Below are 57,671 nucleotides of genomic sequence, written 5' to 3'. Positions count from 1 at the left end.
AGCGATGCCGCCGGGATAGACGGACAAATTGCGAATGCCTTGGATAGGACCGATGAAACTTTTGGCGAAACTGTTAAAATGGTTGGAATCGAGCCTATGCTGCGAGTCCATCAGCGAGGTATCGACGAATGCTTTAAGCCCGTCCGAGAGCAAGAGCCTGCGCTCGAGAGACAGTGTTAGTGAGGAGGCATTCGCAGCCAGCTCTACGGAAGCGTCATGGTAGACTTCTTTATGCAGCCAGCGGCTGTAGGCACTTGTAATCCACCAGAAGCAGCTGCCAAGAAGCAGCGCGCTGAGGAACAGGATGAACCAAGTCTTCCGGGGAGTCGTGTATTTCAATTGCGAGTCGTCATTTAAGTTATACAAGATGCAGAACTCCTCTCGGGCATATAAAAGGGAAATAATAACCAGTCGTTATCAATTCGTCATGAATCGACAAATTCCTCCACTCTTCGGTATAATATGCTGTCTTCTTATCAAATCTCTGCCACAGGGTCACACTAGCAGAAACAACAAGGCAGATCGTTACGTTTTTTCATGAGACTATATAGAGAAGGGATGAACAAGCGTATGAATAGATGGCATTCGTTGCCCAAGGTAGATCTTCATGTTCATCTGGACGGAAGTCTCCTGCCGGCCACCGTCCTTGATATCGCCGCAGCGGAAGGCATGGAGCTGCCCGCAGGCGATGCGGCTGGGCTGATTCCTTACATGCAGGTTGACGATGAGTGCCGCAGCTTGCCGGAGTATTTAAGCAAGTTTGATTTTACGACCCGGTTCATGCAAACCGGTGCTGCTCTGGAACGGGTAGCATATGAGACGCTGGCGCAAGCAGCCTCCCACAATTGCCGCTATATCGAGGTTAGATTCGCGCCGCAGCTGCACAGACTCCGCGGACTTCGGCCGGAGGAAGCGATCCATCATGTCATTGAGGGGTTGAAGCGGGCGGAGCGGCAGTTTGATATTAAAGGCAGGGCGATCGCGATCTGCATGCGCCACCATGGCCGTGAGGAAAATCTTGAGGTTATCGAAGCAGCGGCTCCATATGCCGGACGCGGTCTGGTCGCCGTGGATTTGGCGGGGGATGAGGCGTCATACCCGCCGGAGCTGTTCCGCGAAGTGTTTGCGCTTGCCCATAAGCGCTCATTGCCCGTTACGATCCATGCGGGCGAAGCGGCAGGGGCGGAGAATGTATATGAAGCCGTCAAGAATCTGGGCGCGTCGCGTATTGGTCACGGTGTCCGCTTGAGAGAGAACCCGGCCATACTCCAGATGATGCTCGAGCAGCGCATTCCGCTTGAAATGTGCCCGGTCAGCAACATCCAGACGAAGGCCGTAGCGGACTGGGATGTATATCCGATCCGCGATTATTTCGAACGCGGATTAATCGTCACGCTGAATACGGATAATCCAAGCGTCTCGGGTACGGACATTACGCGCGAATATCGCATCGTTTCGGAGAAGTTTGATTTTACGGATGCGGAGCTGGCCTCCATCATTCGTAATGGCGTGAATGCAGCCTTCTTGGAGGACGCCGAGAAGAAGGCGCTGAAGCAGCGCATCGACCAAGAGCTGCAGGAGCTCGGGATAAAATAATGCGATCACTCGTTCGGTTGCTGGCAGGATTTTCTTCTTTCTTCATCGAAGATTAAGGGGAAGGATTCAGCCAAAATGCCAAGGAGGAATTCGCTACAATGGGACAACGGGTTGTTTTGTTAATTGGGACGAATAAAGGGGTATTTCAATATACCTCGGATCTGGAACGGAAAGAATGGAAGCTGAGCGGACCTTTTCTTCCGGGCTGGGAAGTGTACAGCGTGCTTGGAGACAGCCGCCACGGCAATCGGATTTTTGCAGGCACTTCGCATGCGGCTTACGGTGCTTCGATCCGCGTATCGGATGATTTCGGCGAAAGCTGGACGCAAGTTGAGAATGGCCCGTCTTACACCCAAGAGAGCGGATTCGCTCTAAATCGAATATGGCAGCTCGTTCCCGGGGCAGAGGCGGATACGCTGTATGCCGGGGCCGAGGAAGCGGGTTTGTTCGTCAGCTACGATCGCGGCGTGAATTGGCGCGAGCTGAAAGGGTTGACCGATCATCCGACAAGACCGAACTGGTTCCCGGGAGCGGGAGGCATGTGCTTGCACACGATTATTATCGATCCGTCGAATAAACATCGGATGTGGGTTGCCATGTCAGCGGTAGGCGTCTTCCGTTCGGAGGACGGCGGCGAGACGTGGAAGGCTTGCAACAATGGACTCGCGCGCGTCCCGACGGGACAGCCTTCGGACGAAGTCGGCTACTGCATCCATAAGATGGTCATCGATCCGAAGGATTCGAACACGCTCTACATGCAGGAGCACGGCGGCGTGTTCAAATCGACGGATGGCGGCGACAATTGGTTCGCCATAGAAGAAGGTTTAACCTTGAAAGGCGATGATGCGCCGTTCGGTTTCCCGATCAGCGTTTCGCCGACAGGGGATCTGTTCCTTGTTCCGCTTGAAAGCAGCGAGCAGCGTTCAATGAAGGGCGGTAAGCTGCTTGTCTACGGCATGGCCCCGGGTGAGAGCCGCTGGGAGCCGGTGGGCGATGTCATGCCTGATGAGGAGCGCCATGTCAGCGTGCTTCGGGACGCCATGGCTGTCGATCCGCTCGATCCGTACGGCCTCTATTTTGGCACGACATCCGGCGAAATCTTCTGCTCGCTTGATCGCGGCGTAACGTGGGACAGGCTGCCCGGGCAATTCTCCCGAATTCTGACGGTCAAACCTTGGATCATAGAGGAGTAATGCGCGTGCGTATTCAAGTATCCGTGCCGCTTCTGCTGAGCGACTGCACGAAGGGCAAATCAGCTTTCGAGCTGGAGGCGGAGACGCTTCAGGAAGCGCTGCGGCTGCTGGTGGAGGAATATCCGCTGCTGAAAGTGCATCTGTATACGGAGCAGGGCGAGGTGCGCAAGCATGTGCTGCTTTACTATAATGCCGATAATATTGCCTGGCTGGAGCGGCTCGATATTCCGCTTGCGGCAGGCGATAAGCTGCGCGTGCTGCAGGCCGTTTCCGGCGGGTAATCCCAGGCGTCTCGGTACGTTATAGATCATGATAGAGAGCCGTCCAGTTCTGCTGAAGTCCAGCATGACGGACGGCTTGATTTGCAGGGAGAGGGGTTGAGGGGTATTGAGTATTGAAGAACCTTCTACGAACCGGGAGCGCTATTCCCGGCAAATGCTGTTCCCTCCGATAGGGTTCAGCGGGCAGCAGAAGATTGAGGCCGCAACCGTTGCTGTCGTAGGCATGGGCGCGCTCGGCACCGTTATCGCGAATCATATGGCAAGAGCCGGCGTCGGCCATCTGCGTATTATTGATCGCGACTATGTGGAGCGCAGCAATCTGCAGCGGCAGATGCTGTATGACGAGGACGATGTGCAGCAGGTCAGGCCGAAAGCGGTTGCCGCCAAGCGGAAGCTGGGACTCATCAACGCTGACGTAGCGGTCGAGGCAATCGTCTCGCATGTGACAGCCGAGAATGCGGAGGAGCTGCTTGCCGGTGCCGATCTCGTGCTGGATGGCACGGATAATTTTCAAACCAGGCTGCTGCTCAACGATGTGTGCTTCAAGCGCGGAATCCCGTTCATCTATGGCGGAGCGGTCAGCTCGCATGGCATGACGGCGGTGTTTATCCCCGGCCAAACCTCTTGCTTGCGCTGCCTGCTCGGTGCAGGAGACAGCGGCGGGGATACCTGCGATACCGTCGGCGTCATTTCGCCGATCGTCGATATCATCGCTTCCCTTCAAGCGGTGGAGGCGCTCAAGTTTATCGTCGGCGCGACAAGCGCGCAGCGGCAGGGGTTGCTGTCGCTGGAAATTTGGCAGCATCAGATGATGGATCTGAAGCTGCCGCCGGCAAGAACCGATTGCCCAACTTGCGGTTCGCGGCAATTTCCATCCTTGCAGGCGAGGGCCGGCGGCGGGGCGGTAACGCTGTGCGGCAGGGAGACCGTTCAAATTAGCGGCTCGCGTCCGCTTGATCTGGAACAGGTGGCTGCGAAGCTTGCGCGTTCTTGTGAGCTGCAGCGAAATCCGTATTTGCTCAAGGCTTCTCTGCCGGAAGGAGAGCGGCTTGTCCTTTTCCCGGACGGGCGCGTGCTCGTGCAGGGAACGGAAGATCTCGATCGCGCCCAGTCGCTTTACGACCGTTATATCGGTTCGTAAATTTTTTGTAAATTTACGTATGGGAGAAGCAAGCGCAGGTCATAATAGCAGAGGGCAAGCGAAATAGCTTGCACTTTGCAGATGGCCGGGGTGAAGGCAACCTAAAGAAACAGTTAAGAAATGGAATCACGTTGCTTTTAACATATAGATATGCTAATATGATCTTAGTCGGAAAAGAACCTGAATTCACATATTGAAAAGGGTTGTCATAACGCGAGATGGTACCTTTTTCAATGTGTGATTTTTTTATTTGCTAAACGAATAAAAAGTACATGTTAATTTAATTTTGGAGGTTTTCCTAATGCAAACAGGAACAGTTAAATGGTTTAACGCAGAGAAAGGTTTCGGCTTCATCGAAGTTGAAGGCGGCAACGATGTATTCGTACACTTCTCCGCAATCGTAGGCGAAGGCTTCAAGTCCCTTGACGAAGGCCAACGCGTTGAGTTCAACGTTGTTCAAGGCAACCGTGGACCACAAGCAGAAAACGTTGTAAAACTGTAGTTTTATAGCGAACAACAACAAACTGCCCTTAACGAAAGTTGAGGGCAGTTTTTTTATAATTCCGGGGAGGGATGCGCCTTGTATAATCGTAAGAAAATCGTGGAGGATATCCCTGAAGAGAACACAGCCATTTGGAGCTGTGAGACAGAAGGCTGTAAAAGCTGGATGCGCGACAACTTCGCCTTCGATGTTGCACCTTCCTGCCATGTGCATCATACGCCTATGGTCAAGAGCATGAAAATGCTGCCGGCATTGAACAACAACAATTCGTTAAAAAGCTCAAAAAACTAGTCGTCCCTTGTAGGGACGGCTTTTTTTTGCGCGAATAGAGGGATAGATGGTACAATTGAGGAACAAACGTTCGATTCGGTGAGCTTGAAGGAGATGCCATGGGAGAACATATACAGCTATCTGTCCGTGCTTTGGTGGAGTATGCCTATCGGAGCGGCGATATCGAATCCGGGTTTCATGCAATCAGCTCGATGACAGAGGGTACGAAGGCGCATCAACGCATCCAGAAGCAATATGGCGAACAAGATCAGAAAGAAGTATATGTGAGCGCGGAGATCGTCATGGACGATCTTCTCTTTGTCATAGATGGACGTTGCGATGGGCTTCTCGTCGACGGAGAAGGCGGCGGCTTAATTGTGGATGAGATTAAATCGACTGCCGGACGGCTGCCGGAGGAGATTGACCATACGTACCCGGTTCACTGGGCGCAGGCCAAGTGTTACGCCTATAGCATTGCCAAGGATCGCGGGCTTCAGGAGCTGACGGTTCAGCTGACCTATGTGCAAGTAGAGAGCGAGGAAGAGCGGCGATTCCGGCAGCAGGTTACCTATGAAGAACTCACGCAGTTCGTTCACGAGATGGTAAGAAGTTATTATCCGTGTGCGGCGCAGCAGCTGCGACATAAGGAACTTCGAAATCGCAGTATCCATGGGCTGGCTTTTCCTTTTGCAGCCTATCGGGAAGGACAGCGGAAGCTGGCGGGCGCTGTGTATCAGACGATCTCCGAGGGTCATAAATTGTTTGCGAAAGCCCCGACGGGCATCGGCAAAACGATCTCTACGATTTTTCCTTCCGTGAAAGCGATCGGGGCAGGTCTGCTGCAGCGTTTCGTTTACTTGACGGCGAAGACAATTACGCGTACGGCTGCGGAAGAGGCGTTCGCCCTGCTGCAGACGAATGGGCTGCATATGCAGGTGGTCACCATAACGGCGAAGGAGAAGATTTGTTTTCAAGAGGAAGTCCGGTGCTCGAAGGAGCATTGCCCCTATGCGGACGGTTATTACGATCGGATTAATGAAGCGCTGCTGGATTTGCGGTCGAACGAAACGCTTATTACACGTGAAGTGGTAGAAGAATATGCGCGTAAGCACACGGTCTGCCCGTTTGAATTCGCGCTGGATGCGGCGTATGGGGCGGATGCGATGATTTGCGACTATAACTATGTCTTTGATCCGCGCGTCAGCTTGAAGCGTATGTTCGAGGAGCAGAAACGGCAAACGGCGCTGCTGATTGACGAGGCGCATAATCTGGTGGATCGGGCGCGGGAAATGTATTCGAGTGACCTTAATAAAGCGGACTTTCTGGAGATGCAGCGGGCATTCAAAGGCGTGAACAGCGAGGTTCATGGAGCGGCAAAAGCGGTCAATCAATACTACATCGCGCAGCGCAAAGCGCTCGGGGAACAACGGCAGGAGGTGACGGAGTCGCTGCCGGAGCCGCTTGTGGGTTTGGTGGAGCAGTTTGCTGCGGCCGCAGAGAAGGAACTGCTTGCGCCGGCTGGGGGCAGCGTGAACCCGGAGCTGCTGGACTTGTATTTTCGAAGTCAAAGCTTCGTGCGCATCGCGGAGCTGTTCGATGAGCGGTTCGTAACCTATACGGAGAGCTTGCGGGGGGAAATGCGTACCAAGCTGTTCTGTCTGGATCCTTCGCATCTGCTCGGGGTGATGAGCAAGGGCTACCATGCGATGGTATTCTTCTCGGCTACGCTGACGCCGCTCAATTATTTCATGGATATGCTGGGTGCCGGAGAGAGCGAAGGGAGCTACAGCATAGTCATTCCCTCCCCTTTCTCGGCGGACCAGCTGGAAGTGACGATTGCGCCATTATCGACGCGGTATCAGGATCGGGAACGGACGAAATTTTCGATTGCCGCGCTTATCGCGAAGGTGACGCAGGAGAAGCAGGGCAACTATTTGGTTTTCTTCCCGTCTTATGCCTACATGAATGATGCGTGTGAGCAGTATCAATTGCTTGCTGGTTCAAATTCAAGTTCAAGTTCGGTGAGGACCATGGTGCAGGTGCCGGGTATGACGGAGGAAGAGCGGGAAGGTTTTCTGGCTGCTTTTCAGGGAGGGTCCGGGGAAACGTTGGTTGGTTTTGCTGTTATGGGCGGCATCTTCTCGGAAGGAATCGATCTTGTCGGGGATCGGCTTACGGGCGTAGTTGTCGTCGGGGTGGGGCTGCCGCAAGTCGGGCTTGAGCGTGACATTATGAAGGCTTATTTCGACCGGACCGACCGCAATGGATTTGATTATGCGTTCTTATATCCCGGTATGAATAAGGTGCTGCAGGCAGGCGGGCGTCTCATCCGCTCGGAACACGATCGCGGAAGCTTGCTGTTGATTGACGACCGCTACCTGCAGCCTCACTATAACCGGCTTCTGCCGCCGGAGTGGCTTAACTATCGCGTGCTTCGTGCCAATGAGGATCAGATGGACCCGAACACCTTCGTGCCGCGGGGTTGATCGCCTTGATCATCGGGCTCAAGGGTGATGCCGATGCTATCGTATTCGAGCTTCGTCGAGGCGATAGGCATCGCGAGCAAGCCGATTCCGCGATCCGCTTGGCCGACGCGGAATGTACCGGCGCTCGTACGGACGCCGTCCTTGATGAGCCAGACCTGGTAGGCTTCCGCGCCTGTAGTTGCCGAAGCGCCGAACAGATAGACGACGAACTGCCGGCTCTGGCCGTTATCTACAATGCAGGCAACGCCGGAGGACTTGCCGGCGAGCGGACCTTGAGCCTTCAGCGGAACAAGCTCGCTGATTTGAGCGGCGGATACGCGAAGCGCCTGCTCTACCGGAAGCGGAGCCAGCTGCTGCTCGTGCCGCAGCTGGATATTCCATACGGACAGCAGTGCGATCCCGGCAATTGAAGCGGCGAGCAGACCGGGGAGCAGCTTGCTCAAGCGAGCTCGGGCTCTGGGCTTTCGTGGCCGCCATTCCGCAGCGCGGTGAACTGCCGGGTCGTGAAGCGTGTCCTCCGGACGGACGGCAAGCGCGGCATCCATCACCTGCTGCTTGAGATCTCGAGGCGGCTCAATCCATTCAATATCAACAGGGAGTGCATCCCAGGCTGTACGCAATTCCAGCAGCTCCTTCTGACAGGCATCGCAGTGAGGGAGATGAAGCTCGAAAGCGAGCGATTCTTCTTCGTTGCATGCGCCGGAGACGTATTCCAGACACAGCTCGCACGGGGATGCAGGCAAAGTATCGTTCTTCTCCATCACAATCCCTCCTCTTCTGCCGGCAAATGTCTGCGTAATATTTTGAGCGTTTGATGCAAGCGGTTCTTCACGGTACCGAGCGGTTGATTATAGGCGGCAGCGAGCTCGCTTAAGCTATATCCCTGCCAGTAGAAATGTTCCAGCAGCATAATTTGCTGCGAGGACAGGTGGCGGTAGGCGCTGCGAATTTGTGCTTTGAGTGATTGACGTTCAGCGCTCTCCTCAGGAGAGGTGACGGCAGCATCGGGAATACGCTCAAGCTCCTCCGGTACATAGGGAAGAAGCGGAGCGTTGATGCGCCGCTGCTTGCGCAGCCAGTCGGTTGTCATATTTCGCGTCACGGTAAGCAGCCAGCTGGTGTAGCGGCCTTTGTCCGGATTGTAGTCCGACTCGGTCGTCCACAGCCGCATGAAGACGGACTGCGTAATGTCTCGGGCGGACTGTTCGTCCTTCAGCGACTTCAGTGCGAACGAATAGACAAGTGCGGCGTAACGATCGTAAAGAACGGACAGCGCCTTGTGCTGCTTGGCTTTGATGAGCAGCATCAATTCATGGTCAGCAAGATTGTGCATACCGGTAAGCCTCCAGAACAGACGTCGATAATCAAGACAAGTGTAGCAGGATCACAACAGAGAGGGTAACCGCATAAGCCGCGGCTACCCTGGTAACGTGACGCGATGGGAAGGTTATTTGGCTGATACGATAATCGTTGCCTGCATAGCCGGATGAGGCGCGCAGTAGTAAGAAAATTCGCCTTCGGTATCGAAGGTAACGGACTTCTCTTCATCGAGGCCGAAGAGGCCCGTATCGAAGCTGCCATCGTCTGCCGTAGCCGTGTGCTTGACCTTATCCCGATTGATAAATTTCACGGTATCGCCCGGGCGGATGGTCAGACTGCTGACGGTGAAAGCAAACTCCTTAATCTCGACTGTATAGGTTTTACTCTTTACTTCGGCCTTCGAATCGCCTGCAGCCGGTTCAGTCGGCTTCGCAGTTGTGTCTTTATCCGGCTTCGTCTCAGCGGCCGGCTTTGCCGCCGGTTTTGTCGCAGGCTTCGCAGCAGACGTCGTGGTCTTCGAATCATCTTGATGGGCATTATGGTTGGAATCGCCCTTCGTGCCGCCTTTATCATCGGTTGCCGGCTTGGGGTCTGCCTTGTCGTTATCCGGCTTTGTCGCAGCATTGGAATCTTCTGTCTTAGGCTCCGTTCCCGCCGTGGCCTTCCCATCGTCGTTCGTTGAAGTGCTGCCTCCCTTATCGTCTGCCTGCGTATCGTCAGTCGCAGGCTGTTCGGCTGAGCTATCGTCTGCTGAGGCGTTAACAGAGCTATCCTCACCGGAGCTGGACGAGTCTGCCGTGTCATTCGTCGCCATTTCGCTGTGATTGCCGTGATTCTCTGCAGCGGCAGAATTAGTATCGCTGCTGCAAGCGGACACCAACAGGCAAAGCAGCAAGCCTAGGGCCGCCAACAGATATCCTTTGTTCCACGTCGCTCCTACTCGGTTACTCCTCGTTTTCCTCTGCATGCGAAGTCACTCATTTCACAATAATTTGGCCTGTCATGAACTTCTTGTGGGGCTCGCAGAAATAATCGTACGTACCCGCCTTGCTCATCGTAATCGTGAACGAATCTCCTTTTGCCAATAACGGGGTGCTGAAACTGCCGTCAACCGCTACGGCATTGTGTTTCATATCGTCATAGTTGGTGAAAATGATTTTGGAGCCGACTTCCACGGTCAGTGGGCCGGTACCGAAGGAATACTCTTTAATATCCACGCGATAGGTTTTGACTTCCGCGCTGGCCGTTGTGCCTTCGAAGGCAACGGGATCAATCACATACCAAACGTTGTTCAGGCCCTGTCCGTTGACGTCGCCATGTGCCGAGTCTTTGACGAAATAATAGAGCGGATAGCCTTTATACGAAGATTGTTTACTGCCGTCCGTGCGCGTAATGACGCCGAAATCAGAGCTTGCAACGCCGGTAGGCGCATGGGTACCGGTAGCGAGATAAGCCGGCCAGTTGGCCAGGCATGTACCTTCACAAACGCTGCTGCCAGCGGTGTCTTTGTCAAAATAGTACAAGGTCCGTCCGTTTGCGTCCGTTAAGTAGTTGCCGAGGGTAGCGGAAGTGCCCAGCATAGCGGCGTAATCGGATTTGGCTGCGAACCATACGCCGCCGACTGCCTCGCCGTTCACATCACCGGGAGCCGTATCTTTGGCAAAATAGTAAAGCGGCCAGCCTTTATACGTCGTTTGCATCGTGCCGTCAGCACGCATGTACATCCCGAAATCAGCCGCGTTCAAGGATGAAGGAATTTGCAGCTGATCCGCATGAAAGATCGGCCATGCTTGCAGGCAGCTGCCTTGGCAGGACTCCAAGTCCGCGGCGTCTTTCGTGAAGTAGTAAAGGGTGCGTCCTTTGCCGTCGGTTAAGTAGGAGCCGAGTTTATCTGCAGCGGCAAGTCCGATATGCTCGCCTGTTGGGAGTTCGGCTGAAGCGGCAATTACGTTTGCCTGCTGCAGTTGAGCGAACAATGTCGCGCCTTTCGCGTTCGGTGCGTTCAGTGCCTCAACAAGTGCCGTGGCGATATCGGCATTGCTCAGCTCGGCTGCGCCGGCGATGTTCTTCAGCCCTTTGCTCTTGGCGAAAGCGAAAGTAGCGCTGTATTGGAAAGCGGTGCCGGATTTGTAGCCCAGCGCTTCAAGCAGTACTTTATAGAACTGCTGCGCGGTGATGGAAACGAGGGGGTTGAAGTTGCCGTTGCCCGTACCGTTCCAGCCGAGCTCGGCGTGAGCGTTCAAATAAGCCAGAATAGCTTGGTTGCTTTTACTTACGAGAGAAGCATCTTTAAAGTTGCCTGTTTCTGTAAATGCTTGCGCTTCAGACAGTTTTCCTTGAAGACGTAACGAAATAATAGCGGCTTGGAGCCTTGTGGACGTCTTGCCGAGATAGGCGGCTGAAACGCCGGTGCCGTCGCCTAACAGCAGGCCAAGCTTAGCGGCTGTGTCCGCATCTGTTGTAACCGCTGGGGAGCTCTCTGCTGCCGAGGCGTTTAGAACAGGGAGAAGCATGGCCAGGCATACGGTTAAACTCAGCAAAAAAAGCCCAAACCTTCTTGCTTTATTCATCGATCTTCCTCCTCATAATAGTCGTTCTATTAGGAGGTAACGATGAGATAAGCCCAGCGGTTTGAGCGATTTTATATAAATTCGATTTATTTTGCCTCCGTGAGCGATTTCTCGTACACATTGATCCAGAAGCCGTCGATGACGGAAGCGCCGCGATGCGCATAGCCGTTATTAAGAAATAGCTTTTTGGCGCCCAGCTGGTTGGTTAAGGCGTCCAAATAAATGTGGCGGAAGCCGAGTTCCTTGGCTCGCTGCTCTAATTTCGTCAGCATCATCTGGCCATAGCCGCGCTGCTGAAAGCTCGGGTGGACGCGAAGCCGTTTGATTTCGGCCGTGTCTTCGTCGAGCTTCTTCAGTCCGCCCATTGCTACAACGACGCCGTTCTGACCTGTTCCGACAAGAAAGTCGCCGCCACTCTCCAAATACTGCTCGTCGATATGAAAAATATCATGGTAATGCTGATGAGTCGGTTCTACGCCTGCTGCGGAAATAACAAGAAGATGAAGCCGCCAGATGTCGTCGTGGTCTGCGGTAGAATAACGCCTAATGTTGAACATAGCATTCTCTCCTTTTCCTAACCGGACTGTGAGCAAGCAAATGCTTTATATGTTATATAATCTAACATAAAACAAGTGATGAATGACAGTTTTTTGATGGAATTGCCGAGAAAAAGATCAATATACGTTATTTGCGGTATATCCATGTTAGATTACGGGAATAAAGCGGTTTGTTGTTGAATACAGGGTGCTTTTGCACAATAATGAAGGTACTGGGATCGTGATGGATGACACTAGCAGTGTTAAGGTTTGACCATGCCGGTGTAAAGAGGTGAGTGGAGACATGAAAGTAGTCGTTGTTTCGGATACGCACATGACGCGGATGGCCAAGAAGCTGCCTGATCGGCTGATTCAAGAGCTTCAGGATGCGGATGCGATATTGCATGCGGGAGATTGGATGACGTTGTCGGTATGGGATATGCTGCGAGCATTTGCTCGCATTGAAGGCGTGGCAGGCAACAATGACGGGGATGATATCATCGCCAAATTCGGCCACCGCAAAGTGCTCGATATTGGCGGGCTTCGCGTCGGTTTGGTGCATGGTCACCTGGGGCCGGGCAAACGGGAGGATACGGAAACGAATGCGTATCGGTCTTTTGATCAGGGCAGCGTGGACGTGATCGTGTTTGGGCATTCTCATGTACCGCTTATTCGGGAGCGCGGCGGCGTGCTGCTGTTTAATCCGGGCTCGCCGACAGATAAACGCAGGCAGAAGCAATATTCATTTGGTATTTTCACAATAGAAAGCGGCTCGTTATTGACGGCTGATCATGTCTATTACGACGATAAGAGCTAAGAGCAGGGGAGATTGGAAGCTATGGGCGCGAAGATGCGTAATGTTGGCATATTTGCTCATGTCGATGCAGGCAAAACGACCACGACCGAGCAGATGCTCTATCAGAGCGGGCATATTCGCGCGCTGGGCAGCGTGGATACGGGAACAACGCAGACGGATTGGCTGGATGTCGAGCGGGAGCGGGGCATTTCGGTGCGTGCCGCCGTGACGCGGTTTGCTTGGAAGGATACTCCGATTAATCTCGTGGACACGCCGGGCCACGTCGATTTTCTGTCTGAGGTGGAGCGCTCGCTTCGTGTCATGGATGGTGCGGTTCTGATCGTATCGGCTGTCGAAGGCGTGCAGGCGCAGACGGAAGTGATCTGGCAGGCGCTGCGCGATCTATCGATTCCAACGATGATCTACGTGAACAAAATGGATCGTGTGGGAGCAGACGCTTTGGCAGTATTGGATCAGCTGCAGCGTTTGTTATCGCGCCAGGCGGTGCCTGTTGCGGCGCCGATTGGGGCGGAAGCGGAGTTTGCGGGTTCTTTGCCCGTGTTGGACGAGCGGGCGTTGGGTGAGTTGGTGCAGGGCGAGCGGGGGCTGGATGCGCGAGTTCCGGTAGAGCAGATGCTGGATGAGCATCCGTGGGCGGAGCCGTATCGGCGCATGTTGGTGGAGACGGTTGCCGAGCAGGATGAGTCGCTGCTGGAAGCTTACCTCGAAGGGCAGGCGGTTGATGACGCGCTGCTTAGGCGAGTGCTGGTTGAAGGCGTGCATCGCAGCACGCTGTTTCCGGTTCTGTTCGGTGCATCGAATCGCGGGCTTGGCGTGAAGGAGCTGATGGATGCGGTTTTGGCGTATTTGCCGGCTCCGGGCGGGTCGGAGGAGGCTCCGGTATCGGGCGTGATTTTCAAGATGGAGCGGGACCCCGTGATGGGCAAAATCGCGTATGTCCGCCTCTTCGAAGGGATCATTCGCAATCGCGATACGGTGCTCAATTACAGCCGGGACATGCAGGATAAAGTGACGCAGATTCGGCGCGTGACCGGGCAGAAGACGGAAGATATCGGGGTCTTGAAGGCCGGAGATATTGCGGCTGTCTATGGATGGAGCCGGGCACGAATCGGCGATGTCATCGGCGCGCCTGAAGGCGTGCCGGGAGAGAAACGGCTTGCGGTGCCGCTGCTCACCGTTCAGGTGCAATGGAAGAACGAAGCCGAATATCCGGCTGTCGTTGCGGCATTTCAGGAGCTGGCGGATGAGGATCCGCTGCTTGATTTGCAATGGCTGCAGGATGAGCGGGAGCTGCATTTGAAAGTAATGGGGCCGATTCAGATGGAGGTGCTCACCTCGATCTTGCTGAGCCGATTTAAGCTCGAAGTCAGCTTCGGCGCGCCATCGGTTATTTACAAAGAAACGCCTGCATCGGTGGGTGAAGGGTATGTCGCGTATTTGATGCCGAAGCCTTGCTGGGCGATCCTGCGTTTTACGATTGAACCGGGTGAACGGGGAAGCGGGATCGTATATAAATCACTGGTTCGCAACGAACGTTTATTGGAGAGTTATCAGAATGAGGTTGCGAGGCGAGTGCCGGAGGCGCTGCAGCAGGGACTGCGCGGCTGGGAAGTGACGGACCTGCGCGTCACGCTAATTGAAGGCGAGCATCATGTGTGGCACACGCATCCGCTCGACTTCGTCATTGCGACGCCTATGGGCATCATGAACGGCCTTGCGAACACGGGTACGAAGCTGCTGGAGCCGCTGCTTCATTTTCGGCTCTCCGTACCGGAGGAGTACGGGGGCAAGCTCATGAACGAGCTTGTCCTGATGCGCGGCGAGTTCGACGCGCCTATCGTGCGCCAAGAGCGAATGGAGCTCGAGGGCACGCTGCCCGTTGCGACAACGCTCGATTTCCCGGCGCGCCTCGGCTCCATGACGAAAGGCCGCGGCACGCTCACGACCTTCTTCGCCGGCTACCGCGAATGCCCGCCTGACGTTGACGTATCGCGCCAACGGCGCGGCGTCAACCCGCTGGATCAGGCGAAGTATATTCTCGCCGTGCGGAACGCGCTTAGCGGGTAGGTCTCACCGCCGGGGAAGAGATGAAGCTGTGAGTCGGGAAAAGCGACTCTCAGCAAGTAAACTAGCTGGAAATCCCTCCTCGATGGGCGGTGAGAGTCTCAAAAGTGGATTCTCACTGCCGAAAACCGGAGGGAATGGAGCTGAGAGACTCGAAATCGAACTCTCAGAGGTCAAACTAGCTGGAAATCCCTCCTCGCTGGATGGTGAGAGTAGGAAAAGCCGGCTCTCACCGCTGAAAATCGGAGGAAATGGAGCTGAGAGTCGGAAAAAGCGACTCTCAGCAGTCAAACTAGCTGGAAATCCCTCCTCGCTGGGTGGTGAGTGTAGGAATAGCCAGCTCTCACCGCTGAAAATCGGAGGAAATGGAGCTGAGAGTCGGGAAATGCGACTCTCAGCGTTGAAATGAATTAATTGTTGCATCTGTAAGCGGAAATGCCGCTTACAGCGCAGAGAATAGCTAGCTTACAGCATTGATAGCGGATATACCGCTTATCGAGCGGGTTCTCGGGTCGAAATGAGCGCAATATGCGGATTTCCCGGACTTTAAGTGACATGCCTCAGCGCAGAGATTAGCTAGCTTCCAACATCGAAAACGGAGCACCATGCCCCGCCGCCCCAACCCAACAAAATCACAAAAAAGCTGAGAAGGCCAACAACCGCCTTCTCAGCTTTTTTCATATCGTCACGCGGTCGCCGCGCGTGGTCGGTGACGAAATCACGAGGAACTCCACCGGTTCAGTGGTGGAGCCGAGCATCTGATGAGGGGTCAGCGGCGGCACTTCGACTCCCTCTTGGGGTACAAGGACGATCGGCACGCCGTCGACCTCAAGCGTCGCGGTGCCGGACAGCATGAAGAAAAATTGCCGCGACTGCTCGTGGTAGTGCCGCACCTCGGTGGCTCCGGCGGGCATCCGCTCGTGGATGATGCTGAGCGGGCCATTTTTCACCAGATGCCAGCCGTCGCACGCATCGCCCCAAACATAATGCTCTGCATTCTGTTTGCTCACTTTCACGCCTATCCCGCCTTAATAGCCACGTTGGTACTGACGCGGCAGAAATGCCTCAGCCTCGCTGGAGCCCTTTGCGGCTACGGCTTGAATCGCATGCAGCGCCCAATACGGGTCGCGCAGCATGCCCCGTGCAACGGCCACGAGATCCGCATTGCCATGCGCGATCGTCGTATTCGCCAGCTTCGGCTCATCGAGCAGGCCGACGGCGATGACCGGCACCTTCAGTGCGTCCTTCACTGCCCGAGCGAGCGGCACTTGATAGCCGGCATAGATCGCCGGGCGGTTGGCGCCGGTAACCGGAGCTTCGCCGCCGCTGGAGACGTGGAAGATATCGGCGCCGACCTCTTGATAACGGCGGAAGATCTCAATGCCCTGCTCAACCGTATAGCCGCCCTCCGAGAACTCGGCCGCGGAAACCCGAACGATTAAGGGCATATCGGCAGGCATGACGCTTTTTACCGCCTGAATCACTTCCACGCCGAACAGTGCGCGGTCCTGACCGTATTCATCCTCGCGGCGGTTCGTCACCGGCGATTGGAATTGGTGAATCAAGTAGCCGTGAGCGGCATGGAGCTCAATCGTATCGACGCCGGCTTCAACCGCGCGGCGCGCGGATTCGCGGAATTTGACCACGATGGCTTTCACTTCATCGGTCGTTAGCGCACGGGGGGTCCGGTAGGCATCGCTGAATGCGATAGCGGAAGGAGCCACAGGGTCCACCGCTTCTTCGGCCTTACGGCCGGCGTGGGCAATTTGAATGCCGATCTTCGCGCCTTGACGATGAACTTCCGAAATAATACGGCGATAAGCCGGGATCTGCTCATCTGACCATAAGCCGAGGCAGCGCTCGGTGATGCGGCCATCCGGCTCGACATCGGTCATTTCCATAATGATAAGGCCCGTACCGCCAACCGCGCGAGTTACATAGTGGATATAATGCCACTCGTTCGGCGTACCGTCCTTCGCGTCTACGGAATATTGGCACATCGGCGCCATAACGATACGGTTTTTGAGAGAGAGGCTCTTCAGCGCAAAAGGTTCTGCTAATCGGTTCAACATTCTCCACTCCTTTATATTTAAATCGCTTATGAAAATCCAACGTTAGGCTCAGCCTCAGTATACCCCTGCCACTTACATTTTGAAAGTGAAATTCCTCCCGCAAGCCGGGAAACGGGAATTAGTCGCGCAAATCCGTTATACTAGAGAGAACTAACCATCGGCAGGCAGGGAGAAGTTATGCAGAGTCAACAAACCGTCATGAGCAATAGAGGACTGCTTCAGGAGGCTGAAGCCTATATCCGACAATTCGGCAGCGAGCTGGCTATAGAAGAAAAGGAGACAGCGGCACGAATAGCGGAGATCACAGCGGAGATCGATGCCACCGGAACGTATACGCATACTTTGGAGGAGCTTGCCTACGGGGCTAAGCTGGCATGGCGCAACAGCAATCGGTGCATCGGCCGACTGTTCTGGGATTCGTTAACCGTGCAGGATGCGCGAGAAGCGACCTCCGCGGCGGATATCGCCAAAGCGGTTTTTCGCCATATTGAATATGCCACGGGCGGAGGCAAAATATTACCTTCTATTACCGTCTTCGCCCCCTGCACGGACGCCGACTCGCCTCGTATCCGCATCTGGAACGATCAGTTGATCCGTTACGCGGGTTATCAGCAGGAAGACGGATCCGTCCTCGGCGATCCGATTTCGCTCCAATTCACGCAAGCGTGCATGGAGATGGGCTGGCGCGGGGCAGGAACCGCGTTCGACGTGCTGCCGCTCGTGATCCAAATCGGCTCGCAGCTGCCGGAGTGGTTCGACATGCCAACTGATATGGTTCTCGAGGTACCAATCGTGCACCCGGACTATCCCGCTTTCGAAGAGTTGCAGCTCAAATGGTACGCCGTTCCCTTCGTCTCGAACATGCGTCTTGAAATCGGCGGTCTCCATTATACGGCCGCTCCGTTCAATGGCTGGTATATGGGCACCGAAATCGGCGCGCGCAATCTCGCAGATCCGTTCCGCTATAACATGCTGCCGGCAGTCGGAGCTTTGATGGGCTTGGATACAAGCAGAGAGATAACGCTATGGCGCGACCGGGCGCTCGTTGAGCTGAACATAGCGGTGCTGCATTCCTATAAAGCGCAAGGAGTGACGATCGTCGATCACCATACCGCGAGCAAGCAGTTCTCCTTGTTTGCGGAGAAGGAACGGCGCAACGGACGAACGCCGACCGGTCGGTGGTCTTGGTTAATTCCGCCGCTGTCTCCGGCGACGACGGCCATTTTTCATAATCGCTATGAGGATGTCGAGCTGAAACCGAACTATTTTGCTCAGAAAGCGCCTTATGACTCGTAATCGATAGGTTGGCCGGCATGCGATACGGACAAAATAGGGATAAACAGTGGAGAAAAATGGCCGGGAAGCGACATTTTTACTGGGAATGGGAAGAATCGGTACATGAGCATGTCCGTAATGTGGTACGATAGAAATGCCGGTTTTCGAACGGGAAGGTTTTTATAACTAAAAGAGGTGGATGTATTGGCAGGTTTTGAACAATTAGGTATTGCCAAGGAACGGTCGCAGTCGCTGCGCAATGAAGGAATTCATGAAGCGACACCGATTCAAGAGGGCGCAATACCCGTTATTATGCAGGGCAGCGACGTAATCTGTCAGGCACAGACAGGTACGGGCAAAACGCTCGCGTTCCTGCTTCCGATGCTGGAGAAAATCAGACCGGAACGCGAAGATTTGCAGGGTCTCATCCTTACGCCGACGCGCGAGCTTGCGCTGCAAATTACGACAGAACTAAAGAAACGGCTTGCAACGAAGGACGAGTTCAGCGTGCTGGCTGTTTATGGCGGACAAGATGTGGAATCGCAGCTGCGGAAGCTTCAGCGTGCGGTTCACATTGTCGTAGCTACACCGGGCAGGCTGCTTGATCATATTCGCAGAGGCACCGTGAAGCTGAATGCGGTCAAAATGCTCGTGCTCGACGAGGCCGATCAAATGCTGCACATGGGTTTCCTGACAGAAGTTGAGGAAATTTTGAGCCAAATGCCTTACCGCAAGCAAACGATGCTGTTCTCGGCTACCATGCCGGGCGGCGTACGCTCGCTGGCGCAGCGCTTCATGATCGAACCGAAGGACATCACGGTGCGCGCGCCGCAAGTGACGGTGAAGGCGATCCGCCAGCTGACGGTTGAAGTCGGCGCGAAAGACAAGATGGAGCAGCTTAAGCGGCTTCTGGGCGAGTATAACCCGTATTTGGGCGTTATTTTCTGCCGCACGAAGAAGCGGGCAAGCGCGCTTAATGAGTTCTTGCAAGAGAATGGCTTTAACAGCGACGAGCTGCACGGCGATCTCACGCAATCCAAACGCGAGCAGGTTATGAAACGGTTCCGCGATGCGAAAATTCATTTGCTGGTTGCAACGGACGTTGCGGCACGCGGTCTCGATGTCGAAGGGATTACGCACGTATTCAACTTCGATATCCCGGAAAATGCAGAGAGCTACATTCACCGGATCGGCCGCACAGGCCGTGCAGGCGAAGATGGTCTTGCGATTACGCTGGTATCTCCGCATGATCGTCTGGAGCTTGCTGCCATCGAGAAAGGCATCAATCAGGCGATTCCGCGCGAGAAGAACCGCGGCGGCGCGCCGGTTCGCACTTCGGTGATGGACGATACGCCGGACCGCCAAGGCGGCGAACGCAAATCGCGCGGCTCAAGCCGCAGAGGCGGAACGTCCGGCCAGTCGGCTTCCGGCAAGTGGGAGCCGAAAGGCGGCCGTTCCGGCCAGCAAGGCCGCAAGAGCAGATCCGGCTTCGGCGGCAACATCGACAGCCGCAAAGCGGGCTCAGGCGGCGGCGCATACGGTGGAGCTGCGAAGCGCGGAGAATCGCGCGGAGCAGGCGTGCGCGGCGGCGCTGAAGAGGCGCCGCAGTGGGGCGCGGCAAGAGCGGAAGCACCGCGCGGACGCGGCGGAGCAGGCTCGCGCGATGGCGCAGCGCCGGCAGGCCGCGGGCGCTACAGCACGCCGGCCCGCGAAGAAGGCGGCCGCGGCGAATTCGGCGCGGCTGAGCGCACCGGCGGTCGCGGCGGCGACGCGCCACGTGGACGCGGCGGCGACTCGTCGCGCGGACGCGGAGCGTCGGCCGGGCGCAGCGAGTTCGGCGGCGGCGGCCGCGGAGCATCGGCGTCTCGCGGTGAGTTCGGCGGCAGCCGCGGCGGTTCCGCATCGCGCGGCGAATCTCGCGGTGCATCGGCACCGCGTGCGGAGTTTGGCGGCGGCGGCCGCGGGGATTCCCCGCAGCGCGGCGGAACCGGCCGTGGCGGCGAATTCGGCAGCCGCGGTGCAGGCGCGCCGCAATTCCCGAACGGGGGCGGCGATAAGAATCGCGCTCGGTCTTCCTCGAGCGGCAGACCGTCCTCGGGCGGCAGACCATCCGCAGGCGGCTTTAAAGGCGGTCGCAGCAGCGGCGGCGGGAAGCAAGGCTCGGGCGGTCGCCCGCAGCGCAAAGGGTCACGTTAAGATCAACTCATAATCAACGAATGAAGCAAGGCATAAGACGATATTTTGTCGCTGCCTTGCTTCTTTTTCTATAAGGAGTGAAGGAAAATGGTGCAGTTGGTGAAGCCGTCAATGGCATTGCAAGAGGCCTACATGGCGTTCTACCGGGAATGGATCGTGTGCGGGGAGGATATTGTCCCGTGGGTGGTGGGCATGGATCCGAGCGATTTTGCGGCATACGTCAAGCAATTGAACGAAGCCCACAAGGAGGAGAACACCCCTGAAGGCTGGGTACCTCATTCCACCTACTGGCTGCTCGACGATGCCGGGCAAGTCGTCGGAGCGGCTAATATTCGTCATCGACTCAATCAGAAGCTGCTTGAGAGCGGCGGACATATCGGGTATGGCATTATTCCGTCCGAGCGGCGCAAAGGCTATGCAGCGCAGCTTCTGGCCTTGTCGCTCCGGGAAACGGATGAGCTTGGCATACGCGAAGTCCTCGTCATTTGTGATCATGACAATATCGGCTCCGAACGCACTATTCTGCGAAATGGCGGTCAATTCGAATCGAGCTTCACGGAAGCACACGGCAATGTCGTCAAGCGTTTCTGGATTCATCGTGTATAACGTAAAAAAAGGGATGCCACATTCAAAGTGGCATCCCTTTAATAATTAGCGAATCGTAATGAGGTTGTACATCACTTGCGCAGCTTCTGCGCGGGTCGTAATGCCTTTCGGGTCGAACTTGCCTTCTCCGCGACCGTTAATCAGCTTCAGCGCTGCTGCCGCATCGACATATTTGGCAGCCCAAGCAGATACCGCGAACGCATCGGTGAACGAAGCTTCGGCACCTGTCGTTGTCTCGCTTCCCTTCATGACTGCGTATGCGCGCATCAGCATGGTCGCCATTTCTTCGCGCGTAATTTGCGCGTTTGGCGCGAATGCCGTGCTGCTCTTGCCGCTAACGATGCCGGCTTTAACCGCGATGGATACCGCTTGCGCATACCATGCATCAGCAGCCACGTCCTTGAAGGTCATGTCCCCGGCCGCAGTCAATCTCAGCGCCTTCACGAGCATGGCCGTGAATTCGGCGCGCGTCACATGGCGGTTCGGCGTAAACATCGTCGGGCTTGTACCGCTGACGATTTGTTTGGCTGCCAAGGATTGAATGACTTTAGCTGCCCAGTGGGTGCTCGAAACATCAGTAAACGCCTTCGTAACTTCCAGAACCGCGTATTTACTGAAGTGCGAAATGTCCGCAAGCAGCTCGCCGTTCTCCTGCGTTCCGCCGATGTATTCAAGCTTACCGTCGCCGGAGATATAGAAGATACCCATGGTATCCGGATTCGCCGATGCATCGACTTTCAAGCGAATCGTGATCGGTTGATTGAATGTCGATAACGAAGCGAGCTTCTTGCCGGTTGCATCCGTTACGGACAGTTCGAACTCGTAAACGCCGCCGACTGCCTTCACATCCGCTTGCGCCGCTGCGCTGCTTGCTTTCTCTAGCGCTGCTGTCTCCTTGTCAGACAAGACACTCAGTTTCAATGAAATCTGACCGTTTTTCAATTCTTCCGCAGATCGTTGGCCAGTCAATGCTTCAAGCAGCGCAGAAGGGATTTCCAGCGTGACGTTGCCGGTAGTCACTTCAAGCTTGTTACCGGCCAGAAGGTCGGCCGCGTTCGCAGGCAGCTTCAATTCGCTTGTAGTAGCAGGAACTTCAACGGTTACAACGCCATTAACAGGCTTATTAAGCTTGTCTGAATCAATAACGACCGTATGTTCTTCTCCGACATTGTCCGTTCCTCCGCCGATATAACCGCCGCCGCCGCCGGATGGCTGGGCTGCAAGCACGACAAGATGGAATGCGGTTGTGTGAACTAACACGCCGTATTTCGCCGTTGTTGCCGAGAGTGTAACCTCCACGTCCTGGTTGGAGCGGTGAACGGTACCATTGCTCTCAACGGCCGCCTCGTTACTGGACGTCCAAGTAATCGCGGAGCCGTCCGGCGCAACGGACGGTAACTGCAGGTTTGCTGTAACTGCATGCTGGCTGTCATTGCCGCCTTTAATCATATTCCATACGAGTGCCACTTCCTGATCCAGGCTTCTGACATAGAAACCAAAGTTGACATCGATATAGTAGTTGCCGAGAGTGAGATGAGCGACTACCGGAATATAAGCATTAAGATCGGCCCCTCTTGTTACGGTTCCATCCGGAGCGATGATGTCCTCGTGCTCGGATTCCCACGAAATTTGAATACCGTCGCTGCCGAGGGCAGTCGGGAAGTTCAGATTGCCGGTTACGTACAGCTCTGAAGTGTTTTCGCCAAGCAGATCGGAAACCTTCAGCGATTTGGCTGCACGAAGCAGAAGCGTTCTTTCTTTGTTCTTCGTATCGCATAGAACGGTGAGATTAAACGTCTTATTGAATGAGCTGCCGCCTTTGGTTACAGTCGCTACAAGCTCGACGTTCGCATCGCCTTCATCAAATAGCGGAATGTATACGCGTCCCTGATTCGTAATAAACTTTGGTTTATTCGAGGTCCACGTAATCGTAGTTCCGTTCGAGCCATGCGTTGGCAGGCTCAGTGCCGACGAAACATCGGCTTCGGACTCGTTGTCGCCCCGAATGACGTCCCATGTTACGTTAGCGGCATCTTCATCCGTCGCTTGGCCATCCGTAGCCGCTGCCGCAAGAACGGTCAAATTAAAGACTCTCTCAGCGGTTGCCGTGCCCATCGTAGCCGCAGCCGTAAGCTTCACGGCTTGGCCGGCTGCCGGCCGCGTGACTTGACCATCGGCGGAGATGACGTTCGGGTCATCGCTGCTCCACGTAATCTTCGCATGGTTGGCAGGGTCGGAGTCAGGCAATGTGAGGTTAGTGCTCACATGCGCCTCGTCTGCATTTGCTCCTTTGAGCACATCCCAAGTGAGGTTGTTTACCGCTTGCGCCGCTTGGAAGTGGTCTGCACTTTCCTCGCCGCCGAGTCTATAAACGACAAGGTTTAGGACGGAAGTATATAAAGCGGTAAATACTTTGCCATCCAGCGCCAAGCCGCTATCAATGCCTAAGAAGTTGGCGCCGTGATGAAGATCGTCCAGCGTGATGCTGAAACGATGCTCGCCGGCTGGTTTGACGAAACCGGCAGGCAAGTTAAACTCCGCATCAAACTTGTTTGAAAGCCAGTTGTCTTCGCTGTCGTCGAACAAACTTTTGAAACTTGGCAAGCCGATGAAGGTTCTTCTGTAATCTTGCAAAACCGCCGCAAAGTCATAGCCGAGCGGGTTTGCCGCATGCACCGTACCCGTAATGGTAATGCTGGATTCCGTGGTATAGAAGGAAGCGGTGCCGGTAGAGTCCATCACGACATCGTCGAATTCGACTCTCGGCTTCTGCGAGTTCTTGTGTACCGGAATCTTAATCGTCGTCTTATTGCCCATATAGTCGATCATCGTGAACGGAAGCTCGCTATCCCCTTGAGGGATGCTGCCCGGGTCCGTATATCCGGTGTTCTGGTAGTAGAAGGAATAACTGCCGGCAGGGAATTCATAGTACTCTTCCGCATTATAGTAGAGTCTGCTATTGTACGGAATGTAGTTTGGCGGCGGGTATAATGCGCGCGTCGCCGGAAGAGCCTGTTCATTGCCAAGAAGTACGATTGGCATTAAGTTGCGATCGAACTGATCGGATGATCCGTTATTTGCATAAGCAGGTACGACGTACCCGGATACAAGAGGATCGAACATATCTAAATGATAACTGCCATCAACGTTCATGCCATCAACCATAATCCTCGGTGTATTGTCTTTCGCATACCGGACAGCTTGAATCGGAATCGTTGCTGCCGCGCCTGCGCCGTCATCGGTCACCTGTACGACGTTACTCGCAAGATCAACCGTGACGTTAATCGTGATGCTTCTCGCGTTGCCGAGCCAATCGGTAGCCGTAACGACGATGGAATGATCGCCGGCGGTCAACACGACCGGGTAACGGAAGCTTTCCTCGGCAGTTGAAGCCCGTAGTATGCTTCCCATGGATTGCGCCGGGTTGCCGTCTACCGCTGCTTCTAGCTTGTAGCCTCTGGAGTTTGTGATGGTGTCTTGCGCAACTGCATCCAACATAAGCGAGATGGTATCCGGCTTGTCCGTATCCATGTATGCGCTAGTTTGAGTCAAATCCGCAGTTACCGCGGTATTCAGTTTAACGGTCGGTGCCTCTGTATCCACGAAGGTATGAATCCCGGTATAGGAAGGGCCGTTTAGACCATAAATACCGTCTACCGTTTCAGCGGCTTCCCACTCGCGACCATCTTCCAAGCATGCAAAGAAGGTGACATAATGGCCATCCTCCAAATCGGCGGGAATGGATACATTTCCGGTGATGGCATACTTAGAAATGTCCTTGACCGTAGTCTCCCATGTTGCGGAATGATGGATGGTCTCCCCGACCTTGGTGAGGCTGCCATTTTCTTCGAACTTGTAGAGAACCTGCTCTACAGCCGCAAGGCTAGGTCCGGTTGCTTCGAAGCTCAGGGTGAACCGGTCGCCCGGCTTGACGTTCGCATTCCAGTAATAGCTTGGAATGGAATCATTAATGGTTGTTGTCGATTCATCGATAGAAACGCCCGTGCTGCTCGAGTTATCGATTACGATATTCACATAATCGCCTTCATTGCCAGCCCTATCGATCGGCGCGAGCGTGACGACATTGAGACCGTTAATCAACCCCGGTACTTCCATCTGATAAGTGCCGTCGGAATTATGAACCACCATCGATTTGTAATCATCCCACGGCTCGGAACCATTGAGTGCGAGGTATACGCTCGCGGATGTGTCGCCGGAAACTTCGTCGTCCACCGTCCAGCGGATGGTGTAGCTTCCATTTTCGGCCACCTCGGGATGGGTAGACTCGTCATACTCCGGGTTTTTGATTACGTTGATCGTTGGAGCCTGCGTATCTTTATACATCGGCATGTAAATGGTCGGCTGAGGTTTTGCGTTTGGAATATCCGCTCTTGCCGTAATGGCAAAATAGTACTGCCCGTCAGGCAAATCGACGCCTAAGTTTCTTCCATTCCAGGCCAACTCGTCAAGCTGCATGTACGGAGGGCCCCCTGTATAGGGATCTCTCTTTACAAGCCAGTCTTCATCCGTATAATGCGTAACGAAATTATGGGCCTCGTCCACGATTTCGACGTCCAATCTCTGCGCATTCCGCAGAAGAGCCAGAACCGGGAAAGGAAACATGCCCAGGCGAGGATTGAATGTATAATATTTGTCGCCTAGGGCGAGTTCCGCTTCTGTATCCGGCAAGTCGTATAAGAGGTAATACGGGCCGTATTGGAATCCCATTTGCGTTCCCAGTTCGGACTGGGCCCACACATGATGGGCATCTTCCCACATCGGCGCATCGACAATGCTTGGCTCGTCCCAATCGCCGAAGAACCCGTTATACGGTACATTCAGCGTAGGCAGCGTACTGTCGATGGGCTTCAAATAAATATAGCCTTCAACGAAAATGTTCTCCATGGTGGACTCATCGAGATTCAATGTCACCACGACTTGCTTGGTGGAGTTCGCCGGAACCGTTATTTGATTGGTATCAAAAGTCAGCTCTGCTTCTTCCATGTAACGGCTGCGGATGTTATCCGAGTGGGTCAGCATCGGATTATGCAGGTAATCCGTCATGACCGTGCCGTCCACTGTATACGTAACGTCTTTACTTGTCATGTTCTTAGCAGTCAACGTGAAGGCAGCATTTCTGCCGATTTCCTTCAGGCTGACGCTTCCTTTGCCGTCAGCTCCCGATACGACGACAGGCGTTTGAACAGCCAAATCAGGGCGAATCATGCCCGCGCCTTGTCTTCTAGGCTGGTACTCGGTGTTGTAATCGGGACGTGCTGCCGAATTCTCTTCGTTGATATAATCGCGTTTGGTCGGAACCGAAGTGTTCATGATCAGGTTTTTGACCAATTGCGCAAAAGCCCGCGTACCGGTAGGCACGCCTCGCTCTTTGAGAGCTTGCATGACATCGGCTACTGCCCCGGTGACATAGGGTGCCGCCATGGAAGTGCCGTCTTCTCTTTCGTAAGCATTGTTCTTGTTCGGGTCAGAGGTTCTGACCGAAGACAAGATTGCATGGCCCGGCGCCATGACGTCAGGCTTCAAGAGCAAGTCGCTTGTCGTCCCCCATGACGTGAAGTCTGTAGGCTGACCCGGATTGGATTCCGTGAAAGCGGACCCGATGTCTTCCGAAACGATCGAGATTGGAATGGATGGCAGTTGAACAGGCTCGTCGCCACCGCCCGGGACTTCGATGCCGATATCGAGCGGTCCGATGTCGATCCCGCCACCGCCGCCGCCACCCTCTGTATTTGCCAGAATGGCTTCCTTCAATTTCATCCCGTCTTCATAACTGATGAAGGAGAACGGGATGATGCCGAAGCCTTGCGGTGCGGGTGCCGGCTTGTCCGGTGAGGAGTTGTAGACGATGATGCCTGCTGCTCCGGCCTTCTCGGCATGCTTTACTTTCTCGATGAAGGAGATTGCACCGCGTTTAACTAAGACCACTTTTCCTTTAACATCAATGCCTTCATAATCGGACGCTGCGCCAAAGTTGATTTCATTGCCTTGCCAATCATAATCTTGAATAAATGAAGCCAGTTCATAGGTTTTATCCGTCGTGAAATTCCAATCGTCGATACCTTCGCCGAACACGGAGCCCGTGACGCTGTCACTTTGGAATTCATAAGTATGTTTCTCGACGATATTATTTGCGGCAGCAACCGTGAAGGAGTCCGGATAAACGCCGGGATTGCCGACTTTATTCATATCCGGATTTTCGCCGAGTTTAATCGAAGCGCCAAGCTCGCCTCGATCCGCATAAGCATTAGAGGCATTGCCGGCAGAAACGACCACGACATGTCCTGCGTCCGTAGCGTTGCGGATAGCGATGCCCATCGGATCTTTCGGATCCCGCGTGTCGAAGGAGGAAGCGGAGCCTAGACTCATATTAATAACATCCGCTCCAACGGAAGAAGCATGATCAATCCCTTTTATAATGTCTTCTGTCAAGGCTCCGGGCTGAATGTCGGAGAAAACTTTCTCGGCCACAAGTTGCGCTTCGGGCGCTACGCCGCTGAGGACGGCACTTGATCCGGCAGCAGTACCTGCGACGTGAACGCCGTGGCTGCTCGGTGACAGCATGGTATCCTCCATGTGCGGGATCACATCATCCGTTTGGTCTGCCCAGTTATAGCCTGCGACAACCTTGTCCGAGTATTTGCCCGTACCTTTAGGGAATCTTGCTTTGCTCATGTTTTGAGGGGCCGGGAATGCTTCGTGGGTATAATCAATCCCGGTATCCAGAATGGCAATTAGCATGCCTTCGCCTTTGTAGCCGGAGCTCTTGCCGAGCGCCTCGCCGCTCCAAAGTTTCTCGATGCCCGTAAGCGCATGCTCTTGGTTATTGACGGCGGCAGGGTAGTACTTCTGCTGCAGCGTTACGGCAGCGACATTCGGCATCTTCTTGATGGCTTCGATGCTGCTGTATTTGACGTTGTCTACGCTGAAGCCTTTGAAAACGGTCTGGTACTCGTGTTTAAAGGACAAGCCATTGCCGTTCTTCGCTTTACCGCCGGCCAATGTGCTCATGATTTTGCTTTGCGTTGTATCGATTTCGTTCTGAATGGCTGTCTTGCCCGCCGTCAGTGAGAGTTGATTAACACCTACTGCTCCTTGTGCAGCAATCTGGGACACGGTCTGGCCTTTCAGTTGAACGATTACCGATACGAGTTCATCGGGGTTATGTGCAGCTTCAGCTTCAGCGGGAGCTTTCTCAAGCGATTCAAGGTCTCTCTTTCGGTCTTCTTCCATAGCAGCAGACAGATTCTGTTTCGCTTTTTCCTTCAACCCTTGCAGCTGCTCAGCTGTCAGCTTGGGCTGACCGGAGGCTTTCACATCCGGATTTTTGACAATGATTCCTTTGGGAAGCTCTGGTGCACTTGCCGGTCTGTTCGGATTCGTTGAAAATGTCGGTTGATCCGCGGCTGCATATGCCAATGGCATATTGGACATGACAAGACAGGCCAAAGAGACGGATACGACGGATTTCGTCATCCTTTTTGATCTTTTCATCGAGGTGCTCCTTTAATTGTAGTGTTAAGCCAGTTGAACTTTTACGCTTAGTGCGACTAACTACCTGAATTGTAGCGGAACGCCTAATGTCAATGTATGGGGGGATTTCGGCTGGAAAAAGAAGAGGTGTATCTATCCTTTTAAGGCGGGGAGTCAACACGATGCCAACTCGGACAGAGCCGCGACCGGGCGGTATGCCGCGCATTTTGAGAAACGCTGAAATGAAATGGAGTCATTGATTTCCTAACACAATTAGGGGGAATTTATGACATTCGGCAAAATGCTTGTATGTAATTGGAGAATTTTTTTTTGTAATCATTCGATTTTTTCGAATCGGAAGCCGGATTTACGAATGAAGGCTTGTTTTGCTACAATTTATGGTAACAATGAAAGAGGTAACTATCGATAAAAGGAGGAGGAGATAACCGATGACAAAGCTTCGTCCGTACCTCTATTGCGAGGATGCGAAAGGCCAGGCGAGCTTCTATGTGGAGGCACTTGGCGGCGAAATTATAAGCCAGCAAACATACGGTGAGATGATGCCGGGCGCTGCCGAGGGCGACAATGACAAGGTTATGCATCTGGTGCTGCAGGCGGCAGGGCTTCTCTTCTATATGGCGGATGCGGGACCGATCCAGCGCGGCAATGGCATGGACCTCACGTTGGAGTTCGAGACGGAGGAAGAAGCGGAGGATGCCTTCAACAATCTGTCGGGGAACGGCGGCACAGTCATCATGCCGTTTGAGCGGATGTTCTGGGGGAGTATGTTCGGCCGAATCGAGGACAAGTATGGCGTCCGTTGGCAAATCGCCACACAGCCGGGCCATTAAAGAGAGAGAGCCGCTTAAGACATGGCGCGTTGGCGCGGTCTTGAACGGCTCTCTTTTGCATAACTAGTTATCAAGCTTCATTAAGCCATCCTCGAATGTATAGGCCAGACTGAGCTTATGAATGTGCGAGCCGTCCTTGGCGCTTGATTCGTAGATCGTCAGCACGCCTGTCGGACTGGTGGGTGCTCTCGAGAGCGTAACGGTAAACTCGAAATCACCCCATTCCGGCGCTCCTTGATCAGCCATGACATTTCCTTCGGCAAGCACGTTGTGTCCATCCTCGAACGAATAACCGAACGCCGCTTCGAAGACGCGAGCCTGCCCTTTTACGACAAATGACGTACCGACAACGGTCCCTTCGGCCGGCTCATAGACTTTGAACGCTTCATTGCCGGCTACGACCTTAGGTGATTTCGATTCCGAGTTGTTGGAGGCTATATTTCGATTGGTTTCTTGCTTGGCAGGCGGTTCGCCGCCGGCCGCCGAGCTCGACACATAGACGTCGTGCTTTCCGCATCCCGCGGCCATCAATAGTGCCGCGAGAGTCAGGAGCAGGATCGATTTAAGGTTCATACGGAATCATCTACTTTCTGTGAGCATGGAAAGGATATTTTCATGCTTGATCCTTGTTGCGCTTCTCAATTTATTATACGCTTGAGGAAACAGCTTGAATCAGTCCTTACAAGCAGCACGGATAATATTCGTATAAGCGAGGAGAGTGAACCTTCATGTTCGAATGGCGGCGGTTGCTTCGATTCAACCGATACATAGGCAATGGGCAAGAAGAAATCGACTACCAGTGGCCCTCTGCAAAGCTCCCTTTCATCAGTATTCGAACAAGCGTCGGCAAAGGCAAACCTAAAGTCGCGATCGGCATCATCGCGCTCGGTGACGTGGCGATTGGGCTGGTGGCGGGCGGGGCCGTTTCGGTCGGCATTATTTCCGTGGGAGCCGTGACCGTGGGCTGGCTGCTCGCGCTTGGCGCTGTGGCTATGTCGGGCGGATTGTCTGCCGGGGCAGTTGCCATTGGGGAATTGGCAATTGGGGCAGTGGCGATCGGCCAGTCTGCCGTCGGGGCAGTAGCGATCGGTCAAAATGCGCTCGGAGCCGTGGCCATCGGTGAGCATGTGCTTGGCGCGGTTGCGATTGGCGAGCGAGTCTACGGAATCGTCGCCATTGGTGATCATGGATTTGGCCTTGTGCCGATTGTGGGCGATTTTATCAGATGGGTAGCCGGCCTGTTCCGCTAGGTTTCAACGGATTTCGGCTTTGTGCTACAATAATAGACAGCATGAGCGTACAGAGGAAGGTGTAGGATGAATACAGTCAATATATTGGGCGTCCCGTTCTCGAAGCGGACGCTTTCGGATACGGTGGCGCTCGTACAAGCGCAGATCGCGGCGAAGGATCAGCCGTTATTTCATCTCATTACGGCCAATCCGGAGATTGTCATGGCAGCACGGTCGGAGAAGCAGCTGCAGACGATCGTGGACGAAGCGGATATCATTACGCCGGACGGTATCGGCGTGGTGCTAGCCGCGAAATGGCAGGGCGAGCATATCCCGGAGCGTGTAACGGGCTATGATTTGCTGATCCGGTTGTTCGAGGAAGCTAAGCAGCATAACTTCACGCTTTATATCGTTGGAGCGGACGAGCAGACGAATGCAAAAGCTGCTGAAATCATCGCGGGCAAATATCCCGGCGTCACCATTGTCGGCCGACATAACGGCTTCTTCAAGGACGGGCAGGAAGAAGCGCTTGTTGCCGATATCGGACAGAAGCGCCCGGATGTGCTGATCGTGGCACTCGGCGCTCCTAACGCCGAGCGTTGGATCTTCAAGCACAAGAGCCGCTTGCATGCGAAGGTGGCCTTCGGTGTCGGCGGCAGCTTGGATGTCATCGCGGGCAAGGTGAAACGCGCCCCGGTGATCTGGCAGAAGCTGAACGTCGAGTGGCTGTACCGACTGCTCAAGCAGCCGTCCCGCTGGCGCCGCCAGCTCGTACTGCCGAAGTTTGCGGTGACGATACTGACGAACCGCCGTCGTTAGAACCAATAGAGAGCCGTCTCAAAAGTGTGCATCGCGACCTTTGAGGCGGCTTTTCTCTATGCAGAGCGGCTATCTCGTTCGCAAAGCACGGGAATATGCTACTGCCGCTGCCGTGGTTTCGCGCTAACGAATTGTACAGGTCTTATTTGCTCGAAAATAACCCCTTTTCGAATCTAACGAATGGTGGAAGCCTTATTTAGGGAAAATGGGACGGCAAAGGGCATGTCTTGGCTAAATAAGACCTGTAGGATTCGTTAGAATTTCAAATCGAGCAATTTTGCGGTAATAAGACCTGTAGGATTCGTTAAAAATTCCGATGTGCGTGAGCGTAGGGATCCGCAGCGATTGTCGCATGATCGGAGGTTGGTCAGCGGGCAGCAGGCAGTAAGTAGCTGGCGGTTGATCGGCAGACAACGGTAAGCGGGCAGCAGGAGATTGGAAATTGATTGGTGAGCATCGCGCGGTCAGAGGTGAAGGTTAGTCAGCAGGCAGCAAGTAGTCGGAGGTTTATTTGCAGCATCGCGCGGTCAGAAGTTGGAGGATGGTTAGCGTTTAGCAGGCAACAAGTGGTTGGTGGTTAATCGGCGGCCGGCATGTGGGTGGAGGTGGTCAGCTGCGGCGGACAACAGGAGGTCAGAGGTTAGAAACTGATCGGCGGTCAGCGTGTAGCAGGTGGGTGCCGTTAAGCGGATACGCTCCGCGGCTGGTCGGGCAATGCAGCATGTGTCCGTGTCTGGGAATCGTCGCCTCATGCGGCGGTTCCCAACCGTGCACAAAAAAAGTGGCTGAGCGGGGAAGTCCCTGTTCAGCCACTCTTTGTCACATCACTTAAGCCGTAGTCGGCGGAACGAATGTCCGCTGCGCGAACTCGTTATCAAGCATGAAGAAGGCATTGCTGTCGGTGTCGATACGCTTCAGCTTGTTGATGATGCTGTCGAACATCGACTCTTCTTCTACTTGCTCATCGATGAACCATTTCAGGAACTGGATCGTCGCATGCTCGCGATCATTCATCGCAAGGTCGGACAAGTGGTAGATCCGCTTGGTGACTTCCTGCTCATGCTGGTAGGCATGCTGGAAGGCATCGAGGATGGAACTATATTCATTGTTAGGTGTGCTCATGCCGATTAGGGTGACGCGTTTTCCGCGATCGTTCAGATACTTGTACATCTTCATCGCGTGGAAGCGTTCTTCTTCGGCTTGAACAATAAAGAAATTCGCAAATCCATCGAGGCTTTCTCCGGAACAGTAAGCGGCAATTGCCAAATAAACGTGCGCAGAGTAAAACTCGAAATTCATTTGATCGTTCAAAGCTTGGCTGAGTTGGTCGTTCATCATCGGCCGCACCTCCCTTTCCACAATATATTATAAAATAAAAAGAGACTAAGCGCCAAACTCCGCTAAGGAGTATGGACTACTTCGTCTCCTATATTACCATACTATGCCATATCAGCCTATCCGGTGTTTGAGCTTGGCATACAACACTTCTGCTGTCGGGGCTACAACGACTTCCGATTTGCCGATCATCACCATACATTGCTTGGAACATAGCTTGCAGTTGCTAAGGCAGTCCTTCTTCTTCTGCTTCAAGTCGGGGAATTCTTGCTTTAAGGTTTTAAAAACAGACTTGGAGCCGTGCTTGAAGTTCCGGCAGCAGTACTTGATCTTTTTCATCCGCCTTGTTCCCGACCTCTCTGGATGGTGTTGTCGTGCTCTACAACAATGATAGTAATTCTCATTCTCACTGTCAATCGTTTCTTGCAAGGTCTTGTCCAAAATCTTTACTTCACTCGACCGCTGGCATATGATGGGAGCAATAAAACCAACTGGATGAAGGAGTACATAACGAATCATGAGTACAAATGGACAACAACGCGCGGCGATCCGTCCGGGGCTAACTGTAGATATTGTGTTGAAGAAGGATCAAGCAACGGGCAAAACGACCCGAGGCGTCGTTAAAGATATTTTGACGAATTCGCCCAACCATCCGCATGGGATTAAAGTGCGACTGCAAACCGGTGATGTCGGCCGCGTAAAATCAATCGTAGAGGGGCCATAACGCCTATGATATTCAGCGATTTAACGAATTGGGAGCGAGAGCGGGATACGTTCCCTGCGCCGGTGCGCCGCGCGATCGAAAGGCTGCAGCAGACCGATCTGGATGAGCTTCCTGCCGGACGGCACGAGTTTGGCGAGCCCGGTATGTTTCTGCTCATTAATGAGCCCGTTACGAGAGATTGGCGCGAAGTCAAACCGGAGACGCACAGGCTGCATACGGATATTCAGCTGCTGCTGAGCGGCCGTGAGCGGATGCGGGTAGCCAAGGTTTCGGAGGAGCAGGTCATCACAGACGACCGCTATGAGACGCAGGATATTGCTTTCTATGATGAAGTCCATAACGAGAATGCGATCGATATGGTGCCCGGTGATTTTGTTGTCTTGTTTCCGACCGATATTCACAGGCCCAACTGCTCGGTAGAACAAGATATTCCGATCCGCAAAGCAGTCGTCAAGGTACATCGCGATCTATTTGCAACACAGCAGCAAAATGAGTAGGATTAGAGAAAACAAGCGCTTTCTAAGAAGATGCGTACGCTATTGCCCGAAATAGGCCATGCGGCCTCTTCTTGAAACAGCCGGAAATAAAGGAGCTGCGTCCACATGAGCTTTCTCCCCCAAACATTCTCTCTCCCTCACGTGGCGTCCATTGTGATCACGCTGCTATCAGGCGTTGCGGTCATGTTCCTGCGATTGCGCGCGAGCAATCGGCCGACGACGATGCGCAAAATCATTGTTCCGCCGATCGGCATGTCGACCGGCTTTCTGATGTTTGTCGCGCCGGTTACGCATGTGCCGTGGTTATGGGGCATTGCCGCTTTTGCCGTCGGCGCGGTATTGTTCGCTTATCCGCTCATCCGTACCTCGAAACTGGAGAGGGTTGGGGAAACGATCGTATTGAAACGGTCCAAAATGTTTATCTTCATTCTGCTCGGCCTTCTTATCGTGCGCCTGCTCGTTCATAACGTAGTGGAGCAGGCTGTCAGTATCCCGCAGACGGGGGCGCTGTTCTTCGTGCTCGCTTTCGGGATGATCGTAGTCTGGAGAATCGCCATGCTTCAATCGTATCTTAAATTAATGCGACGGAGGTAAGCTGACTGATGACGATGCCTGAATCGTTAAGACGAATGTTCGATCTGTGCGCGGCAGGAGAGACCCCGATGGTGGAAGAGCTGCTTCGGCAAGATGCGGATTTGGCAAAATCGAGCTGGGGGTACTTCTCGCCCCTGCATGTTGCGGTCCGGGAAGGCCACCTGGATACCGTAACGCTATTGCTACGCTATGGCGCTGATGCTGCGGACAAGCCTGTTCTAAGCTGGCAGGATTCCCTGCCGCAGATGGCGCAGGATCGCGGATACGTAGCTATCGCCGAGCTGCTTCGCGAGCATCTTCAGCATACCTATCAGGTGCAGCCGATCGGCGATGTAACGGCAGGGCTTATTCGCGCCTACGACCGCGATGAGCTGTTGGCATGGTTCGAGCAGCACCCGGAAACGATCCACGCAGGTGATGAACGGGGCAACACGCCGCTTCACTGGGCCGTTTTGACACGGCAGACGGAGCTGATCGACCTGCTTCTGGCGCGAGGCGCGGATATTCAGGCGCAAAGAGCTGACGGGAGTCAAGCTGTTCATTTGGCGATGGAAGGCGATTATTTCTATAGAGGCAACCGCGACCTGCCAACGAATACGATACGTGATCAACGTTTCTTGCTGGGGTATCTCATTGGAAAAGGAACCCCTTTTGATATTTTCATCGCGTCTGCCGTAGGCGATGCAATACGAGTGAAGGAACAACTGGCACAGAATCCGCAGCTGGCTAATGCAAGAGACACTTCGGGTAGATCGGCTCTCTACTATGCGGCCAAGCATGGTCATATAGAGGTTGTGCGCAGCCTGCTGACCGGCGGCGCAGATCCGAACCTGCCTGAGCGAGATGCCTCAGGCGGAGCGGCTCTCTATGCGGCGGTCAGAGGGGATCATGCCGAATGCGTGAAGCTGCTGCTTGCGCATGGAGCGAATCCGAGCGCAGAGATCGAAGCATCCGGCAACGCCGTATATGCCGCGATGCAGAAAGGCGCGCAGGAGCTGCTTGAGCTGCTCTATGAACATGGCGGGACCGTGACGATGTCCGGCGCCTGTGCATTGGGCCGCATCGATCTGGTCGGCGAGATGCTCGCGCTCAATCCGGCGGCAGCCAACGATGGCGACTATGGACCGCTCTCCCAGGCGGTGAGCTGCGGCTACGCCAACATCGTGAAGCTGCTGCTGCGTCATCATGTCGAGCTGAACGGGCCTTGGTACGCCAGCAATCACATGGTGTACGCCTGCAATAACGAGATGGTCGAGCTGCTGCTTCGCCATGATGCCGATCCGAATGTGCGGAATTGGCTCGGTATCAGCTATCTGCACCTGACTGCGAAGAAAGGCGACACCGAACTGGCCGATTTGCTGCTTCGCTATGGCGCAGATCTTGATGCTGTCGACGAGGAATATAATACGACTCCGCTGGGTTGGGCGGCCAAGTACGGGCAGGCGGAGATGGCGGCGTATCTGCTTCGCAAAGGAGCGGCAATAGAACCGGCAGATGTGCCGGAATGGGCGTCGCCGCTTGCCTGGGCGAGACGTCGCGGGCATCAGGCGATCGCGGATTTGCTTCTGTCCCACCGGAGAGGCGCGGTGTAGCAGTTGACAGTACCTGCGGCAACTGGTATTCTAACGACATCAATTGCATGCAATTTAATTGTGTTATTCACTATAGATTGGCTTGCTAGCCTAAGCCGCAGAGAGGAAGACTGCAATGGAAAAAGGTGCTCAGCTGGAGCTCGACAATCAGCTCTGCTTCGCCCTCTACGCCTGCGCCCGCGAAGTAACGAAGCTGTATCGCCCGTATTTGGATGAACTGGGCATTACGTACACCCAGTATGTAACCTTACTTGCGTTATGGGAGAAGGACGGCGTACCCGTGAAGGAGCTGGGAACCCGGCTGTACCTGGATTCCGGCACGCTCACGCCGCTCCTGAAGAAGCTTGAAGGGATGACGCTCATTCGCCGGGAGCGCGATCCCGAGGATGAGCGCAGTGTTATCGTCCGATTGACCGATCAAGGACGCGAGCTGAAGACGAAGGCGGTAACGATTCCGGAGCGCGTGTTTTGCCGGACGAACATGCCGGGAGAGGAAATTAACCAGCTTCGGGAACAGCTTCGCAAGCTGACCGCAGCCGTTCATGAGCAGTCCTGCGGTCAGTTATAAGCCTAATAAGATAGAAGAAGACCCTTTCAGCGCTGCGGCAAGCAGAAGGCTGAGAGGGTCTTCTTTTTTTATGGCTATAGAATCGCGGCCGCGGCGATTATTTCCCGGGAAACGGGCAAAGAGCGTTATGCTTCCCACCAAGAAATGTTGGCGAAGGAGGTAAGGGTGCCCGCTACGGTGAGCGAGCTGCTGACCGTAATGGAAATGCTCTGATTCTCCGGTACGATTAGTCCGCCAACATAGTCGAAAGAAAACATGCCGGGGTTGAGCGGCAAAGACAGAAAGGCCGTCCCCCCGGAAGCCGCACTCGTGGAAGAGCGGGCTGTCATGACGCTGGTGGCGGCATTGCCGAACTGCGTATTGAAGGGAGTCAGGGTGGAGGGGGAGCTTATCGTGGCTGCCCTCGCCATCGTTAAGGAGCCGCTGAAGGAAGAAAGTAAGCTCAGGCCAACGCCGACGCCGCCTGTAATGCGAGAGACATAAAGCGTTCGGCCGCTGGCATTGGGATTGGAGACTTGAAGGGTTGCGGTAACCGAACCCCCTAATATACTGAGCGTTGAAGAGTTATTGAATGTTGCCATAAATTCACGCGCTGACACTGCCGCGCCATAGTCGGGAGGCGTGTTGATCCCCGGCGACACGTACGTATTGGTCAATTGACCGAAGAACCTGCTGTTCGATTGGTCGAACACGAAATGATTAGGCATCGAGCCTACACCTCCCACCAGGTCAAATTTATCGCACCCGTCAAGGTGCCTGTACCCAGCGTGACGGAGATGGTTTGGTTCGCCTGAACGATAAGCGAGCCTGTGAAATCTACGTCGAACAGACCGGAAGTCACCTGCATGACCATGCAGGTGGTCGGGGAGCCGCCGAGCGAGCCTGTGTTTTGCTTCGTGGTCGCAACGCTTGTCGTGGAGCTGCCGAATAAAGCGTTAAAAGGGGTAGGCGTCGTACCGCCGGTAATCGTTCCCCCCGATGCAATCGTTAAGGTTGCCGCGGCCGTTGTGCCGCCTGTGATCCGCGAAATGTACAGCTTCTTCCCGCTGCCGTTCGGATTCGTTGCCTGGAGCAACAGGGAACTGCCCGAGCCTGCGCTTGTGCTGCCGGTGTTCAGAATAAAGAGAAATCCGCTCTTGGCGGCATCGGCCTCCGGACCTTCGTTTACACCCGGCGAGGTGTAGGGGTTATTTTGCTGCATATAGATGGGGTTATGTTCGGTATTAAACACATTGTAATTGTTCATGCAGCACCTCTTGTCGGCGGAGTTATAGACTCGCACAGCTATACTTTCTAGCATTATATGGAGCGGGCGCGCAGCTTGCCCTAGTTTAGTATGGATTTCGATAGAAAAGGCCGATGCCCACGGCTTCAAGGACAGTCGCCGTTTCATTCCTTGCCGGAAGTACATAGAGTACAGAAGCGTTATTGCTAAGGGGAAGATGTCATGAGCAGCAAGCACTCGCGGCGCCGTACCAAGGGAAGCAAGCCTCTACTTCTTCCATGCTCCAAGCGGGACGGTGTATATAACCAAAGCGACCGACAAGCGACAGGCAGCAAGAAGTGCCGGCCCTCCAAGAAGGGGGTTTTTTCGGAGCGCACATTTATGAATGTCGAAACGACGGACGACTTTGTGCCATTGCCTTCACAGGACACATCCAATAAAGCGGTCTATTCGTATGCCATTGTCAATGATGGCTGCGAGCCTGCATCGGTTCAGCTTGAGATTGGTCCTAATGGGAGGGATTATGTAGTCGAAACGGAAGGAGTTGTGCAGATAAAAGGGATGGGCGTCATCGTGCCATCCAGATTTCTTCGGTATGCGCGGCTTGCGGTCAAGTCGGAGCAGCCGGGTAAACCGACTAAGCTTTGCATCTATTTTCAATCACAGAAGGCAAGGTGAAGGCGAGGACTGCAGAAAGCGCTGCAGGCTATTTTGGGAAAAGAAAGAGTGAACAGCGATGCCGAACTTTTCAAGCTTTAACCCGAATCCGGACAACCTCCGGACGTTGATATTTGGTCATGATGACACCGAAACGGCGAGAGCGGTAGCAACCGATTCGGCTGGTCATATACTGAATATTATTTTGGACGGTACCATCAGCAGCATCTCCGGGGTCACCATCTCGGGCGGAACGGTTTCGGTGGGTACCATTGATAACCTGTTAAACGGTACGATCACGAGTGTGATGGGAGCGACCATTACAGCCGGAACACTGACGAATCTGTTGAACGGTACGATTACCAGCGTGCTTGGCGCAACGATTACGGCGGGAACGCTGACGAACCTGTTGAACGGTACCATTACTAGCGTGATGGGAGCGACGATCACCGCCGGAACGATTAACAACCTGTTAGACGGTACCATCACCAGCGTGATGGGCGCAACAATTACAGCGGGAACGCTGACAACATTGACGAACCTGTTAAACGGTACGATCACGAGCGTGCTTGGCGCAACGATTACGGCCGGAACGCTGACGAACCTGTTGAACGGTACCATTACGAGCGTAATGGGAGCGACGATCACCGCCGGAACGATTAACAACCTGTTAGACGGCACAATCACCAGCGTGCTTGGCGCGACGATTACGGCAGGAACGTTAACGAACCTGTTAAACGGTACCATCACCAGCGTGATGGGAGCAACGATCACCGCCGGAACCTTGACGAATTTGTTAAACGGTACAATTACAAGCGTAATGGGAGCTACGATTACAGCGGGTACATTGAGCAGCGTAACTTCGATTTCGCAGAAGAGCTTCATGGAGCAGTCCAACGCACTGCTTACAACGTCAACCGCCTATACGGCATTGAATGCCGTGACCACCAGCGTGCTTGGCACGTATTCGTTCTTCGTCTACAACCGTGGACCTAATAAAGCCGATGCTCGCGTGGAAATCAGCGCCGACGGTTCCAACTGGTACGCGGATGTCGATACGTCGACGGGGATTTCCGTAGGCAGCGTAGATGTTCTTGTGCCGCAGCGGTTTCTCAAATATACGCGGCTCGCTTACAAATCAGCATCTGCCGGAAATCCAACGACGATCGATGTATTCTTTAACGGCCAAGGCACTTAATGCAACGAACGGGAGTGTGATCGCATGCTGCTCGGCATTCATGTCCTCGCTTGCAACGAAGAGGACGTTCTTGGACGCTGTCTTCAAAGCGTGCAGGGGCTTGCGGACGAAATCATCGTTACGGACACCGGCTCTGTGGATCGTACGGCCGCTATTGCGGAAGCGTACGGGGCAAGGGTTATTCAGCAGACGTGGGAGGATGATTTTGCTGCGGCTCGGAATGCCGGGCTGGATGCGGCTCGTACGATATGGGTGCTTGTCCTGGACGCCGACGAGTATCTTGGGGCGATTGTGCAGCGGACAGACCTCCGGGAGCTGCTGCGCAGCGCGCATACGGACGCCTTCCGTGTGACGATTGAGAACCGGTACGGCGGCGAGACCGGCGAGACGGTCAGCCATGAAGCCGTGCGGTTGTTCCGAGTGGATCGCGGCATTCGCTATCAAGGCGTTATTCATGAGCAGCTTGTCCATCCCGGCTCCGGTCCCATTGCCGTCGATGGACAACTGTGCAAGCTGACTTTGGAGCACGACGGGTACATGCCCGAGGTTATTGCTCGCAAAGGGAAGGCCGAGCGGAATTTACGCCTTATTGAGAAGGCGCTGCTGATGGAGCCGGACGACCCGTTTCATCTCTATAACAAAGGCGTTACGCTCTGCCAATTGCATAAGCCAAAGGATGCCTGTACGGCGTTCTCTTTGGCTTATTTGTTTGCGCGCGCGGAAGCGCCGTATCGCCCCGTGCTGATCCGGGACTGGGCGAAGGCGCTGCTTGCGCTGGATGACTTCGGCGGAGCCGCCGCGCTGCTGCATCGCGAGGTAGACCGCTATGCGGACTACCCCGACATGCACCTGCTCTACGGCGACAGCCTGATGCGCCAGCGGCGCGTCATGGAAGCGCGCAGCGCCTATGAGACGGCGCTGGAAGCGGGGGCGGCGGGGTCTGCCGCCGCCCGGTATGTGGTGGAAGCAGGCGCGGGGACGTATCGCGCCCGCTGCGGTTTGGCCGCGGCCGAGGCGGCGCTCGGCCGGGGGGATCGCGCGCAGCGCTTGTACGCGGCGGCGGCCCGCGAGGCGCCGCGGTATGGCCCTGCCCTGGCCGGCTGGGCGGAGCAGCAGCAGGCCGCGGGCGAGCGCGATGAAGCCATCCGCGCAGCGCTGGCTTCGAGCGTGGGGCTTGCGGCGCCGGGGGATGTGGCGCTGCAGGCCCGGGTGCTTGGCGGCATAGGCGCGTATGCCGCCGCACTGCCGCTATGGCGTGCGGCGCAGCCGCTTGCGCCGGCGGACGCGCGCGCGTACGCGGCGTGTCTGGTCGGCGCCGGGCACGCGGGCGAGGCGCGGGCGGTGCTGCTGGGAGCGCTGGGGGTTCGCGCCGCGGATGAAGGTAAGCCGGAGCATGGGGGCCGCGTGTCTCTTGTTACCGAGGCTGTGGAGCAACGGCAGTCGTTGCTGTCATCGAGGGAGCCGTACTGGCCGGAGCTTTGCATGGATACGGCACTTTGCTGCTGGTGCGAAGGCGAGGCGCTCGATGAAGAACTGCGCAGCTGGCTGCATGGCAGCGCGGATTCCGGTATGCAGCAGTTGGAAGCGGCACTGCTTGCTATGGATGGGTTCCTGGCGGGAACGGTCAGCGGATTGGCGATACGGGCCGACATTGCGAGTCTGCTGCTGGAGCGCGCGCTTCGGCTGGGCATGCTGCCATTGGCGGGCAAGCTCAAAGAATCCGGCACGGAGCTGCGCGAAGGGTATGCGGAACAGTTATACCTGAACGGCTATACGCATGCGGCAGCAGGTCTGCTGTTATCTGCAATGGAGAGCAGGCAGCTGCGTGCGACGGAGTTATTTTGCCTGGGCGAGATTCTCTATGGGAAGCAGCTTTACGGCGAGGCATTGTCCTTATTCGAGCAGGCGCTGCAGCATGGTGCGCCGCCGGAGCGGGCGCGGTTTGGCGCAGCCGCTTGTTCGTTGTCGCTGGCAAGGGAAGCGCTGCTGCCGTGGGCGACGGCTGCTTCCGCGCAATCGCAGCAGTTTGGCGGCGGCTGGCCGCATACGGATTTGGAGCAGATCGGCACGGCGTTGACCCGTGTGCAGGCAGCAGGCTGGCGGACGCGGTTCAGTGCCGCGCAAAGGAGGCGGGCCCATGTCCAAATCGGATAAATCAAAGCCTCTGATTTCGCTGTGCATGATCGTCAAAGACGAAGCTCGCGATTTGCCGCGCTGCCTGCAGAGCGTGCAAGGCATCGTGGATCAAATAATCGTCGTGGATACGGGATCGACGGATACTACGATTGCCATTGCGCGGAAGTATGGCGCGAATGTAGTGCGAAGCGAGTGGACGGGGGATTTCGCGGCTGCGCGCAATAAGGGGTTAGCCCGCGCCAAAGGCGAGTGGGTGTTGTTCCTTGATGCGGATGAGGAGCTGGACGAGGCCACGGGGAAGCAGCTTCGACTGCTGGCTCGGGAGTCGGAGATTACGGCTTATTTTCTAAACATCTGGAATTACATGAGCGACGGCCGGAGTGAGGGAGCGACCATTAACCCCGTGCTTCGCATGTTTCGCAACGACGCCCGCTATCGCTTCGAGGGGCGCATCCATGAGCAAATTGCCGGTCCGATTACGCGGCATACGCCGCTGGCGAGGTTTCATCTCAGCGATGTGATCATTCATCATTATGGGTACAAACGAGAGGTCGTCGCGTCCAAAAACAAGCTGCAGCGCAACCGAACCCTGCTGGAGCAAGCGATCAAAGAGGATCCGGATAACCGCTTTAATTGGTATAACCTTGGCGTGGAATACTTTCGCGGCGGTGAAGTGGAGGAAGCGGTTGGCGCTTTTCGCCGGGCAAGAGATGGCATTGAATATGCGTCAGTCAGTTACGCTCATCTGCTCGTAAAGCATGAGGTTCACGGCCTGCAGGCTCTGCGAAAATGGGAGGAAGCGTTGGCGCTGCTGGAGGACAGTCTGGTTTGGTATCCGGATTACCCGGATTTGTGGCATGCCAAAGGCGTCAGTCTTGCCGTGCTGGGCAAATCGCGCAAGGCAGCGGAAGCGTTCGCGGCGGCTATTCATATTGGGCGTGCGCCGGCGATCTATCATACGGAGGATGGGATGGGCTCCTATCAATCCGCTTATTGGCTGGGCTCCATGCATGAAGCGGAGCTTGATTATGAGACGGCGGCCCACTGGTATGCGGAAGCGGTTCGGTATCGAGGAAGCTTGCTGTTGCCGCTTCAGCGATTATGCCATATGATGCGCATTTCGAGCAGACCGGAGCAGCTGGCTGCTTTTGCAAGAGACCGGTTTATTGTGGATTCGCCGCAAGCTGCGGTGAAGCTGGCCGGTGTCATGCTGAATAACGGCTGTTACCGTGCCTTGCAGCTATGGCTGGATCAACGGCTTGCGGTGGCGACAGACGAGGAACGTGCCGCACTGAAGCCTTGGAAGGCATTAGCGGAAGCATGCGTGCGGATGGAGGAAGGGCTTGGCCCGGAAGGGACGGCGGCTCCGGCGGGCTTGACGCTTGCGGCGGAGGAGCTTATGGCTGCTGCGTCATGGCTGGATGAGGCCGGAGGAGACCGGCCGTATCCGTCGGCCGGAGCTGTTCGCTGGCTGCCGCTGCTGCTGCGAAGCAGCGAGGCCATGCGGGAGAACTCGTCCGCACAAGCCGAGGGGGCCATTGAGAAGGTGAGGTCAGCGATCGGACAGCATTTAGATGCGAAGCCGCCTGCGGCCTTCGACGGCTCGGGCTCCGAGAAGGCGATTCGGGCTTCCGTGCAGGCGCTGTGCGGGCTGGCGGATTATCATTTGAGCCGGCTGCAACGGCATGATGCTTCTTCGCTAAAACAAGCGGTGGAAAGCATTCGACTGCTGCTGCCGGCAGGAAGTGATTATTCGCGATGATTGTGCAGCGGGATGGGTTTGATGAGAGGAGCAGGATGGTGCTGCCCGTTTCCTTATGTATGATTGTGCGGAACGAGAGCCGGTTTCTGGCGGACTGCCTGCGCTCCGCGGCGCCGTATGTCGCGGAAATGATCGTTGTGGATACCGGCTCCACGGATGATACGATCGCAATCGGGGAAGCTTGCGGTGCTCGAATGCTTCGGACGGCGTGGACGGATGATTTTGCCGCTGCTCGTAATATTTCGCTTGCCGCGGCTGGGCAGCCGTGGATTCTGGTGCTCGACGCCGATGAGCGGCTAGCGGCAGCCTCCGTGGAGAGGTGGGCAGCGCTGCTTGCCGACCCGTCCAAGTGGGGTTACTATGTCAAGCTTCATAGCTGGGTCGGAAGCAGCTCGGTGGCTGGCTCCATGAGTGTTGTGACGGATGCGGTATGCAGGCTTTTTCGCAATGATGAACGAGTGCGTTTCCGCGGCATTATCCATGAAGAAGCGGCATCGAGCTTGATCGAGCTCGGGGGCGAGGAGAGCATTGGGCATGCAGCCGGTATTGAGATCTGGCACGAGGGCTATCGGGATGAGATTATTGCAGAGCGTGGGAAGTATGCGCGGAATGGGCGGCTGCTCTCACTGGCTTTGGCGGGTGAACCGAACGATCCGCTTCTTCGCTATGCGGCGGGAACGGAATTGTTTACGGCGGGCAGATACAGCGAGGCACTGACATGGCTTGAGCCCCTTGTGGAGGCGGCCATCGTGCAGGATCAAGGCTACGGCTCCGATCTGCTGCTCAAAATCGTTCACGGCTGCAGAGCCGCGGGGCGATTGCATGATGCCGCGCGTTACGCCAAGGTTGGCATATTGCGTTATCCGGATTTTGCGGATATGCATACTGCGAGAGGTGAGGTGCTGCTTGATCTCGACGACGCGGAAGCGGCACTGGGGTGTGCGGTTGCTGCGGCGTCCATTGGTAAGGTGCCGCCACATTATTCGACTGCCGAGGGAGCGGGCACCTATCGCTCGCGCTATATAGGAGGCGCTGCGCTGGAGCGGCTTTATCGGTTCGATGAGGCGGCGCAGGCGTATGTTTCGGCTCTTGCACATAAGCCGGATTACCGGCCGGCTTGGCAGCGGCTGCTGCTGCTGGGACTGCTGCATGCCCCGATTCGGTTATATTGGCGGCAGGCGGGGGAATGGCTTAGTACCGCTGCCGCTTTAGAAGGCGGCGGGGCGTCTGCGGCAGGGGATCGGCACCTTCTAAGTGAGATGGAAGCGATACTTAGTGATCTTGGGTTGCGCGAAGAGGAGATGGCGTCTATTTGGCCACTCTTGAGAGGTATGCTCTCGGGTTCGGAATTGAGGCGGGGTACTGCTACTTCTGCTGTGGCTGCTGCTGTGAGGCCGCTGCTCAGAAGCGTTTGGCTTGTTCAGCAAGGGGAAGCGCTTGCTTCGCTTGAGGCATGGGGCGGCCCGGCCATTGCGATGTCGCGGTCGCCGGTGGCCGAGGCGCAGCGCAGCTTGGCGGCCGGTTGGACCGCGGCAGTGGGCGGCGGTGGGCGGTCAGCGGCGAATGATTTTGCTGCCGCAGCCGTGGGCGCGCGCCCATGGCAGCAGCGCGCCGCTGCGGCGGGGCTCGCCGCAGTGTTTGCCGCGCAGGCAAGGGCATATTGCGGCGCGGACCTGCTGCCCGAGCTCCGCAGCGAGGAGCTGCTGGAGCTGCTGCTCGGGACTACTGTGCTTGAGAACTAAGTCTCTCGCCGGCCATTCGCTAGTCGCACAGAGGTCGCTGGCTAGTTCGCTCGTCGGTCGCTTGCTAGCCGCACAACAGTCGCTCGTTAGTTTTCGCTCGTCGGTCGCTTGCTAGCCGCACAACAGTCACTCGTTAGTTTTCGCTCGTCGCACAACAGTTGCTTGCTAGTTCGCTCACCGGCCGTTCGCTAGTCGTACAGCAGTCACTCTCTAGCTCCTCGACTGTCGCTCACTAGTCTCCTAATCATTCAATCTTCATCCGCCACTCGCCGCTGCCTCCGCAATTTCGTGATAAACATTTATCCAGCCCTTCGCCACTCTAACGAATCGTAGAGGTCTTATTTTGTGGAAATGGGCAACTTCAAAATTCTAAAGAATCACAGAGGTCTTATTTAGACAAATTAGGCAGAAATGCACGGGTTTTGGAGTAAATAAGACCTGTAGGATTCGTTAGAATTTCAAATCGAGCTTTTTGGAGCAAATAAGGCTCCTACGATTCGTTAGAATTTGGGGGGCGAAATTTCGGCGGTTGCTCGGCAGTCGCTCGATAACCACTCGATAGACGATCAATAGCCCTCAATAGCCGCTCAGAATTCACTCGACAGTTACTCAGTAGCCCCCAATAGCCCTCAATAGTCACTCAGCATTCACTCGATAGTCCCTCTATAGCCCTCAAAAGTCGCTCAGTGGTCACTCGATAGCCCCTCAATAGCCCTCAAAATCGCTCAGTGGTCACTCGATGGTCCTCAATAGTCACTCAGCATTCACTCGATAGTCCCTCAATAGCCCTCAAAAGTCTCTCAGTGGTCACTCAATAGTCCCTCCATAGCCCTCAAAATCGCTCAGTGGTCACTCGATGGTCCTCAATAGTCACTCAGCATTCACTCGATAGTCCCTCTATAGCCCTCAAAAGTCGCTCAGTGGTCACTCGATAGCCCCTCAATAGCCCTCAAAATCGCTCAGTGGTCACTCGATGGTCCTCGATAGTCACTCTGCAGTCACTTGATGGCCCCGAAACAGTCGCACGGCGGTCGCTTGATTGCACCATAGCAGTTGTTCGATTGCACCACAGCAGTCGTTCGATTGCACCACAGCAGTCGCAGTCGTTCGACCACTCACAATACAGACCCCCCTCGCCGCCCCTCCATATTCTCGCAATCAACACTCTCCAGCCCTTCGTGCCCCTCAATAGTCTCCGGCCAGTCACTTTGCAGTAGCCTGCCGCCAAGTTTTCCCGGTTACTTCAGTTTCTCCCCAGCCCTTCGTCACTCTAACGAATCGTAGAGGTCTTATTTCGGGGAAATGGGCACCTTCAAAATTCTAACGAATCACAGAGGTCTTATTTAGATAAATTAGGCAGAAATGCATGGGTTTTGGAGCAAATAAGACCTGTAGGATTCGTTAGAATTTCAAATCGAGCTTTTTGGAGCAAATAAGGCTCCTACGATTCGTTAGAATTTTTTGGGGGATTTCGGCGGTTGCTTGGGGGCGCTTGATACTCACTGGATAACAGTCGCTCGATAGCTCGATGCTCGATAGCTCGATGCTCGATAGCCGATAGCTCCATAACTCAATAGCATCCGCGTGATAGCTCCTCGTCCATCTCGTGAACCATCGGTTGGCGGGGAGGGGCGGGAATAAGGATCGGAGTTGGACAATCACCGTAAAAACAGCAAATGAGGCCCTGCGGGGGATGATTTGTACCCCTGGAATCGGACAATTCGTACGGTTTTTGACGGAAGTGTACCTATCTCCGCCGTGAGCGGTTCTTATATAATCGGTCGTGTGGAAAGCGCTGTCATACATATTTGAGCCGATCGTTATCCGCTGCTGGAAGCCTGGCGGCGATTTTTTTATCGAGGGATAAAAGCGCTTTCAGATCGGCTGTACGGTTGTCGTCGTTCATGCAGAGTGTCATATCGGAAGAAAGGGGGAATGGGCAGCGTCCGCTCGCCGTACATAACCGCGGATGAATGCCGTCGGTACAGCAAGAGCCTATTTTCTAATGACAAAGGGGACTGAATGGAATGAAAAGCAATTCGCAGCGCCGAAGAAAAATCTGGCTGAGCCTTCTCTTAGCCATTATCGCCGTCGCGCAGATCGGCTATGTGCCTCCGCACGCCAACGTGGCGGAAGCGGCCGACAACGGATTAGCGTTGAAGCCGTACATGGGCTGGAGCAGCTACAGCATGCAGGTATATGACGGTCCGTCGGGAAATTGGATTTCCGAGGCGAAAATCAAGCAAATGTCCGATGCGATGCACGAGAAGCTGCAGGCGCACGGTTATAACTATATAAATATTGATGCCGGCTGGAACGGCAGCATGGACGAATACGGACGTCCCGTTCCGAGCACGACGCTCTATCCGGGCGGATTCGAAAATCTCGTCAAGTACGTTCATGCCAACGGACAGAAACTCGGGATTTACATGATTCCGGGCATCTCTCCGGCGGCCATTAATTCGCCGACGCCGATTCCGGTATACGGCACGACGGATTGCTTCGTAAACGATATCGCCGTAACGCCTCACACGACGGCGGATTACTGGAACATTGGCTACAAAATTGATTTCAGCAATCCGTGCGCGCAGAAATACGTCGATTCCGTCGCGGACCAGCTGGTTGCGTGGGGCGTGGACTTCGTGAAGTTCGACAGCGTTACGCCGGGCTCCGGTCATAACGACACGTCGATTGACTCGCGGGATGATGTCAAAGCGTGGTCCGAGGCGCTTAGCAAACGCCAGATTTGGTTCGAGCTTTCATGGGCGCTCGATCATAACTACGTGGATTTCTGGAAGAAATACGCAAACGGCTGGCGCGTAGACTGGGATGTGGAATCCTACGACCGAGAAGTCGGCATGACGCAGTGGGCCAATATTGCCCGCTTGTTCCCGGATGCCGCGCTGTGGTGGCGGGATGCAGGTCCTGGCGGCTGGAACGACTTCGACTCCCTCAATATCGGCAACGGGATGACATCGGGGCTGACGAAGGATGAACGGCAGACGGCGATGACGCTGTGGGCTTCATCGTCGGCACAGCTCTATACCGGTGACGATCTCAGCAATCTGGATGATTATGGGCTAGAGCTGCTGACAAACGACGAGGTAATCGCCGTCAATCAGGCGGGACGTCCGGCGCATCCGGTGTCCATGTCTACCAATCAGCAGGTATGGTATGCCAATAACGGCGACGGCACGTACACGGTCGCATTGTACAATCTTGGCAATAAGGCAGCTGCGGTAAAAGTGAACTGGAAGGATATCGGCCTCACCGGCGCTGCATCCGTCCGTGATCTGTGGGCGCATAAGGAATTGGGCCATTTCGAGACGGGCTTCGGTCCGGTTGCGCTCGAACCGCATGCTTCGCGTTTGTTTAAGGTAACCGCGCAAGCCGGAACGTCGCTCGTAAACAATGACGACACGGGCATGCGTTATACGGGGACATGGACCCGCAATGGCGGCAAAGAGCTGGCAGGCGATGCGCAAGATCTGTCCATCGCGGTGACGGATTCGTCCGCCTCTCCGATACCGAACGTAACGCAAAGTAAGGATAACGGCAACGACACACAGCCATCCGGCTCGGACCTTGGCCTCGCGGCGGTATCGCATTCGGTCATTATCAACGACAATGATGCAGCGATATCCTATTCCAACAAGTGGGGCTACAGCAGCGGCAGGAACGGGCTGTCCGATTACATGAACGACGTCCATTACGGCGAGCCCGATAACGGAACGGAGCCGGAATTCAATTATACCTTCAACGGCACCGGCATCGAGCTGTGGTCCGAGAAGGGCGGCAGCAACGGCAAACTGGACGTATATGTCGACAACGAAGCGGTCGTAACGGTGGATACCCAAGGCACGCCGCAGGCAGGCCAATACGCCGTCTTCAGTAAGACCGATCTGGCACCAGGCGCACATACGATTCGCGTCGTGCGCAACAACAGCGGCCAATATTACTTTATCCTCGATGCGCTGAAGGTCACGACGGATTCACTCCTTGACCAGCCGTCCGCATCCAGCTTCAGCAAGGACGTTCCTGCTGATATTACGGTCCATCTGCCGTATGGAGCAAGCTCGCTGACGGGCATCAAGAACGGAGCGGCACCGCTTGCGGCCAATACCGATTATTCGGTTAACGGCAGCGACGTGACGATCAAGCAAAGCTATCTCATGCAGCAGCCTTCCGGCCAATCGGCCGTGCTGAATTTCGGCTTTGCCGGCGGCGATTCGCAGTCGATATCGATCGCGGTTACAGGTACATCGCTTAGCCCATTATCGGCGACCTTTGATTTGAAAACATCGGCCCAAGCCGACGTCACGACGACGCTGACGCTTGGCGGCGGCAACAGTCTGACCGCGATCAAGAACGGAGCGGCAGCGCTGACGGAAGGTACCGATTACACGATCGCAAGCGGTCTTGTGACCATTAACAAGTCGTATTTGAAGCAGCGGTCGGTCGGCGTGACGAACCTGACCTTCGAATTCAGCGCGAGCAGTCCGCAGACGCTGGCCATCAACGTCATCAATTCATCTTCGCCTGGACGCTATGCGATGATCAACGATGACAACCCGGATATTAAATTTACGGGCTCTTGGAACCGCAGCACCGGTCGCCCTTTTGACGATTACAACAAAGACGTGCACTATCTCGAAACGAACGGCGGCTTCTTCACTTATACGTTCAACGGCACGGGCATTTCATACATTACCGAAGTCGATAAAGGCCAAGGCGATGTGGATATATACATCGACGGCGCGTTCGACAAAACGGTCAGCACGTATGAAGCCAATGCTAGCAACAAGCCGCAGCAGGTTGTTTATTCCGTCTCGAATTTGACGCCGGGCATCCATACGCTGAAAGCGGTCAAGAAATCCGGCCAATTCATGCTGCTCGATGCATTGAAGGTGCGTTTAACCGATTTGCTCGATGTTTCCGCAGCCGATTTCGACAAGAACGCCTCCGCGCAAGCCGACGTGAGTGTGAACGTTCTTGGCAGCATCGGCAGCCTCAAGGAAATCTCAAACGGCGCGTACACGCTCATTAACGGCACGGATTATAGCATTACGGGAAATGAAGTCACCATTAAGAAGGCATACTTGGCCGCTCAGCCGGTCGGTACGACGAAGCTGACGTTCGCATTCAACGGAGACAATGCCAACGATGTGCACGTGACGGCTGACAACGAAGATTACTTCCAATATCAGTTCAAGGGCACGGGGGTGGAGCTGTTGTCCCCGACAGGGCCGGAGCAAGGCAACATGGCTATCTTTATTGACGGCGAACTGAAGGGGGCGGTGAGCGCGAATACGGCAACCCGGAACTCGATGACCAGCTTGTTCAGCATCTCGTCGCTAACAGACGCCAAGCACACGCTTAAAGTCGTCAAGAAATCCGGCGCGCTCATGCTTGTCGATGCGCTCAAATTCAACGTATCCGCGAATTCCGGTCCCACTGGTCCGGTTCCTATCGGGAACGGCGGCGGATACACAGATCCGGGCGCAATCAACGTCGTGCATTCGACACTGCCTGACGGTACAGTCAAGGACGAAGTGAAATTATCCGGCGACAACGCGAAAGCGTTAATCGACAAATCCAAAGCAGCAGGCGACAAATCGGTCATCATCTCGGTTCCGGCATCGAAGGACGAGGTTTCCCTGACGAGCATCACATTGCCAATAGAAACGCTCGGTCAGCTCGCGGAGAGCGGACTCGACGTGAAGCTGGAGACGAACGGCGTAACGGTTCAAATTCCGAATGCGTCGCTGAAGGACTTCAAAGACGATGCTTACTTTAACCTCGTTCCCGTGAAAGCGGCGGATAAGGGGAAGGAGCTTGAGAAACGCGCAAATAGCGCGATGATCGTGATCGCGGCAGCCGGCGGCAGTCAAGTGACGCTGCTTGGACACCCGGTTGAAATCGAGACGAATTTGCAAAATCGCGAGGTAACGCTTGTCCTTCCAATTGAGGATGCAACGATCAGCGAAGAACAGCTGGAGCGTCTTGGCGTCTACATTGAACACAGCGATGGCACTACTGAGTTTAAGCCAGGTAAGCTGACGACGGTTAACGGCGTACGCAGCATTCAATTTACGACGAATAAGTTCAGTACGTTCGCGCTCATGAAGATCGCAGGCGATGCTCCAGTCTTCGCGCACGCGCCTTACGTGAAGGGCTACGACGGCGGTTTGTTCAAGCCGAACGGCAGCATCACCCGCGCGGAGATGGCGACAATTCTGTCCCGCGCCGCGACACAATCCGATGCAGGGAGCAGCCTTACGTACACGGACGTTAAGTCCGGATATTGGGCAGCCGACGCGATAGCGAAAGTGACGCGTTTGGGATTGATGCATGGTTATGCGGATGGCAGCTTTAAGCCGGAGCAGCCGGTAACCCGTGCCGAGATGGCTGCGATCACGGCGAGCTTCGCTCCGAAGGATCAGGCTGGGGGAGCGGGTTATTCGGATACGGACGGCCACTGGGCTGAAGCGGCCATCAAGACCGCTCAAAGCGCAGGCTATCTAAAAGGCTATGCTGACGGCACGTTCCATCCGGGCAGCACGCTCACGCGCGCCGAAGCGGTAACGGTCATGAACCGCGTACTTGGCAGAGGCCCGCTTTACGGAATCGCGCATTCCCCATGGAAGGACGTTCCGGATAATCATTGGGCAGCCGGCGATATCGAGGAAGCCTCGATCAGCCATCAATACCAGCCAAGAACAAGCGGCGGCGAGCAGGCTGCGGAATAACTCACTGCTTGGCATAGTAGGCATCAAATGAAAGGAGGCAGCCCTGGACATCCATCCGGGCTGCTTCCTTTTTCAGTTCTGCGAGTCCCGCCGCTCCAACTGTTCCTCCAACAACGCACCCCACCGCTGCTGCCATCTGCCGATATCGAAAGCGAAAGCCGTGCGCCTTGCATCCGCGCCATACCGCAGCCTCCGTTCTTCGTCCATAAGAAGCTCACGCACAGCGGTATACAACGCTTGCTCCGTTGGCGAGACAAGGCGTCCGTTAAAGTCATCGGTGATCAGGTCGTTAAGGCCGCCGACATTGGTGGCGACTATGGCAACGCCGCAGCTCATCGCCTCCAGGCAGGAGAGGGAGGTTCCTTCCGAATAGACCGTTGGAATAACGGCGACATCCGCAGCCCGATAAGCATCCCGCACGGATGTGAACGCATAGGTATGATGCACGATTCGATCGCGATAAGGGTGACTTTTCAGCCAGGTGTAGAAAGCCAGTGCGACCGGCGTGCCTTCCACAAGCTCGCCGGCAAACTCCACTGTAAGCTTCGGCATCTCAGCGAGCAGCCGATCGGTAATGAGCATCATCGGCACGATGCCGCGCTCGTAGCTTAGCCGCCTTGGATAGAGCAGCCGAAGCCCGCGGGACACAGACTCCGGTTGAATAAATAGGTGTATGGCAGCTTTAATCGGCTCATTAGTGCTCGCCGCTGCACCTTCACTCCTAACTTCACTGGCTGCCGCCGCCGCATCACATCCATCCGGGTCAGCAACTTCTAATGCAAACTCCCCATTTCCATCCCCATCTCGATGTTCCTCCGATGCCTGTTCTCCATCCGCCTCAGTGACAACCCCCAGTTTCACTACCTTTTCCGCATACTCCTCAACCTCAGGCTCCTTATCCGCGGGTTCCTCATCTTCCAATTCCCCGCCCGGGGTAAACCACGCCGTATCCACCGAGTTCGGCAGCAGGACGAGCCGCTCCGCATCGTCATACGAGCAGCAGGAGCGGCAATAGGTCTGAAAATGAGAGTCGACGGTCACGATCCGCTCCAAGCCGCTGACCGCACGTTGAATCATAACGGCGACATCCGCTTTGACCGCCTCGCTCATATCATGCCAATCCCAGCTGACGCCGTGGCAAATCCCGATACTGCCCGTTACATACCGAATCGGATGCCACAGACAGCTGCCATAAATAATAAGTCCCTCAGCCTCGGCTGCCATCCGCTCGAACGCGCCGGCAATATCATTAAGCTCATAGGCAAAACCCCGCACGGCCACACCGTTATAGGTTGTTTCGAAGCTGCGAAAATACGACAGCTGATACACAACGGCACGCCAGCCTCGCGCCTGAATGACGCCGCATAAGTCGAAAATATAACGCTCCAAGCCCCCTCCGAACGGCTTCGAGTAAGCCTCGCCCTCCGAATACCCATTCAAGTAGCTGTGCGTCAGTATCGTGACCGTCTTCATGCTTTCCCACCTGCTTCCTCATCCTCCTGCCAGCGTACAAGATGCGGTTGGGGATCGAGGATGGAGGCATAGTGCTCCAAGCTGCCCCACTCGCCGCGGGGATCATTTTGCATATAGCGGTCGTATTTGGCCTTTCGCTGCGCATCGTCGCCGGCCCAGCCATAATGTTTGACTCGAAGCCCGGATTGAAAGCCTGTCAACGCGGAGCAAGAGATCGGCAGCCGCGGCACGTGATGGTTCCATGCCGGATAGAAGTAGGAGTAGAGCGGCAAGTAGCGGACAAGCATCATCGTATGCCGCTTATGCAGCTGCCATAACGGGTCGTCCCGATAGTAGGCGAGCGAGCCCCAGAAATCATACATGCGAAAAGCAACCCAGTCGTACCGATCCTGGTCGATAAGCCCTCGAATCTGCGACTTGGCCTTCTGCTCAAAAAATTCATCCGCATCAATAGACAGCAGCCAGTCCGGCTCAGTCCGCAAAGCCGCCTCCCACAGCAGCTGGCGAAGCCGCGCCTCTTCCCCGAACAGCGGCTGCTCCAGCCGCACCAACAATTTCACCTTCGGGAAGGAGCTGCAAATGTCCGGCGTCCCGTCGTCGCTCGCATCATCGACGATGACGATCTCATCGACAAACTCGGACAAGTCGGCCAGCGCGGCCTCCAGATAACGACCGGCCTCGTTACGAACCTGCATCATAGCCGTCAGCTTATTGCCGCTTGCCTTGCGAAGCGGCCGAGGCGCATCGCTCACGCATATTCCCCCTCTGCCAGCTGATGGGCTTTGTAGTCGACCGCGGCCAGTTCAGCTATTGCTTTCAGCGGTTCCATGCCGGTCATGGCGGCCTGCAGCATGGCATGCACGGCAGCATGCCGCTCGCCTTGCAGCGCCAGAACCTTCCCCTCCAGTTGCAGCCGTTTCAATCGGCCCTGCACACTGCGAGGCGACGATTCCATTAGAGGCAAAGCCGCATCGGGCCGTCCGGTCAGCAGATAAACATCAACCAAGAGCTCCGCAGCGCGACTTCGCACATCGGCATCCGGACCGGCGCTGCCGGCAAGCGGCTTCAACAGTTCTTCGGCGCGGCGGTAATCGTCATTCAACCGATAGAGCAACGCCGTGGCCAGTGTGTCTCTTCCTGCAGCCAGTAACCCAACCAGCTCCGAGAACGCGCCACGTTCATGTTCGGTGACTGCACTGATCCCATACGTATCAATCGCTTCCGAAAGCCGCCCTTGCAGCAGCCTTACGGCAGATAAGAAGCGAAAATAAGTCGTAATCGCGCCGGAATCGCCCGTGAAGATCGCCCGCTCGAACGCCGCCTTACCCAGCTGCTCGGCCTTATCGGCGTCACCAAGCAAATAGGAATAGACCGTTTGAAAAAAAGACTGCATCGCCGAAGGCAGCAGCAGCTTCAACTGCTCCTCGCGGAAATCACATCGGCGCAGCAGCTGCAGCCGCGCCAGCGAAGCAACCCCCTTCCCGCTGACGGCGTCGCTGACGGCTGCCGCGGCAATCGCGTCTGCCGCGGTGTCGATGCCATCCTGCATGAAGACGCGGCCGCGCCGAAACCACTGCTCGAAGTAGAACGGCTCCGAGCCGGCCACAACAAGCGTTGCCGCCGCGCACAAGGCGTCGCGGCAGTGCAAATATGCTTCATCCCCTTGTTCAAGCTCAGCGGGAAGAAGCATAATCAAGGCTTCCGCCTGTCTGCCGGCAACCTCATAAATCCAGCAGGGATGCGTAACGATCGCAGCCGTACTTGCCCACGGGATATCGGCAAGCGCCTCCGGCGCAATAGCGCGATAACGCTCCGGAGCACCGGCCATTGCGGCCGCCGAAGCTGCGACATAGACATCCCGCCCGCGGCAGGCCGACTCTATAATTGCACGATAGGGAAACGTTTCCCACGTGCAATGCGGGAACAACACAATGGTATCTGCCATTTCAGCTCATCCCACCGTTTGAAGGCACTGCCGCAGGGCAGCGCGCAGACTTTTTGACTCATCCATCCATTGTATGGGTAGGGGGCGATGAACATTCCGGTTATGCCCAGTCCGCGAAGGCCAGCGGCCCAATTGATTGCTTATAGCGCTTTCAAAGATTATCGATTATATTCAAATTCTAATCGTCCCTTGATCATCAATCACATCGACTGATCTCGCGATCAGCGTCTAAGACGGCGACATCCGTCCTTATTGGAGGGTTATCTATGAAGCGTTTAAAACCCATTTCACTTCAGAAGAAGCTGCTTTTCATTATGATTTTTCTCTATTTTCCGCTGCCGATCCTCGGCTGGATCTGGTATGAGCGGACTTATCAGGTCATTGAAAACAATGCGGTGGATTCCAGCATCCAAATGGTGAACCAGGTCAATTTGCATTTGGAGACGTATTTCACGGAAGTGCAGCGGACGATGCTGCCGATGCTGGCGAGCGATCTGACCGGGGCGTTTCTCAACAATCAGGATGACGACCCCATCAAACGGTATGAGCTTTCGTATCGGATCGAGAAAGAGCTGTTTGCCAAGATCGTCATGAATCGGCAGGATATTCAAGGCATCTCGCTTATCTCGGACCGCGTTAAGGCGACCTCCAGCTCCAGCTTTATGCTCGCGGAGCAGCGTTATTCGCTCTATCTCAAACGGCTGAAGTCGCCGGGCCGATTTCGGATTATGGGCTTCGAAGGGACGCCGAGCACTCGGGTCGTAGCGATGGCCATGAAGTTTAATCCGCCGCAAAGCAGGATGAAGCAGGGCATGCTTATTGTGGATCTCAAGCGCGATGAGATGGTTCATATCATTCAGCAGGTGCAGCTTGGGCGGACAGGCTTTGTATGGGTAGCGGATACCGCCAATCAAGTCATCTATCATCCGCAGGATGATCAGCTGTCGCAGGTTGTTCCGCCTAACTATCTGAAAGAGATGGGCACGAAGCAAAGCGGAACCTTCACCATGAACACGGATCAAGGCAAGAAGCTGGTCGTGTTCATCCGCTCGGATCGTACCGATTTGACCTTAATCTCAGAGGTGCTGCTGTCGGAGCTGAATCAATCCATCGTCACCGTCAGCCGGATTTCTATCGTTGTGCTCGTATTGCTGTTCTTGTTGTCGATGTTGGCTGCCAGCGGGGTGGTGTACTCCATTACCAAATCCCTGGTGAAGCTGCTGCAGCTCATGAAGAGCGCAGAAATGGGCGATTTCACCGTTAAGGCTCCGAATGAAGGCGGGCATGAAATTGGCAGCTTGTATCGCGGCTTTAATAAAATGGTCGAGGAAATCAAACGGCTCATTGAAATCGTGCATGTTTCAGAGCTGCGGGAGAAAGAGCTTGAAGTGAAGCAGAAGGAGTCGCTGCTGCATGCGATGCAAGCGCAGATCAATCCTCATTTTTTATATAATACGCTTGAGTTTATTAACTCCAATGCCATCGTGGAAGGAAACGAGAAGATAAGCAATATGATTGTCTCCTTAGGGGACATGTTCCGCTACAATGTGCAAAATCCGAACGGCGGCGTGCATTTGGCTGATGAAATCCAGCATATTGAAGCTTATCTCGCGATTCAATCCGAGCGGTATCCGACGTTTACATACCGGATTGACGTCGATCGTACGGTGGCGGCCTCGATTCCGGCTGTTCGTTCGACGCTTCAGCCGATTGTGGAGAACTGCTTCAAGCATGGCTATGAGCGGCATAAACTCCGTCCCGGCGCGATACGAATCGCCGGCGATATTGCCGATGACAACCGATTCGTGCTGGTGATCACGGATACCGGACAAGGAATGGCGCCTGAAGTTATGGAGCGTTACAATGCAGTCTTTTCGCAAAATGAAATCGACTCCTCGAACCGCTTCAGCCCCCAAGAGGGATCGCTGTCTATCGGGCTGCATAATGTGCATGCGCGCCTGCGGATGCTCTTCGGAGAACCGTATGGCCTGTACATTGCCGCTTCGGATGAGAATGGAACGACGATTCAATTAATGCTGCCGCTTCAGGCGAAAGCAAAGGAGGAGAAGCCCGATGAGCTACCGCATCTTGCTGGTTGACGATGAACCGATGATCAAGCTGAGCATGCGCAAAATATTAACCGACACGCATCCTGATTT

At 55.1% G+C, this 57,671-nt stretch carries 46 protein-coding genes and 1 pseudogene (2 of these 47 running past the window's edge); 28 read left to right on the top strand and 19 right to left on the bottom strand.

Annotated elements, in window-relative coordinates; all coding sequences use genetic code 11:
• Positions 1 to 366, bottom strand: partial view of a bifunctional diguanylate cyclase/phosphodiesterase gene (locus I8J30_RS19695; RefSeq protein WP_210660992.1) — the 5' end (the start) only. 1,971 nt of this gene lie to the left of the window's left edge; the window shows 366 of its 2,337 coding nt (coding positions 1–366); the start codon lies at positions 364 to 366; its stop codon lies off the left edge, out of view.
• A 204-nt stretch (positions 367 to 570) separates the two neighbouring features.
• Here I8J30_RS19695 and add point away from each other — a divergent pair, with 204 nt between their 5' ends.
• The 7 genes from add to I8J30_RS19660 all read left to right on the top strand — a co-directional run bounded on the left by add (position 571) and on the right by I8J30_RS19660 (position 7,469).
• Complete coding sequence (gene add / locus I8J30_RS19690; RefSeq protein ID WP_240548201.1) at positions 571 to 1,596, top strand: adenosine deaminase; 1,026 nt, start codon at positions 571 to 573, stop codon at positions 1,594 to 1,596.
• Positions 1,597 to 1,694: 98 nt separating this feature from the next.
• A complete protein-coding gene (locus I8J30_RS19685; RefSeq protein WP_210660988.1) occupies positions 1,695 to 2,789 on the top strand; it encodes a WD40/YVTN/BNR-like repeat-containing protein in 1,095 nt (364 codons plus the stop codon).
• 5 nt (positions 2,790 to 2,794) lie between these two features.
• The gene (locus tag I8J30_RS19680) at positions 2,795 to 3,070 is read left to right on the top strand and encodes a MoaD/ThiS family protein (protein WP_210660986.1); all 276 of its coding nucleotides are present in this window, start codon (positions 2,795 to 2,797) and stop codon (positions 3,068 to 3,070) included.
• A 106-nt stretch (positions 3,071 to 3,176) separates the two neighbouring features.
• Complete coding sequence (locus tag I8J30_RS19675) at positions 3,177 to 4,211, top strand: ThiF family adenylyltransferase (protein ID WP_338044898.1); 1,035 nt, start codon at positions 3,177 to 3,179, stop codon at positions 4,209 to 4,211.
• Between the two features lie 301 nt (positions 4,212 to 4,512).
• Positions 4,513 to 4,713: a cold-shock protein gene (locus I8J30_RS19670; protein ID WP_025337122.1), complete on the top strand. Its 201-nt coding sequence runs from the start codon at positions 4,513 to 4,515 to the stop codon at positions 4,711 to 4,713.
• Between the two features lie 78 nt (positions 4,714 to 4,791).
• Complete coding sequence (locus tag I8J30_RS19665) at positions 4,792 to 5,004, top strand: cold-shock protein (RefSeq protein WP_090980204.1); 213 nt, start codon at positions 4,792 to 4,794, stop codon at positions 5,002 to 5,004.
• A 98-nt stretch (positions 5,005 to 5,102) separates the two neighbouring features.
• The gene (locus I8J30_RS19660) at positions 5,103 to 7,469 is read left to right on the top strand and encodes an ATP-dependent DNA helicase (RefSeq protein WP_210660984.1); all 2,367 of its coding nucleotides are present in this window, start codon (positions 5,103 to 5,105) and stop codon (positions 7,467 to 7,469) included.
• Here I8J30_RS19660 and I8J30_RS19655 read toward each other — a convergent pair.
• From I8J30_RS19655 to I8J30_RS19635, 5 genes are all read right to left on the bottom strand, one after another.
• On the bottom strand, positions 7,433 to 8,230 hold the full coding sequence (locus I8J30_RS19655; RefSeq protein ID WP_210660982.1) for an anti-sigma factor: 798 nt from the start codon (positions 8,228 to 8,230) through the stop codon (positions 7,433 to 7,435). The genes I8J30_RS19660 and I8J30_RS19655 overlap by 37 nt on opposite strands.
• The gene (locus I8J30_RS19650) at positions 8,230 to 8,802 is read right to left on the bottom strand and encodes a sigma-70 family RNA polymerase sigma factor (protein WP_091224851.1); all 573 of its coding nucleotides are present in this window, start codon (positions 8,800 to 8,802) and stop codon (positions 8,230 to 8,232) included. Before I8J30_RS19650 ends, I8J30_RS19655 begins: the two co-directional genes overlap by 1 nt.
• A gap of 114 nt (positions 8,803 to 8,916) precedes the next feature.
• Positions 8,917 to 9,756: a cupredoxin domain-containing protein gene (locus I8J30_RS19645; RefSeq protein ID WP_210660980.1), complete on the bottom strand. Its 840-nt coding sequence runs from the start codon at positions 9,754 to 9,756 to the stop codon at positions 8,917 to 8,919.
• 10 nt (positions 9,757 to 9,766) lie between these two features.
• Positions 9,767 to 11,359, bottom strand: coding sequence for a plastocyanin/azurin family copper-binding protein (locus tag I8J30_RS19640; RefSeq protein WP_210660978.1), 1,593 nt, complete (start codon positions 11,357 to 11,359; stop codon positions 9,767 to 9,769).
• 86 nt (positions 11,360 to 11,445) lie between these two features.
• Positions 11,446 to 11,916 carry a GNAT family N-acetyltransferase gene (locus tag I8J30_RS19635; RefSeq protein WP_210660976.1) on the bottom strand — a complete coding sequence of 157 codons (471 nt, stop codon included), beginning with the start codon at positions 11,914 to 11,916 and terminating at the stop codon, positions 11,446 to 11,448.
• A 283-nt stretch (positions 11,917 to 12,199) separates the two neighbouring features.
• Between I8J30_RS19635 and I8J30_RS19630 the strand changes: the two genes are divergently transcribed.
• Entirely contained in the window at positions 12,200 to 12,712 is a 513-nt protein-coding gene (locus tag I8J30_RS19630; RefSeq protein ID WP_210660974.1) for a metallophosphoesterase family protein, read from the top strand.
• Between the two features lie 21 nt (positions 12,713 to 12,733).
• On the top strand, positions 12,734 to 14,779 hold the full coding sequence (locus I8J30_RS19625) for a GTP-binding protein (RefSeq protein ID WP_210660972.1): 2,046 nt from the start codon (positions 12,734 to 12,736) through the stop codon (positions 14,777 to 14,779).
• A gap of 674 nt (positions 14,780 to 15,453) precedes the next feature.
• Here the strand turns inward: I8J30_RS19625 and I8J30_RS19620 are convergent.
• Positions 15,454 to 15,792, bottom strand: coding sequence for a cupin domain-containing protein (locus tag I8J30_RS19620; RefSeq protein ID WP_210660970.1), 339 nt, complete (start codon positions 15,790 to 15,792; stop codon positions 15,454 to 15,456).
• A gap of 12 nt (positions 15,793 to 15,804) precedes the next feature.
• Positions 15,805 to 16,848, bottom strand: coding sequence for an NADH:flavin oxidoreductase/NADH oxidase (locus I8J30_RS19615; RefSeq protein WP_210660968.1), 1,044 nt, complete (start codon positions 16,846 to 16,848; stop codon positions 15,805 to 15,807).
• Between the two features lie 177 nt (positions 16,849 to 17,025).
• On the opposite strand from I8J30_RS19615, the gene I8J30_RS19610 reads away from it, so the two are divergent.
• The 3 genes from I8J30_RS19610 to I8J30_RS19600 all read left to right on the top strand — a co-directional run bounded on the left by I8J30_RS19610 (position 17,026) and on the right by I8J30_RS19600 (position 20,925).
• Entirely contained in the window at positions 17,026 to 18,144 is a 1,119-nt protein-coding gene (locus I8J30_RS19610) for a nitric oxide synthase oxygenase (RefSeq protein WP_276316160.1), read from the top strand.
• Positions 18,145 to 18,318: 174 nt separating this feature from the next.
• The gene (locus tag I8J30_RS19605; RefSeq protein ID WP_210660967.1) at positions 18,319 to 20,319 is read left to right on the top strand and encodes a DEAD/DEAH box helicase; all 2,001 of its coding nucleotides are present in this window, start codon (positions 18,319 to 18,321) and stop codon (positions 20,317 to 20,319) included.
• 87 nt (positions 20,320 to 20,406) lie between these two features.
• Positions 20,407 to 20,925: a GNAT family N-acetyltransferase gene (locus I8J30_RS19600; RefSeq protein WP_210660965.1), complete on the top strand. Its 519-nt coding sequence runs from the start codon at positions 20,407 to 20,409 to the stop codon at positions 20,923 to 20,925.
• Between the two features lie 45 nt (positions 20,926 to 20,970).
• Here the strand turns inward: I8J30_RS19600 and I8J30_RS34260 are convergent, their stop codons facing one another.
• Both I8J30_RS34260 and I8J30_RS34255 read right to left on the bottom strand, forming a co-directional pair.
• Complete coding sequence (locus I8J30_RS34260) at positions 20,971 to 23,664, bottom strand: immunoglobulin-like domain-containing protein (RefSeq protein WP_420831239.1); 2,694 nt, start codon at positions 23,662 to 23,664, stop codon at positions 20,971 to 20,973.
• 2,100 nt (positions 23,665 to 25,764) lie between these two features.
• Positions 25,765 to 27,684 (bottom strand): annotated as a pseudogene (locus I8J30_RS34255) (S8 family serine peptidase); the annotation flags it as partial.
• A gap of 1,181 nt (positions 27,685 to 28,865) precedes the next feature.
• Between I8J30_RS34255 and I8J30_RS19590 the strand changes: the two are divergent.
• Positions 28,866 to 29,267, top strand: a complete 402-nt coding sequence (locus I8J30_RS19590; protein WP_210660961.1) for a VOC family protein — start codon at positions 28,866 to 28,868, stop codon at positions 29,265 to 29,267.
• 63 nt (positions 29,268 to 29,330) lie between these two features.
• Here I8J30_RS19590 and I8J30_RS19585 read toward each other — a convergent pair whose 3' ends face one another.
• On the bottom strand, positions 29,331 to 29,840 hold the full coding sequence (locus I8J30_RS19585) for a Gmad2 immunoglobulin-like domain-containing protein (RefSeq protein WP_210660959.1): 510 nt from the start codon (positions 29,838 to 29,840) through the stop codon (positions 29,331 to 29,333).
• Between the two features lie 155 nt (positions 29,841 to 29,995).
• Between I8J30_RS19585 and I8J30_RS19580 the strand changes: the two genes are divergently transcribed.
• Positions 29,996 to 30,517 carry a hypothetical protein gene (locus tag I8J30_RS19580; protein WP_210660957.1) on the top strand — a complete coding sequence of 174 codons (522 nt, stop codon included), beginning with the start codon at positions 29,996 to 29,998 and terminating at the stop codon, positions 30,515 to 30,517.
• Positions 30,518 to 30,583: 66 nt separating this feature from the next.
• On the top strand, positions 30,584 to 31,315 hold the full coding sequence (locus tag I8J30_RS19575) for a WecB/TagA/CpsF family glycosyltransferase (RefSeq protein WP_210660954.1): 732 nt from the start codon (positions 30,584 to 30,586) through the stop codon (positions 31,313 to 31,315).
• 828 nt (positions 31,316 to 32,143) lie between these two features.
• Here the strand turns inward: I8J30_RS19575 and I8J30_RS19570 are convergent.
• Together I8J30_RS19570 and I8J30_RS19565 are read right to left on the bottom strand one after the other, a co-directional pair.
• Entirely contained in the window at positions 32,144 to 32,650 is a 507-nt protein-coding gene (locus tag I8J30_RS19570; protein WP_276316165.1) for a ferritin, read from the bottom strand.
• 114 nt (positions 32,651 to 32,764) lie between these two features.
• Complete coding sequence (locus I8J30_RS19565) at positions 32,765 to 32,989, bottom strand: DUF1450 domain-containing protein (RefSeq protein ID WP_210660950.1); 225 nt, start codon at positions 32,987 to 32,989, stop codon at positions 32,765 to 32,767.
• Positions 32,990 to 33,167: 178 nt separating this feature from the next.
• Here I8J30_RS19565 and I8J30_RS19560 point away from each other — a divergent pair, with 178 nt between their 5' ends.
• The 5 genes from I8J30_RS19560 (at position 33,168) to I8J30_RS19540 (ending at position 36,625) form a co-directional block, all read left to right on the top strand.
• Entirely contained in the window at positions 33,168 to 33,374 is a 207-nt protein-coding gene (locus I8J30_RS19560) for a YwbE family protein (protein ID WP_210660948.1), read from the top strand.
• A gap of 5 nt (positions 33,375 to 33,379) precedes the next feature.
• Positions 33,380 to 33,871 (top strand): NanQ anomerase/TabA/YiaL family protein, encoded by a 492-nt coding sequence (locus I8J30_RS19555; RefSeq protein ID WP_210660946.1) that lies wholly within the window; start codon positions 33,380 to 33,382, stop codon positions 33,869 to 33,871.
• Between the two features lie 105 nt (positions 33,872 to 33,976).
• Entirely contained in the window at positions 33,977 to 34,465 is a 489-nt protein-coding gene (locus I8J30_RS19550) for a CcdC family protein (RefSeq protein WP_210660944.1), read from the top strand.
• 8 nt (positions 34,466 to 34,473) lie between these two features.
• A complete protein-coding gene (locus I8J30_RS19545; protein ID WP_210660941.1) occupies positions 34,474 to 36,057 on the top strand; it encodes an ankyrin repeat domain-containing protein in 1,584 nt (527 codons plus the stop codon).
• A 115-nt stretch (positions 36,058 to 36,172) separates the two neighbouring features.
• Positions 36,173 to 36,625, top strand: a complete 453-nt coding sequence (locus I8J30_RS19540; protein ID WP_210660940.1) for a MarR family winged helix-turn-helix transcriptional regulator — start codon at positions 36,173 to 36,175, stop codon at positions 36,623 to 36,625.
• A gap of 125 nt (positions 36,626 to 36,750) precedes the next feature.
• On the opposite strand, the gene I8J30_RS19535 is transcribed toward I8J30_RS19540, so the two are convergent.
• Together I8J30_RS19535 and I8J30_RS19530 are read right to left on the bottom strand one after the other, a co-directional pair.
• Positions 36,751 to 37,332, bottom strand: a complete 582-nt coding sequence (locus I8J30_RS19535; RefSeq protein WP_210660938.1) for a hypothetical protein — start codon at positions 37,330 to 37,332, stop codon at positions 36,751 to 36,753.
• 5 nt (positions 37,333 to 37,337) lie between these two features.
• Complete coding sequence (locus tag I8J30_RS19530) at positions 37,338 to 37,871, bottom strand: hypothetical protein (protein ID WP_210660936.1); 534 nt, start codon at positions 37,869 to 37,871, stop codon at positions 37,338 to 37,340.
• Positions 37,872 to 38,072: 201 nt separating this feature from the next.
• Between I8J30_RS19530 and I8J30_RS19525 the strand changes: the two genes are divergently transcribed.
• Genes I8J30_RS19525 through I8J30_RS19505 form a run of 5 tightly spaced genes read left to right on the top strand, consistent with a single transcriptional unit; the run spans position 38,073 to position 45,345 of the window.
• Entirely contained in the window at positions 38,073 to 38,528 is a 456-nt protein-coding gene (locus tag I8J30_RS19525) for a DUF6385 domain-containing protein (RefSeq protein ID WP_210660934.1), read from the top strand.
• A 58-nt stretch (positions 38,529 to 38,586) separates the two neighbouring features.
• On the top strand, positions 38,587 to 39,705 hold the full coding sequence (locus tag I8J30_RS19520; RefSeq protein WP_210660932.1) for a DUF6385 domain-containing protein: 1,119 nt from the start codon (positions 38,587 to 38,589) through the stop codon (positions 39,703 to 39,705).
• 24 nt (positions 39,706 to 39,729) lie between these two features.
• Positions 39,730 to 41,859: a glycosyltransferase family 2 protein gene (locus I8J30_RS19515; RefSeq protein ID WP_210660930.1), complete on the top strand. Its 2,130-nt coding sequence runs from the start codon at positions 39,730 to 39,732 to the stop codon at positions 41,857 to 41,859.
• Positions 41,843 to 43,603 carry a glycosyltransferase gene (locus I8J30_RS19510; protein ID WP_210660928.1) on the top strand — a complete coding sequence of 587 codons (1,761 nt, stop codon included), beginning with the start codon at positions 41,843 to 41,845 and terminating at the stop codon, positions 43,601 to 43,603. The genes I8J30_RS19515 and I8J30_RS19510 overlap by 17 nt, the downstream gene beginning before the upstream one ends.
• Entirely contained in the window at positions 43,600 to 45,345 is a 1,746-nt protein-coding gene (locus I8J30_RS19505; RefSeq protein ID WP_210660925.1) for a glycosyltransferase family 2 protein, read from the top strand. Before I8J30_RS19510 ends, I8J30_RS19505 begins: the two co-directional genes overlap by 4 nt.
• Before the next feature lie 987 nt (positions 45,346 to 46,332).
• Here I8J30_RS19505 and I8J30_RS33770 read toward each other — a convergent pair.
• Positions 46,333 to 46,464 (bottom strand): hypothetical protein, encoded by a 132-nt coding sequence (locus I8J30_RS33770; protein WP_276316159.1) that lies wholly within the window; start codon positions 46,462 to 46,464, stop codon positions 46,333 to 46,335.
• 908 nt (positions 46,465 to 47,372) lie between these two features.
• Here I8J30_RS33770 and I8J30_RS19500 point away from each other — a divergent pair.
• Complete coding sequence (locus tag I8J30_RS19500) at positions 47,373 to 52,094, top strand: X2-like carbohydrate binding domain-containing protein (protein WP_210660923.1); 4,722 nt, start codon at positions 47,373 to 47,375, stop codon at positions 52,092 to 52,094.
• Between the two features lie 72 nt (positions 52,095 to 52,166).
• On the opposite strand, the gene I8J30_RS19495 is transcribed toward I8J30_RS19500, so the two are convergent.
• Genes I8J30_RS19495 through I8J30_RS19485 form a run of 3 tightly spaced genes read right to left on the bottom strand, consistent with a single transcriptional unit; the run spans position 52,167 to position 55,512 of the window.
• Positions 52,167 to 53,567, bottom strand: a complete 1,401-nt coding sequence (locus I8J30_RS19495; RefSeq protein WP_210660921.1) for a glycosyltransferase family 4 protein — start codon at positions 53,565 to 53,567, stop codon at positions 52,167 to 52,169.
• The gene (locus tag I8J30_RS19490) at positions 53,564 to 54,319 is read right to left on the bottom strand and encodes a glycosyltransferase (RefSeq protein WP_338044896.1); all 756 of its coding nucleotides are present in this window, start codon (positions 54,317 to 54,319) and stop codon (positions 53,564 to 53,566) included. The genes I8J30_RS19495 and I8J30_RS19490 overlap by 4 nt, the downstream gene beginning before the upstream one ends.
• Positions 54,316 to 55,512, bottom strand: a complete 1,197-nt coding sequence (locus tag I8J30_RS19485) for a hypothetical protein (RefSeq protein WP_210660918.1) — start codon at positions 55,510 to 55,512, stop codon at positions 54,316 to 54,318. Before I8J30_RS19485 ends, I8J30_RS19490 begins: the two co-directional genes overlap by 4 nt.
• A 266-nt stretch (positions 55,513 to 55,778) precedes the next feature.
• On the opposite strand from I8J30_RS19485, the gene I8J30_RS19480 reads away from it, so the two are divergent.
• Complete coding sequence (locus I8J30_RS19480) at positions 55,779 to 57,611, top strand: sensor histidine kinase (protein ID WP_210660917.1); 1,833 nt, start codon at positions 55,779 to 55,781, stop codon at positions 57,609 to 57,611.
• Positions 57,586 to 57,671, top strand: the beginning of a protein-coding gene (locus tag I8J30_RS19475) for a response regulator transcription factor (RefSeq protein ID WP_210660915.1). 952 nt of this gene lie beyond the right edge of the window; 86 of the gene's 1,038 nt are visible here — the first part of the coding sequence; the start codon lies at positions 57,586 to 57,588; its stop codon lies beyond the right edge, outside the window. Before I8J30_RS19480 ends, I8J30_RS19475 begins: the two co-directional genes overlap by 26 nt.

It is taken from the genome of Paenibacillus lignilyticus, assembly GCF_017942085.1.
Taxonomy (GTDB): domain Bacteria; phylum Bacillota; class Bacilli; order Paenibacillales; family Paenibacillaceae; genus Paenibacillus_Z; species Paenibacillus_Z lignilyticus.
This window is presented reverse-complemented; position numbering and strand designations above follow the sequence as displayed.

Bases quoted from the DNA above. Each gene is read 5' to 3' on its own strand.
- I8J30_RS19545 (WP_210660941.1), top strand. From the start codon at position 34,474: ATGACGATGCCTGAATCGTTAAGACGAATGTTCGATCTGTGCGCGGCA.
- I8J30_RS19660 (WP_210660984.1), top strand. From the start codon at position 5,103: ATGGGAGAACATATACAGCTATCTGTCCGTGCTTTGGTGGAGTATGCC.
- I8J30_RS19525 (WP_210660934.1), top strand. From the start codon at position 38,073: ATGAGCAGCAAGCACTCGCGGCGCCGTACCAAGGGAAGCAAGCCTCTA.
- I8J30_RS19650 (WP_091224851.1), bottom strand. From the start codon at position 8,802: ATGCACAATCTTGCTGACCATGAATTGATGCTGCTCATCAAAGCCAAG.
- I8J30_RS19495 (WP_210660921.1), bottom strand. From the start codon at position 53,567: ATGAAGACGGTCACGATACTGACGCACAGCTACTTGAATGGGTATTCG.
- I8J30_RS19505 (WP_210660925.1), top strand. From the start codon at position 43,600: ATGATTGTGCAGCGGGATGGGTTTGATGAGAGGAGCAGGATGGTGCTG.
- I8J30_RS19485 (WP_210660918.1), bottom strand. From the start codon at position 55,512: ATGGCAGATACCATTGTGTTGTTCCCGCATTGCACGTGGGAAACGTTT.
- I8J30_RS19530 (WP_210660936.1), bottom strand. From the start codon at position 37,871: ATGAACAATTACAATGTGTTTAATACCGAACATAACCCCATCTATATG.
- I8J30_RS19590 (WP_210660961.1), top strand. From the start codon at position 28,866: ATGACAAAGCTTCGTCCGTACCTCTATTGCGAGGATGCGAAAGGCCAG.
- I8J30_RS19520 (WP_210660932.1), top strand. From the start codon at position 38,587: ATGCCGAACTTTTCAAGCTTTAACCCGAATCCGGACAACCTCCGGACG.
- I8J30_RS34260 (WP_420831239.1), bottom strand. From the start codon at position 23,664: ATGGACTCTACCGGCACCGCTTCCTTCTATACCACGGAATCCAGCATT.
- I8J30_RS19550 (WP_210660944.1), top strand. From the start codon at position 33,977: ATGAGCTTTCTCCCCCAAACATTCTCTCTCCCTCACGTGGCGTCCATT.
- I8J30_RS19500 (WP_210660923.1), top strand. From the start codon at position 47,373: ATGAAAAGCAATTCGCAGCGCCGAAGAAAAATCTGGCTGAGCCTTCTC.
- I8J30_RS19685 (WP_210660988.1), top strand. From the start codon at position 1,695: ATGGGACAACGGGTTGTTTTGTTAATTGGGACGAATAAAGGGGTATTT.
- I8J30_RS19635 (WP_210660976.1), bottom strand. From the start codon at position 11,916: ATGTTCAACATTAGGCGTTATTCTACCGCAGACCACGACGACATCTGG.
- I8J30_RS19510 (WP_210660928.1), top strand. From the start codon at position 41,843: ATGTCCAAATCGGATAAATCAAAGCCTCTGATTTCGCTGTGCATGATC.
- I8J30_RS19555 (WP_210660946.1), top strand. From the start codon at position 33,380: ATGATATTCAGCGATTTAACGAATTGGGAGCGAGAGCGGGATACGTTC.
- I8J30_RS19625 (WP_210660972.1), top strand. From the start codon at position 12,734: ATGGGCGCGAAGATGCGTAATGTTGGCATATTTGCTCATGTCGATGCA.
- I8J30_RS19640 (WP_210660978.1), bottom strand. From the start codon at position 11,359: ATGAATAAAGCAAGAAGGTTTGGGCTTTTTTTGCTGAGTTTAACCGTA.
- I8J30_RS19575 (WP_210660954.1), top strand. From the start codon at position 30,584: ATGAATACAGTCAATATATTGGGCGTCCCGTTCTCGAAGCGGACGCTT.
- add (WP_240548201.1), top strand. From the start codon at position 571: ATGAATAGATGGCATTCGTTGCCCAAGGTAGATCTTCATGTTCATCTG.
- I8J30_RS19610 (WP_276316160.1), top strand. From the start codon at position 17,026: ATGCAGAGTCAACAAACCGTCATGAGCAATAGAGGACTGCTTCAGGAG.
- I8J30_RS19615 (WP_210660968.1), bottom strand. From the start codon at position 16,848: ATGTTGAACCGATTAGCAGAACCTTTTGCGCTGAAGAGCCTCTCTCTC.
- I8J30_RS19565 (WP_210660950.1), bottom strand. From the start codon at position 32,989: ATGAAAAAGATCAAGTACTGCTGCCGGAACTTCAAGCACGGCTCCAAG.
- I8J30_RS19580 (WP_210660957.1), top strand. From the start codon at position 29,996: ATGTTCGAATGGCGGCGGTTGCTTCGATTCAACCGATACATAGGCAAT.
- I8J30_RS19570 (WP_276316165.1), bottom strand. From the start codon at position 32,650: ATGAACGACCAACTCAGCCAAGCTTTGAACGATCAAATGAATTTCGAG.
- I8J30_RS19585 (WP_210660959.1), bottom strand. From the start codon at position 29,840: ATGAACCTTAAATCGATCCTGCTCCTGACTCTCGCGGCACTATTGATG.
- I8J30_RS19655 (WP_210660982.1), bottom strand. From the start codon at position 8,230: ATGGAGAAGAACGATACTTTGCCTGCATCCCCGTGCGAGCTGTGTCTG.
- I8J30_RS19645 (WP_210660980.1), bottom strand. From the start codon at position 9,756: ATGCAGAGGAAAACGAGGAGTAACCGAGTAGGAGCGACGTGGAACAAA.
- I8J30_RS19630 (WP_210660974.1), top strand. From the start codon at position 12,200: ATGAAAGTAGTCGTTGTTTCGGATACGCACATGACGCGGATGGCCAAG.
- I8J30_RS19560 (WP_210660948.1), top strand. From the start codon at position 33,168: ATGAGTACAAATGGACAACAACGCGCGGCGATCCGTCCGGGGCTAACT.
- I8J30_RS19540 (WP_210660940.1), top strand. From the start codon at position 36,173: ATGGAAAAAGGTGCTCAGCTGGAGCTCGACAATCAGCTCTGCTTCGCC.
- I8J30_RS19480 (WP_210660917.1), top strand. From the start codon at position 55,779: ATGAAGCGTTTAAAACCCATTTCACTTCAGAAGAAGCTGCTTTTCATT.
- I8J30_RS19600 (WP_210660965.1), top strand. From the start codon at position 20,407: ATGGTGCAGTTGGTGAAGCCGTCAATGGCATTGCAAGAGGCCTACATG.
- I8J30_RS19535 (WP_210660938.1), bottom strand. From the start codon at position 37,332: ATGCCTAATCATTTCGTGTTCGACCAATCGAACAGCAGGTTCTTCGGT.
- I8J30_RS19515 (WP_210660930.1), top strand. From the start codon at position 39,730: ATGCTGCTCGGCATTCATGTCCTCGCTTGCAACGAAGAGGACGTTCTT.
- I8J30_RS19670 (WP_025337122.1), top strand. From the start codon at position 4,513: ATGCAAACAGGAACAGTTAAATGGTTTAACGCAGAGAAAGGTTTCGGC.